General features: G+C 62.6%; 36 protein-coding genes and 6 pseudogenes. 22 read left to right on the plus strand and 20 right to left on the minus strand.

The annotated features are described in order from the left end of the window. Positions 1-26 precede the first annotated feature (26 nt). On the plus strand, positions 27-1,535 hold the full coding sequence (gene ppx / locus KQH55_RS03110) for an exopolyphosphatase (RefSeq protein WP_076797132.1): 1,509 nt from the start codon (positions 27-29) through the stop codon (positions 1,533-1,535). A 24-nt stretch (positions 1,536-1,559) separates the two neighbouring features. On the opposite strand, the pseudogene KQH55_RS03115 reads toward ppx, so the two are convergent. Beyond that, positions 1,560-1,706 (minus strand): annotated as a pseudogene (locus KQH55_RS03115) (acyl-CoA dehydrogenase); the annotation flags it as partial. 220 nt (positions 1,707-1,926) lie between these two features. Here KQH55_RS03115 and KQH55_RS03120 point away from each other — a divergent pair. After that, on the plus strand, positions 1,927-2,415 hold the full coding sequence (locus tag KQH55_RS03120) for an Lrp/AsnC family transcriptional regulator (protein WP_076785179.1): 489 nt from the start codon (positions 1,927-1,929) through the stop codon (positions 2,413-2,415). A 58-nt stretch (positions 2,416-2,473) separates the two neighbouring features. Here the strand turns inward: KQH55_RS03120 and KQH55_RS03125 are convergent, their stop codons facing one another. Beyond that, a complete protein-coding gene (locus KQH55_RS03125) occupies positions 2,474-2,980 on the minus strand; it encodes a flavin reductase family protein (protein WP_076785178.1) in 507 nt (168 codons plus the stop codon). Between the two features lie 245 nt (positions 2,981-3,225). Here KQH55_RS03125 and msrA point away from each other — a divergent pair, with 245 nt between their 5' ends. After that, positions 3,226-3,771, plus strand: a complete 546-nt coding sequence (gene msrA, locus KQH55_RS03130; RefSeq protein WP_076797407.1) for a peptide-methionine (S)-S-oxide reductase MsrA — start codon at positions 3,226-3,228, stop codon at positions 3,769-3,771. An 81-nt stretch (positions 3,772-3,852) separates the two neighbouring features. Here msrA and KQH55_RS03135 read toward each other — a convergent pair whose 3' ends face one another. The 3 genes from KQH55_RS03135 to pdxH all read right to left on the minus strand — a co-directional run bounded on the left by KQH55_RS03135 (position 3,853) and on the right by pdxH (position 6,913). Next, complete coding sequence (locus tag KQH55_RS03135) at positions 3,853-5,004, minus strand: DUF72 domain-containing protein (protein ID WP_235090176.1); 1,152 nt, start codon at positions 5,002-5,004, stop codon at positions 3,853-3,855. Next, the gene (locus KQH55_RS03140) at positions 4,932-6,146 is read right to left on the minus strand and encodes a cyclopropane-fatty-acyl-phospholipid synthase family protein (protein WP_235090177.1); all 1,215 of its coding nucleotides are present in this window, start codon (positions 6,144-6,146) and stop codon (positions 4,932-4,934) included. The genes KQH55_RS03135 and KQH55_RS03140 overlap by 73 nt, the downstream gene beginning before the upstream one ends. Positions 6,147-6,274: 128 nt before the next feature. Continuing rightward, a complete protein-coding gene (gene pdxH / locus KQH55_RS03145) occupies positions 6,275-6,913 on the minus strand; it encodes a pyridoxamine 5'-phosphate oxidase (protein ID WP_076797135.1) in 639 nt (212 codons plus the stop codon). Positions 6,914-7,074: 161 nt separating this feature from the next. On the opposite strand from pdxH, the gene tcdA reads away from it, so the two are divergent. After that, positions 7,075-7,998 (plus strand): tRNA cyclic N6-threonylcarbamoyladenosine(37) synthase TcdA, encoded by a 924-nt coding sequence (gene tcdA, locus KQH55_RS03150; protein ID WP_170872454.1) that lies wholly within the window; start codon positions 7,075-7,077, stop codon positions 7,996-7,998. Here the strand turns inward: tcdA and trxA are convergent. Together trxA and KQH55_RS03160 are read right to left on the minus strand one after the other, a co-directional pair. Further along, the gene (trxA, locus tag KQH55_RS03155; protein ID WP_076785174.1) at positions 7,990-8,838 is read right to left on the minus strand and encodes a thioredoxin; all 849 of its coding nucleotides are present in this window, start codon (positions 8,836-8,838) and stop codon (positions 7,990-7,992) included. The genes tcdA and trxA overlap by 9 nt on opposite strands. A 62-nt stretch (positions 8,839-8,900) precedes the next feature. Continuing rightward, a pseudogene (locus tag KQH55_RS03160) lies at positions 8,901-9,295 on the minus strand (pirin family protein); the annotation flags it as partial. Between the two features lie 127 nt (positions 9,296-9,422). Between KQH55_RS03160 and KQH55_RS03165 the strand changes: the two are divergent. Next, entirely contained in the window at positions 9,423-9,668 is a 246-nt protein-coding gene (locus KQH55_RS03165; RefSeq protein ID WP_076787276.1) for a hypothetical protein, read from the plus strand. 260 nt (positions 9,669-9,928) lie between these two features. Continuing rightward, on the plus strand, positions 9,929-10,816 hold the full coding sequence (locus KQH55_RS03170; RefSeq protein WP_235090178.1) for an EamA family transporter: 888 nt from the start codon (positions 9,929-9,931) through the stop codon (positions 10,814-10,816). A 60-nt stretch (positions 10,817-10,876) separates the two neighbouring features. Here KQH55_RS03170 and KQH55_RS03175 read toward each other — a convergent pair whose 3' ends face one another. Beyond that, positions 10,877-12,685 carry a glutamine--tRNA ligase/YqeY domain fusion protein gene (locus tag KQH55_RS03175; protein WP_235090179.1) on the minus strand — a complete coding sequence of 603 codons (1,809 nt, stop codon included), beginning with the start codon at positions 12,683-12,685 and terminating at the stop codon, positions 10,877-10,879. Between the two features lie 225 nt (positions 12,686-12,910). On the opposite strand from KQH55_RS03175, the gene KQH55_RS03180 reads away from it, so the two are divergent. Continuing rightward, entirely contained in the window at positions 12,911-13,120 is a 210-nt protein-coding gene (locus KQH55_RS03180; RefSeq protein ID WP_076785170.1) for an ornithine carbamoyltransferase, read from the plus strand. A 34-nt stretch (positions 13,121-13,154) separates the two neighbouring features. Then, positions 13,155-13,331 (plus strand): annotated as a pseudogene (locus KQH55_RS03185) (gamma-glutamyltransferase); the annotation flags it as partial. On the opposite strand, the gene KQH55_RS03190 reads toward KQH55_RS03185, so the two are convergent. Beyond that, complete coding sequence (locus KQH55_RS03190) at positions 13,298-13,429, minus strand: CoA transferase (protein ID WP_217697085.1); 132 nt, start codon at positions 13,427-13,429, stop codon at positions 13,298-13,300. The pseudogene KQH55_RS03185 and the gene KQH55_RS03190 sit on opposite strands and share 34 nt — an antisense overlap. A 161-nt stretch (positions 13,430-13,590) precedes the next feature. On the opposite strand from KQH55_RS03190, the gene alaS reads away from it, so the two are divergent. Next, positions 13,591-16,215 (plus strand): alanine--tRNA ligase, encoded by a 2,625-nt coding sequence (alaS, locus tag KQH55_RS03195; protein ID WP_235090180.1) that lies wholly within the window; start codon positions 13,591-13,593, stop codon positions 16,213-16,215. 80 nt (positions 16,216-16,295) lie between these two features. On the opposite strand, the pseudogene KQH55_RS03200 reads toward alaS, so the two are convergent. Beyond that, positions 16,296-16,609 (minus strand): annotated as a pseudogene (locus KQH55_RS03200) (LysR family transcriptional regulator); the annotation flags it as partial. Between the two features lie 177 nt (positions 16,610-16,786). Here KQH55_RS03200 and KQH55_RS03205 point away from each other — a divergent pair. The 5 genes from KQH55_RS03205 (at position 16,787) to KQH55_RS03225 (ending at position 22,679) form a co-directional block, all read left to right on the plus strand. Further along, positions 16,787-18,064: a YbfB/YjiJ family MFS transporter gene (locus KQH55_RS03205; protein ID WP_373566354.1), complete on the plus strand. Its 1,278-nt coding sequence runs from the start codon at positions 16,787-16,789 to the stop codon at positions 18,062-18,064. A gap of 325 nt (positions 18,065-18,389) precedes the next feature. After that, positions 18,390-19,337, plus strand: a complete 948-nt coding sequence (locus tag KQH55_RS03210) for a branched-chain amino acid ABC transporter permease (RefSeq protein WP_076797410.1) — start codon at positions 18,390-18,392, stop codon at positions 19,335-19,337. Beyond that, positions 19,334-21,595, plus strand: coding sequence for an ATP-binding cassette domain-containing protein (locus KQH55_RS03215; protein ID WP_235090182.1), 2,262 nt, complete (start codon positions 19,334-19,336; stop codon positions 21,593-21,595). The genes KQH55_RS03210 and KQH55_RS03215 overlap by 4 nt, the downstream gene beginning before the upstream one ends. Continuing rightward, a complete protein-coding gene (locus tag KQH55_RS03220; RefSeq protein WP_076785168.1) occupies positions 21,592-22,302 on the plus strand; it encodes an ABC transporter ATP-binding protein in 711 nt (236 codons plus the stop codon). The genes KQH55_RS03215 and KQH55_RS03220 overlap by 4 nt, the downstream gene beginning before the upstream one ends. Before the next feature lie 146 nt (positions 22,303-22,448). After that, positions 22,449-22,679, plus strand: a complete 231-nt coding sequence (locus KQH55_RS03225; RefSeq protein WP_076785167.1) for a sulfurtransferase TusA family protein — start codon at positions 22,449-22,451, stop codon at positions 22,677-22,679. 37 nt (positions 22,680-22,716) lie between these two features. Here KQH55_RS03225 and galU read toward each other — a convergent pair whose 3' ends face one another. Next, positions 22,717-23,598 (minus strand): UTP--glucose-1-phosphate uridylyltransferase GalU, encoded by an 882-nt coding sequence (galU, locus tag KQH55_RS03230; RefSeq protein ID WP_076785166.1) that lies wholly within the window; start codon positions 23,596-23,598, stop codon positions 22,717-22,719. Positions 23,599-23,703: 105 nt separating this feature from the next. Next, on the minus strand, positions 23,704-26,565 hold the full coding sequence (locus KQH55_RS03235; protein WP_235090206.1) for a valine--tRNA ligase: 2,862 nt from the start codon (positions 26,563-26,565) through the stop codon (positions 23,704-23,706). A 207-nt stretch (positions 26,566-26,772) separates the two neighbouring features. Here KQH55_RS03235 and KQH55_RS03240 point away from each other — a divergent pair, with 207 nt between their 5' ends. Continuing rightward, positions 26,773-29,148 (plus strand): UvrD-helicase domain-containing protein, encoded by a 2,376-nt coding sequence (locus KQH55_RS03240; protein WP_235090183.1) that lies wholly within the window; start codon positions 26,773-26,775, stop codon positions 29,146-29,148. A 151-nt stretch (positions 29,149-29,299) separates the two neighbouring features. On the opposite strand, the gene KQH55_RS03245 is transcribed toward KQH55_RS03240, so the two are convergent. The 3 genes from KQH55_RS03245 to KQH55_RS03255 all read right to left on the minus strand — a co-directional run bounded on the left by KQH55_RS03245 (position 29,300) and on the right by KQH55_RS03255 (position 31,559). After that, entirely contained in the window at positions 29,300-30,094 is a 795-nt protein-coding gene (locus KQH55_RS03245) for a BPSS1780 family membrane protein (RefSeq protein ID WP_076785163.1), read from the minus strand. 10 nt (positions 30,095-30,104) lie between these two features. Then, on the minus strand, positions 30,105-31,073 hold the full coding sequence (locus tag KQH55_RS03250; protein WP_235090184.1) for a homoserine kinase: 969 nt from the start codon (positions 31,071-31,073) through the stop codon (positions 30,105-30,107). Positions 31,074-31,166: 93 nt separating this feature from the next. Then, positions 31,167-31,559, minus strand: coding sequence for a hypothetical protein (locus KQH55_RS03255; protein WP_373566355.1), 393 nt, complete (start codon positions 31,557-31,559; stop codon positions 31,167-31,169). Between the two features lie 255 nt (positions 31,560-31,814). Here KQH55_RS03255 and KQH55_RS03260 point away from each other — a divergent pair, with 255 nt between their 5' ends. Continuing rightward, positions 31,815-33,320, plus strand: coding sequence for an AMP nucleosidase (locus tag KQH55_RS03260; RefSeq protein WP_076785161.1), 1,506 nt, complete (start codon positions 31,815-31,817; stop codon positions 33,318-33,320). Between the two features lie 384 nt (positions 33,321-33,704). On the opposite strand, the gene KQH55_RS03265 is transcribed toward KQH55_RS03260, so the two are convergent. After that, entirely contained in the window at positions 33,705-34,265 is a 561-nt protein-coding gene (locus tag KQH55_RS03265) for a hypothetical protein (RefSeq protein WP_235090186.1), read from the minus strand. 277 nt (positions 34,266-34,542) lie between these two features. Next, positions 34,543-34,809 (minus strand): annotated as a pseudogene (locus tag KQH55_RS03270) (IS30 family transposase); the annotation flags it as partial. Between the two features lie 70 nt (positions 34,810-34,879). Between KQH55_RS03270 and KQH55_RS03275 the strand changes: the two are divergent. Next, positions 34,880-35,233 (plus strand): annotated as a pseudogene (locus KQH55_RS03275) (IS110 family transposase); the annotation flags it as partial. Positions 35,234-35,305: 72 nt separating this feature from the next. Here KQH55_RS03275 and KQH55_RS03280 read toward each other — a convergent pair. Next, a complete protein-coding gene (locus tag KQH55_RS03280; RefSeq protein WP_235090187.1) occupies positions 35,306-36,055 on the minus strand; it encodes a TIGR00730 family Rossman fold protein in 750 nt (249 codons plus the stop codon). A 1-nt stretch (position 36,056) separates the two neighbouring features. Here KQH55_RS03280 and polA point away from each other — a divergent pair, with 1 nt between their 5' ends. Next, the gene (polA, locus tag KQH55_RS03285; RefSeq protein WP_235090188.1) at positions 36,057-38,831 is read left to right on the plus strand and encodes a DNA polymerase I; all 2,775 of its coding nucleotides are present in this window, start codon (positions 36,057-36,059) and stop codon (positions 38,829-38,831) included. Between the two features lie 61 nt (positions 38,832-38,892). After that, positions 38,893-40,236 (plus strand): NAD(P)/FAD-dependent oxidoreductase, encoded by a 1,344-nt coding sequence (locus KQH55_RS03290; RefSeq protein WP_235090189.1) that lies wholly within the window; start codon positions 38,893-38,895, stop codon positions 40,234-40,236. A 12-nt stretch (positions 40,237-40,248) separates the two neighbouring features. Here KQH55_RS03290 and KQH55_RS03295 read toward each other — a convergent pair whose 3' ends face one another. Together KQH55_RS03295 and KQH55_RS03300 are read right to left on the minus strand one after the other, a co-directional pair. Further along, entirely contained in the window at positions 40,249-41,118 is an 870-nt protein-coding gene (locus KQH55_RS03295) for a sulfurtransferase (protein ID WP_076785158.1), read from the minus strand. A 107-nt stretch (positions 41,119-41,225) separates the two neighbouring features. After that, positions 41,226-42,332, minus strand: a complete 1,107-nt coding sequence (locus tag KQH55_RS03300) for an aromatic ring-hydroxylating dioxygenase subunit alpha (RefSeq protein WP_076785157.1) — start codon at positions 42,330-42,332, stop codon at positions 41,226-41,228. A 261-nt stretch (positions 42,333-42,593) separates the two neighbouring features. Here KQH55_RS03300 and KQH55_RS03305 point away from each other — a divergent pair, with 261 nt between their 5' ends. From KQH55_RS03305 to KQH55_RS03315, 3 genes are all read left to right on the plus strand, one after another. Then, a complete protein-coding gene (locus KQH55_RS03305) occupies positions 42,594-42,866 on the plus strand; it encodes an exodeoxyribonuclease VII small subunit (RefSeq protein WP_076787264.1) in 273 nt (90 codons plus the stop codon). Then, the gene (locus KQH55_RS03310; protein ID WP_235090190.1) at positions 42,863-43,753 is read left to right on the plus strand and encodes a polyprenyl synthetase family protein; all 891 of its coding nucleotides are present in this window, start codon (positions 42,863-42,865) and stop codon (positions 43,751-43,753) included. Before KQH55_RS03305 ends, KQH55_RS03310 begins: the two co-directional genes overlap by 4 nt. 141 nt (positions 43,754-43,894) lie before the next feature. Then, positions 43,895-44,791, plus strand: an 897-nt coding sequence (locus KQH55_RS03315; protein WP_235090191.1) for a 1-deoxy-D-xylulose-5-phosphate synthase N-terminal domain-containing protein, incomplete at its 3' end; no start/stop codon positions are given.

Here is a 44,791-nt window from a genome sequence, read left to right on the forward strand (position 1 = left end):
TCGGCAATCCGGCCCGCCATTGACCTATGCACAAGACCCCGCACCTGCTCGCTGCCGTCGACCTAGGCTCCAACAGCTTCCGGCTTATCGTCGCACGCGTAGAGGACACTGCCGTCGGCACGCAGATTTACCCCGTGGACGCGTTGCGTGAGCCCGTGCGGCTCGCTGCCGGTCTCACGCGTGACAAGTTCCTCGACCGGCCAGCGCAGTTACGCGGCTGGGACGCGCTCAAGCGCTTCGGCGAGCGGCTGCGCGATTTTCATCCGGACCACGTGCGGGCGGTGGCCACCAACACGCTGCGAGCCGCGAAGAATGCCAGCGAGTTCCTTAGCGAGGCCGAGCGTGCACTGGGCTTTCCGATTGAGGTCATCGCCGGGCGCGAGGAAGCACGCCTAATTTATGCGGGTGCCGCGCATTCGATGCCGGTGAGCCACGGCAGGCGGCTGGTGTTTGATATCGGTGGCGGTTCGACCGAATTCATCATCGGCGAGGAATACGAACCGCTGATGATGGAGAGCCTGTACATCGGTTGCGTGACGCACAGCCGGCAGTTCTTCCCGAGCGGCAACGTCGACGACTACGCGATGCACCAGGCGGGACTGGCCGCCAAGCGCGAGATCCAAATCATCTCCAGTCTGTACAAGCGGGCGGGCTGGGATCAGGCGGTCGGCTCGTCCGGCACGGCGCGGGCGATCGCGGAACTGGTCGAGGCCAATCAATTCAACGACGCTGGCGTGACGCACGGCATCACGCGTGGTGGACTGGAGCGCCTGAAGCGCGCGCTGATCAAGGCGGAAAACGTGAACCGGCTCAAGCTGGTCGCCCTCAAGGCCGACCGTGTGCCGGTGTTGGCCGGTGGCCTATCGATTATGCTGGCGGTGTTCGAGGAGCTGGGCATTGACTACGTGGACACGACCGATGGCGCATTGCGGCTCGGTGTGCTGTACGACCTGCTGGGCCGCTCACAGCACCAGGACAAGCGTGCAGTGACGGTGGAAGGCTTCTCGCGGCGTTATGGCGTCGATCGCGCGCAAGCCGAGCGCATCGCCGCGCTGGCAACCGGTTTTTACGGTCAACTGAAGGAAACCGATCCGCAGCGGCGTACGGAAGGGGCGCTACTGCTTGGCTGGGCCGCGATGCTGCATGAAATCGGCCTGTCAATCTCGCACAGTGCCTACCATAAGCATTCGGCGTACATCGCGAGCTATGCCGACATGCCCGGATTCTCGCGCACTGACCAAGCGCGGCTGGCGGCGCTCGTGCTCGGCCACGCTGGCAAGCTGGGTAAGCTCGCGCAGGCGCGGGATCTGGACTGGTGCCTGTTGTTCTGCCTACGGTTGGCCGTGCTGCTATGCCGTCGCCGGGTTGACGTGGCGATCCCGAGGTTGGCTGTATGCGAGCATGATGGTGGCTTTGAGGTGCGCTTGCCGCGCAGCTGGGTTGACGACAACCCGCTGATTGAGTACAGCCTGGTCCAGGAAGCGGCTGAGTGGAAAAAAATCGGCCGGCACTACCGGGTCGTCTATCTAGATTGACGCGCACTATCTTGACGCGTGGGATCAGAAAAACGCCTGGATGCCTGTTTGCGCACGTCCGAGGATCAGTGCAGGGACGTCGTGCGTGCCCTCGTACGTATTGACGACTTCCAGATTCACCAGGTGTCGGGCCACGCTGAACGCGTCCGAGATTCCGTTGCCGCCAATCACACCGCGCTCGATCAGCGTCTGCATGACCTCGTAACCGTTCGGATGCTCGATGCGCACGGGTCATGGCAGTGTGTCGAGCGGGAGCGATTAGCCAAGGCGGCGGGCCCGTTATATGCTCGAAAAGATAAATGGACGGGTATCGAAAGTGCTTGCGATTCGGTGTGCGGTGCCGAACCGAAATCGCATAAAATTCTTTAATGAAGGAGACGGGGAGAATTTTATGCAGTCGATGTCACTCGATGCGATCGATTGCCAGATCCTGATACTGCTGCAGGAGGAGGGCCGCATCAGTAATCTCGAACTGGCGGAGCGGATTGCACTGTCGCCGTCTGCTTGTCTTAGGCGGATGCGGTTGCTCGAGGAGCAGGGCGTGATCGAGTGTTATCGTGCGTCGTTGTCCCGCGAGAAGCTGGGCTTCGAGCTGGAGGCCTTCGTCCAGGTATCGATGCGCAATGACCAGCCGAATTGGCACGAGAAGTTCGCCGCCGCATTGCGCGATTGGCCTGAAGTGGTCGGCGCATTCGTCGTGACCGGGGAAAGCCACTACGTGTTGCGTGTGCTATCACATAACCTGAAGCACTTTTCGGATTTTATCCTCAGTCGGTTGTACAAGGCGCCGGGCGTCATGGATGTTCGTTCGAACATCGTGCTGCAGACGTTGAAAGACGGCGCTGGCGTTCCGGTCGAACTGCTGCTTCGCGCGCGTTGAAGCCTGCGCGGAATTCGGCCGAGCGGATTCGGTTGCGCCGGGTTTAACCGAACTGGGCTCAGCCGAGCGGATCGACAGTATGAAAGCCGCCGCGATGGAACACCAGCGGTTCGCGCGAATCACCCGTGACGCCGCAGCGCTCGACCTCGCCGACGAAGATCACGTGATCCCCCTCGTCGTAGCGGCTGCGATTGTGGCACTCGAACCACGCGAGGGCGCCATCCAGTATTGGCATGCCGGTGTCGCCAGCCGCATGCGCCACGCCGGCAAATCGATCGCCTTTCAGCGTCGCGAAGCGGCGGCACAGTGCGAGCTGCGACGCGGCAAGCACATTGACAACATAATGTGTATTGACTTCGAATACGGTCATCGAGCTTGCCCGTTTCGCCAGACTCCACAGCACGAGGGGGGGCGTCAGCGAAACGGAATTGAACGAACTGGCGGTGATGCCGATTAATTGTCCCGATTCGGCGCGCGTCGTGATGATAGTCACGCCGGTGGCGAATTCGCCCAGTGCGAGCCGGAACGCGGCAGTATCGAAGTTGGGAGGGGCGGCGGACTTCATGGTTGAGTGCGAGCGGCGCGCCGGGGGCGCATACGTGAACAGTAAAGCATTGAGTGAGATGAAGCGGTGATTGTAGCGGATCGGGCGCGGGCCGGCTGATCGAGCAGCCGGGGGCGTCCCGGCGGTATCTCACGCCGATGGGACGGGCGGGCAGCAAGGCCCGGTGGGCATGTCGCACGATGACGGGAGGCGACTCGATGGGGATCCCTGACTCGGCGGGGACTGACTGACTAATAGGGGCAATGATGAGCGAAGTGGCGACGCTGGGTGGAGGATGTTTCTGGTGCCTCGAAGCGGTGTTCCTGGATGTCGAAGGCGTCACGGCCGTGGAGTCAGGTTATGCGGGCGGCCATGTCGATGCTCCATCGTACGAAGCGGTGTGCAGCGGCGAGACTGGGCATGCGGAGGTCGTCAATCTGACGTTCGATCCGGCGGTGATCGATTATCGCGAAATCCTGGGAATTTTCTTTGCTACGCACGATCCGACGCAACTGAATCGGCAAGGTAACGACGTTGGCACCCAGTACCGGTCGGTGATCTTTACGCATTCGGATGAACAGGCACGCATTGCGATGGCGATGCGCAATGAGCTGGCGGAGCGCCGACTCTATGATGCGCCCATCGTCACGCGGATCGAGCCGCTGGCGGGGAACTATTGGCCGGCCGAAGCCTATCACCAGAACTACTTCGCGAACCACCCGGCACAGGGCTACTGCTCGTTCGTGATCGCGCCGAAGGTGGGCAAGTTCCGGCAGCTTTTTGCGCATCGGCTCAAGTCGCGCCGTGCATAGCGCAGTCCCGTGCTCGCGCCGGCACGCTGAGACAGGGCCCCTGGCCAAGCCCGCTGCGCGACACCACGCACAGCGGCGAGACTATGCAGGAGGAGCTAGATGGGCAACGATTGCGTCGGCCAGCGCGATGCATGAGAGCGGAGCACATCCTTCGGCGTTGTTGCTGGCTGTGATCAGCACGGACTGACCTGCGCGTGCGTGGCGCGCTGCCAGCGCGGCGAGCGCCTCGCGCGTGTCGTGGTCCTCATCGAGCATCGTGTCGAAAGGCGCGTACCGTGCTTCTGCCTGCTGGTGCTTCAACCCCGCGTGAAGATTCCAGCGCACGACCAACGGGCCAGGTGTGTCGCCGTCGAGCAGCGCCAGCGCGGCAGCCTGGCGTTGCACGGATGGCATCCGGGCGTGGATGCCGATGCAGTAGCGCACGCGCGCGGCCCGCAGGGCCTTCATCAGCCGGGGCGTCAGCAGGATTGCGTCGCGGATCTCCACTGCGTACACGACTCCGTCGGGCAGCGCGGGTAGTGCCTCCAGAAACGGCTGCAAGCGCTGGACGAACGCGGCTGGATCGGCGATCCATCTGTCGGGCAACGGCGGAAACTGGAACACCAGTGCGCCCGCCTTGTGGCCGAGCCCTTGCAGGCACGGCTCGATGAACTCGCGCTGCGCTAGCTCGGTATCGAGGAAGTATGGATTGGCTTCGCCCGGCATGCCGCGCTCGCCGCGCACTGTCGCATCGGTAATGCTCGATGTTGCCTTCACCGTGAAGCGGAACGCATCGGGCACCTGCGACGCGTAACGTGCATAGTCGCTGACGGTCAGTGGCGCATAGAAGGTCCGGTCGATGCTAACACTGCGCAGCAGCGGATGCGCACTGTAGGCGGCTAACCCATGGCGCGACAGACGGCTGTCGCTATATTCGTCGTCATAGACGATGCCGTTCCATCCCGGGTACGACCACGACGATGTGCCGAGGCGCACGTTGTGCGGCAACGCGGCGCCCAGTCGCTGACAACGCTCGTCGATGCGCGCCGGCAGGATCTCCCCGCGCGAGCGATGGCGTGCTGACGCGGCGGCCGCGGGCTTGCCGGTAGCGGCCGCCGCGGCAGCCGGCGGGGGCGTGCCGAACAAATGAAATTGGCCGTCGTCCGGTGGCGCTTGCTCGGTCACAGTGGATTGGCGTACATGTAGCGGCGCGACCAGGGCAGCGTGTACGCGGGCCGTCCGGCTTTGCGGCATACCACTTGATAGATCGACACATCATCGTTGTCGAACGCGTACGCGCATCCAGCTAGGTACACACGCCAGATGCGGAATTTCTCGTCATCAACGAGCGTTTTCGCTTCGGCCGCGCATTGCTCAAAATTCTCGGTCCACAACTCGAGCGTGCGCGCGTAGTGGCGACGCAAGCTCTCGACGTCGATGGCCTCCAACCCGCCGCGCTGCATCGCTTCCAGCGCCAGGCTGATATGGGGCAGTTCGCCGTCGGGGAAAACATACTTATCGATGAACTCGCCGCCGCCCAGCGCGGTTTCGCCGCTGGCGAAGTCGCTCGACGTGATGCCATGGTTCATGGCGATGCCATCGTCCGTGAGCAACTCGCGGATCTTGCTGAAGTACAGCGGCAGGTTTTTGCGACCGACGTGTTCGAACATGCCGACGCTGGTGACGCGATCGAATTGCCCCGACACGTCGCGGTAGTCCTGCAGCCGAATCTCGATCTTGCCTTGCAGTCCCGCGTCCTTGACGCGTTGCGTGGCCAGCGCGAATTGATTTTCGGACAGCGTGACGCCAACGCATTGGGCGCCGAATTTCTGCGTTGCGCGCAGCACGAGCGCGCCCCAGCCGCAGCCGATATCGAGCAGCCGCTGCCCAGGTTGCAGTTGAATCTTGGTCAGAATGTGGTCGATTTTCTTCAGTTGCGCGGTATCCAAATCCTCGTCGCCATTTTCGAAATAGGCGCACGAATAGACCATGTTCTTGTCCAGCCACAGCTTGTAGAACTCGTTGGACACATCGTAGTGGTACTGGATCGCCTTTTTATCCGAGGCTTTCGTGTGCGTGAAATAGCGCCGCACGCGCGCCAGCTTGCTGGCATGGGTGACCGTGCTGCGAGCCAGCGAGTAGCCGATGCGGATCACATCGGATAGCTTACCCTCGATGTCAATCTTGCCCTTGATATACGCTTCGCCGAGGTGGTCCAGGCTCGGGTCCAGCAGCAGCGGCAGCGCCGCCGCCGTGTTAACCTTCAGCGTGACCTGCGGTGCCGCAAACGTGCCGAAATCATGTTGCTGTCCGTTCCATAGGACCAAACGTGCGGGCAGATTGGTTTTTTCGCGCACCTGCGAAACCCATTGCGCAAGCTTTTTTTCCCAGAACATAAGAATTCTCCTGTTCGTTGAAACGCAAGCAAAGCAACTATTGTTCGTCTGTGATGCAAACCTCCCGGTCCGCGACGCGACCCCGCGTGAAGCCTGGCTTCACAAGGCGCCGGCATCGGCGGACAGGGTCACGGCGACAGGCGCACGATCTTCCACGTGTTGTCCGGATTGCGCAGGTACTGGATTCGATCGTGCAGCCGCGATGGCCGCCCCTGCCAGAACTCGATCGCGTCTGGCACTAGCCGGTAGCCGCCCCAGTGCGGCGGCCGCGGCGGGTTGTCGCCGAATTGTGCCGCGAAGTGTGCTTCACGCGCTTGCAGTTCCGCGCGATCGTGCAGCACCGCGCTTTGCTCCGACGCCCATGCACCGATGCGTGAGCCGACCGGACGGGATGCGAAATAGGCGTCGCTTTCGGCGTCGGTGGTCTTGCTCACCTTGCCCTCGATGCGGATCTGGCGTTCTAGCTCAATCCAATAGAAGAGCAGCGTGGCGTATGGGTTGTGCGCCAGTTCGCGACCCTTGCGGCTTTGGTAGTTGGTAAAGAATGTGAAACCTTGCGCATCGACCCCCTTGATCAGCACGATGCGGGCGTCCGGCCGGCCACGCTCGTCGACGGTGGCCAGTGTCATCGTATTCGGTTCGGGGAGCTGGGCATTGAGCGCCTGTTCGAACCAGCGTTCGAACTGCTTGATCGGATCGGCGTCGACATCGGCCTTCGATAATGTGCCAAGCGCGTAGTGCTTGCGTAGATCAGCGAGGGAGCTCATCTTTTTATGCGGTCGCTTACTATGGGTCGAGTATATCGGAAGACGACGATAGCCGCTCGACGGGGCGACGCGGCAGCCTTAGGCAAGGCACAATAGCGGTTTGGCCGCCGCATCGCGCATTACGCGCGGCGGAGCTTCTCTTGCCTCTCCAGCGTCAGACCATGTCCATTCCGCATGCTATTCACAACGCGTCATCCGAGTCGTGCGCTGCGCGCGCGGCGCCAGCCAATTCGGCCTCGGAAACTGGGGAATTCGAAACAGCTGACCATCCGCGTCGTTTCGGCGGCATAGCACGATTGTACGGCGCAGCCGCGCTGCAGGCATTCGAGCGCTGTCATGTCGCAGTCGTGGGCATCGGTGGGGTCGGCTCGTGGGTGGCCGAAGCGCTAGCGCGCAGTGCAATCGGGCGCTTGACGCTGATCGACCTAGACCACGTCGCGGAAAGCAACACGAATCGCCAGATCCATGCGTTGAACGGCAACTATGGCAAACCGAAGGTCGGCGCAATGGCTGAGCGGATTGCGGCAATTCACCCGCAGTGCGTAGTCACGCAGGTCGAGGATTTTGTCGAAGCCGACAACCTGGACGTGCGGCTGGGCGTCGGGTACGACTTCATCGTCGATGCCATCGATAGCGTACGCACCAAGACGGCGCTGATCGCATGGTGCGTCCGGCACCGGGTGCCGCTGGTGACGGTGGGCGGCGCGGGTGGGCAACTCGATCCGACGCGTATTCGCATCGACGATTTGGCCCGTACCATTCAGGATCCGCTGCTATCCAAGGTACGGGCACAGTTGCGTCAACACCACGGATTTCCACGCGGGCCGAAGGCCAAGTTCAACGTTCCGGCAGTCTACTCCGATGAGCCGTTGATCTATCCGCAGGCGGCCGCTTGCGACCTGGACGGCGAAGAGGCCGCGCGCGCTACCGCACCGGACGCCGGCACGGCGCCGATCGGGCTCAACTGCGCGGGCTTCGGCTCGAGTGTATGCGTGACCGGCGGCTTCGGCTTTGCCGCGGCAGCTTACGTGCTGCGCGCGCTGGCCTTGCGCCAGCCGGATGCGGCGCGCGGCGGCTCAGAATAGCGCGCTGCTCAGCTTGCGGCGCCACTCCGAGACCAGGTGCGGCTGCCCTGATGCGAGATCGAATACTGACAGCATCGTCTTGCGGCCGATGTCGTCACGGAACGAGCGGTCGCGCTTGACGATCTCCAGCAACTGCTCGAGCGCGCCAGCATAGTGACGTGCGGTGATCCATTGGCTAGCAAGGTCAAAGCGTGCCTCCAGATCCCCCGGATCGTTCGCGATGCGCGCTTCCAGCGCGCTCGTATCGGGCAACTCGGTGGCCACCGCGGCTGCGTCCAGCCGGGTCTTCAGCGCGTTGTAGCGCGCGTCGATGCCCTGCGTGGTCCGTGGCGACAGAAATTCGGCCTCAGCCCGCGCGTCATCGAAACGATCGTCGTCGAGCAGCCACTCGATCAGATCTAGGCGCGCCTCGTCAAATCCTGGGTCGAGTGCCAGTGCCGTGCGCAACCGGCCCAGCGCTTCGTCGGTGCGGCCCTGGGCATGCAGTGCGTGCGCGGCGCGGCGCTCGGTTTCAGCGGCGTCGGGCACCAACTGGTCAATGAAGCGGCGCAATTGCCCTTCCGGCAGCACGCCGACGAACTGGTCCACTGGCCGGCCGTCGACGAACGCGATGACGTGCGGAATGCTGCGAATGCCAAGATGCTGTGACAGCTGCGGATTTTCGTCCGAGTTGACTTTCGCGAGCTTGAAGCGTCCACCGTACTCGCGCTCGATTTTCTCCAACAGCGGGCCGAGGACCTTGCACGGGCCGCACCAGGGCGCCCAGAAGTCAACCAATACCGGCACGTTTCTCGATGCGGCGATCACGTCCTGCTCGAAAGTCTCAAGCGTCGTGTCCATCATGTTCCTCGCAAAAAAGAAATGGGCTATCCGACTGACAGATGAGGTCGAGCCCACGTAATTCAACGGTCCGGCAGCGGAACCAGTCGGCCTCGCCGGGCACCTTGTCCATCGTCTGCTGCCGCCACGCCTGTCGCGCGCGCTTGGTCTTCTCGCGTGAGCTGGAAACGAAATTCCAGTGGATAAAGCGCTCGCCGTCAAGTGGCGTGCCACCGGCGAGCATCACATGAGCGCCGCCCGCTCGTTCGCCCTGCGGTGTGCGTTCCGAGTGCACGATACTGCGGCCGGCGATCATTCAGTTGACATCGCCCGGCTCGATGCGCTGAATCGAGCCGAGCGAGTCGCGATGTAGCAGTGCGCCGTTGAGCAAATAGGTCACGGTGGCCAGTCCGCTGTGTGGGTGAGGGCGCACATCGAGGCCGCTGCCGGCGAGAAAGCACGCCGGTCCCATGTGGTCGTCGCCGTGTACGTGGCGCTGTACGGGGCGTTACAACTGCTTACTTTTTGCCGTCAACGGTGTCATTGGTCATCGCGTTTTTGTAGCCAAGCGCGACTGTTTCGCGCGTTTGGAAAAGGAGTCCGACATGAGCAAGCTGCTGATTGCATTGACCGCTAGTCTGTTTGCCGCTTCCGCGGCATTCGCGCAAGGCGCGGCATCGACGCCCGCGGCGGCGTCCGCGCCTGCCGCAACCGCGTCCGCGCCGGCGGCCGCCAGCGGCGCGAAGGCTAAAAAGCACCATGCACGCCACCATCACGGTGCAAAGGGGAAGAGCGCCGAGCAACAAAAGGCGGCGCGCAACGCCGACAGCAGCGGTACCGGTTCGAAGTAACCGATCCGGGTGCGGCCGCGGGGGCGGTCGCGTTCGATGCGTCGCGCGCCGCGAGCGCGGCATCATCGTGTTTCACACAGCCTCTCCCGCATCGGCGGGCGAGGCTTTTTTGATCGGCGCGGCGTGCTGCCGATCCTCTCACCTGCTCCATAAGCGCGATAGGCGGGTTATCCTGATAGCTATTCGCGTGGCTCAGGCAAGGCCGCCGCGCGGCACACACACCACAACACACCCCACAATCATCCGCCAAGGAGTGCCCGATGTCGCCAAAGGACCTGCTGCTCGCGTTCGTTGTGATCGCGGTATGGGGTGTCAATTTTGTCGTCATCAAGGTCGGGCTGCACGGCGTGCCGCCGATGCTGCTCGGTGCGCTGCGTTTCCTGCTGGCGGCTTTTCCCGCCGTGTTCTTCGTCAGGCGGCCAACCGTGCCGTGGCCGCTTTTTCTGGCTTATGGCGCGACCATCGCATTTGGCCAGTTAGCGTTGCTGTTCATGGCCATGTACGTTGGGATGCCTGCCGGACTGGCGTCGCTGGTGCTGCAATCGCAGGCGTTCTTCACACTGGTGTTCGCTGCGCTGCTGCTCGGTGAGCATTGGCGAGCGCACAACCTGCTCGCGCTGGCGATTGCGGCGATTGGGTTAGCAATCATCGGCATACAGGGTGGTCATGCCATGACGGTTGCTGGCTTTGTACTCACGCTGCTCGCGGCATCGATGTGGGCGCTGGGCAATGTCGTGATGCGCAGAATCGGCAGGGTCGACTTGTTGGGGCTGGTGGTCTGGTCCAGCCTGATCCCGCCATTGCCTTTCCTCGCACTGTCCTTTTGGTTCGAGGGGCCGGCGCAGATCTGGTCGTCGCTTGGCCAGATCTCGGCTGCGTCGGTGTTCGCGGTAGTCTACCTGGCATTCGTCGCCACGTTGCTCGGCTACAGCTTGTGGGGTGGCTTGTTGACGCGCTATCCGGCCGCGCAGGTCGCGCCGTTTTCGCTGTTGGTGCCGATCGTCGGGCTGAGCACCGCGGCGCTGTGGCTCGGCGAGGCGCTCACCCTGCCGCAATGGCTCGGTGCGGTGCTGGTGATGGGCGGCTTGCTGGTGAACGTGTTCGGCCGCGGGTTGAGCGATCGGCTGGCGCGCGTACGCCGAGCTTGAGCATGGCGGCGCCAACCCGGCGCGGCTTGTGCAACGACGCCGCCCACCGCATGCAACCCGTTACGCGGATTTGCCCCAGCTGTCGCGCAGGCTAACGATCCGGTTGAACACCGGCTGGCCGGGCACCGAATCGACACGGTCGGCGACAAAGTAGCCGTGCCGCTCGAACTGAGTCCGGTCCTCGGGCAGGAACTGTTGTGCGCCTGGCTCCAGGTAGGCAGTCACCACGCGCTTAGCATCCGGGTTCAGCGCCTCGAGGAAGTCGCGACCGCCGGCATCTGGCTGCGGCTCCTTGAACAGCCGGTCGTACAGGCGCACCTCGGCGCGGTACGCATGCGCGGCGCTGACCCAATGAATGTTGCCCTTGACCTTGTAATGGTTTGAACCTTCGGTCCCTGACTTGCTGTCCGCGAAATAGTGGCAACGCACCGCGACGATGTTGCCGTGATCATCCTTGTCCACGCCCGTGCATTCGACGACGAAACCATAGCGCAACCGCACGCGATTGCCCGGGAACAGCCGGAAATAGCCCTTTGGTGGGTTTTCGTTGAAGTCCTCGCGCTCGATCCACAGCTCCCGCGAGAACGGAAAGGTCCGCGTGCCGCGCTCCGGGTGATGGGGATGCACCGGTGCGCTGCATAGTTCTTCACTATCCTGCGGATAGTTGTCCACGATAAGCTTGAGCGGATCGAGTACGGCGATCGCGCGAGGCGCCTTCTCGTCCAGATCCTCGCGCAGTGCCGCCTCGAGTAGTCCGAAATCGATCCACGAGTTAACTTTGGTCAGCCCGGTGCGTTCGCACATCAGCCGGATGCTCTCCGGCGTGAAGCCCCGACGGCGCAACCCGACGATTGTCGGCATGCGCGGATCGTCCCAGCCGTCCACGTGCTTGCCCTCAACCAGCTGCAGCAGCTTGCGTTTGCTCGTGACTACGTACGTCAGGTTGAGCCGCGAAAACTCGATTTGCTGTGGCAGCGGACGCGTGAAGACGCCGGCATCGGCCAGCTCCGCGAGAAACCAGTCGTACAGCGGCCGATGATCCTCGAACTCGAGCGTGCACAGCGAATGCGTGATGTTCTCCAGCGCATCGCAGATGCAGTGCGTGTAGTCGTACATCGGATACACGCACCATGCGTCGCCGGTGCGATAGTGATGGGCGAAGCGGATTCGGTAGATGACCGGGTCGCGCATGTTGATGTTCGGCGACGCCATGTCGATCTTGGCGCGCAACACATGCGCGCCTTCGGCGAATTCGCCCGCCTTCATCCGGCGAAATAGCGCCAGGTTTTCCTCCGGCGTGCGGTCGCGATACGGTGACGGCGTGCCCGGCTCGATCAGTGTGCCGCGCGTGGCGCGCATTTGCTCCGCGCTCTGGCTGTCCACATAGGCCTTGCCGCGCTGGATCAGCAGCTCGGCGAACGCGTACAGCTTGTCATAGTAGTCGCTGGCGAAGTACAGGTGCTCGCGACCGTCCTTCTGCCAATCGAAGCCGAGCCACCGGACCGCGTCGATGATCGAGTTCACATACTCGACATCTTCCTTTTCCGGGTTCGTATCGTCAAAGCGTAGGTGGCAAACGCCGCCGTAGTCGCGCGCGATGCCGAAATTCACGCAGATGCTCTTGGCGTGACCGATGTGCAGGTAGCCGTTCGGCTCCGGCGGGAAGCGCGTCTCGACCCGTTGGCCCCACTTCCCGGACCGGTTGTCGTCGTCGATGATGTTGCGGATGAAGTTCGACGCGGCGGCCGGTTCGGCCGATGCGTTCGTTGGCGCGCCCGGACCGCTGCCGCCTGGCGGCGCGCCAGCAGGGGTGACAGGGTGTTGGCCGGGCTGGGCGCCCGATCTTGCGTCTTTGCGTTCGATATTCATGAGCGGGCAGGGTGGGCCGGCCCGTGCCCGGGCCGGACGATGTTCATGACATTGCATTTTACCCGACGTGACGGCGCGGCGCGGGCCATGCAGCGCGATCACGCTGGGGGCTGCCGCGACCATAGCACCTGTAACAACGCGTAAAAGCGATTGCCACTCCGCGCCCCGCTCTCTTACGATCCTTGCGCTCGCGCATGCGCGAGGATCCGGTCATAAGGAGAAGAAATGAACGCGAAGGCGTCGACGCTTGCAAAAGTGGTGGTCCTGGTATCGCTAGTTCCGGCATTGTCCGCATGCGGATCGTTGTCGCGTTCGGAAAAACACGCGGCGATTGGTGCGGCGGCCGGGGGCGCGCTGGGTTATGTGCTAACCGGTGGGCCGCTGGGCACGGTAGTGGGTGCGGCCGCCGGTGGCCTGGTTGGCGCGGGCCATTGATGCGTGATCCGGGGTGATAAAAACGTAGTCCTTACTCCTCATGCGGGACGGCAAGCTCGCGCTGGTGATCGGCACGCCAGGCGGCTCGTGCGTCTTCACGTCCGTGTTTTAGGTCATTATCGACCTGTACGGCTTTAAGACGCCGGCCAATGAGACCATTGCCGCGATGCGCTTTCATCATGAGTTGTTGCCGCCGAACACGAACTTCTGGATCACATCCGCGCTGAAGTCCGCCACCGTTTGTGCGGACCCGGGATCGGCGAGCACGCGCGTCGGGGCCAATACGCGCAGGTAAGTCAGGGCTCCCATAAACCGAGCATGTCTCCTTGCAAGTGCAACGGTTGCAGCGATGATACGGGGGTGGGCCGGTACGCCCATCCCGTATAATCAATTGTTTAAACGGGCGCGTCCGTGTCCGGATTCACACCCGATGCGCTGGCGCGCCAGCGACAGACTACTCGAAGCACGCTATGAAAGCCGCTGAAATCCGCGAGAAGTTCCTGAAGTTCTTTGAATCGAAGGGCCATACGATTGTTCGCTCGTCGAGCCTGGTGCCTGCCAACGATCCAACGCTGCTATTTACCAATTCCGGCATGGTGCAGTTTAAGGACGTGTTTTTGGGCACCGAGACGCGGCCGTACTCGCGGGCCACGACCGCGCAGCGCAGCGTGCGAGCCGGCGGCAAGCACAATGACCTGGAGAACGTCGGCTATACCGCTCGGCACCATACGTTCTTCGAGATGCTGGGCAACTTCTCGTTCGGCGACTACTTCAAGCGCGACGCGATTCACTATGCGTGGGAGCTGCTCACGCGTGTTTACCAGTTGCCGCCAGAGAAGCTGACCGTGACCGTCTACCACGAGGACGACGAGGCGTACGACATCTGGGCCAACGAAATTGGCGTGCCGCTCGAGCGGATCATCCGCATCGGTGACAACAAGGGTGCGCGCTATGCCTCGGACAATTTCTGGCAAATGGCCGAGACCGGTCCCTGTGGCCCGTGCTCGGAGATCTTCTATGATCACGGCCCGCAGGTGTGGGGCGGGCCGCCCGGATCGGCCGACGAGGAGGGCGACCGCTTCATCGAGATCTGGAACCTTGTGTTCATGCAATTTAACCGCGATGCGCAAGGCAACCTGACGCCGTTGCCTAAGCAGTGTGTCGATACCGGCATGGGCCTGGAGCGGCTCGCCGCGGTATTGCAGCACGTGCACAGCAACTACGAGATCGATCTGTTCCAACGGCTGATTGCCGCGGCGGCTCGCGAAACCGGCGTGTCGGATCTCGCGCACAACTCGCTGAAGGTGATCGCCGACCATATCCGCGCGTGCGGCTTCATGATCGTTGACGGTGTGATCCCGGGCAATGAGGGGCGCGGCTACGTGCTGCGCCGCATCGTACGTCGCGCGATCCGCCACGGCTACAAGCTGGGTCGCAAGCGCCCGTTCTTTCATCGACTAGTCGAGGATCTGGTCGGTGAGATGGGGACCGCTTATCCGGAACTGAAGGCGGCGCAGCAGCGCGTGACCGACGTACTGCGCCAGGAAGAGGAACGTTTTTTTGAGACGATCGAGCACGGGATGTCGATTCTGGACGCCGCGTTGTCCGAGCTTGCGGCGCGCGGTGCGAAAGTGCTCGACGGTGAACTTGCATTCAAACTGCACGATACGTACGGCTTCCCGCTGGACCTGACAGCGGATGTGTGCCGTGAGCGGGGCATCGGCGTCGATGAGGTGGCGTTCGACGAAGCGATGGCGCGCCAGCGCGAGCAGGCGCGTGCGGCGGGCAAGTTCCGGATGGCCCAGGCGCTCGACTACACGGGCGGTAAGACGACATTCCACGGCTACGACAAGCACGTGTTCGACGATGCCAAGGTCGTCGCGGTGTATGCCGATGGCACGGCGGTGCCGTCGCTGCGGGCGGGCCAGCAGGGTGTGGTCGTGCTTGACCAAACGCCTTTCTATGCGGAGTCGGGCGGCCAGGTTGGCGACCAGGGGACGATCAGCAATGCGACGGTGCGCTTTGCCGTGTCCGACACGTTGAAGGTCCAGGCCAACGTGGTCGGCCACCACGGTACCCTCGAGCAGGGCGAGCTGAAGGTCGGCGATGTCGTCAGCGCCCGTATCGATGCCGAGCGGCGCGCCCGCACCGCACGCAATCACTCGGCGACGCACCTAATGCACAAGGCGCTGCGCGAGGTGCTGGGTCCGCATGTGCAGCAAAAGGGCTCGCTGGTCGATCCAGATAAGACCCGTTTCGATTTCTCGCACAATGCGCCGCTCAGCGACGACGAGATTCGTCGCATCGAGGCGTTAGTCAACGCCGAGGTGTTGGCCAATACGCCGGGCATTGCGCGGGTGCTGCCGTTCGACGATGCGGTCAAGTCGGGCGCGATGGCGCTGTTCGGCGAAAAGTATGGCGACGAGGTTCGCGTGCTCGACCTGGGGTTCTCGCGAGAGTTGTGCGGCGGCACGCATGTGCAGCGCACTGGCGACATCGGTTTGTTCAAGATCGTGTTCGAAGCAGGGGTGGCGGCCGGCATCCGTCGTGTCGAGGCGATCACCGGTGACAATGCGCTGCGCTATGTGCAGGACCTGGAGTCGACGCTCGCGGGGGCTGCTGCGGCATTGAAAGTCCAGCCGGCGGAACTGACGCCGCGCATCGCGCAGGTGCAGGACCAGCTCAAGGCGCAGGAAAAGGAGCTCGCACAACTCAAATCGAAGGTCGCGTCGAGCCAAGGCGACGAACTGGCGAGCCAGGCGGTCGACGTGGCGGGCATGCGCGTGCTGGCGGCCCAGCTCGAAGGCGCCGATGTGAAGACGCTGCGCGAAACGGTCGACAAGCTGAGGGACAAGCTCAAGCATGCCGCGATCGTGCTGGCGAGCGTTGACGGCGGCAAGATTAGCTTGATCGCCGGCGTGACGACCGACGCGAGCCAGAAGATCAAAGCCGGCGAGTTGGTCAACTTTGTTGCGCAGCAGGTCGGCGGCAAGGGCGGCGGCCGTGCGGACATGGCGCAGGCGGGCGGCACCGATCCGTCGAAGCTGTCGGCGGCGCTCTCCGGCGTCAGGGAATGGGTCCAGGCGCAGCTGTAAGCATGCTGCGGAAATAACCGCCGTGTCGCGGCGGCGGTGCGGTGGCGCTCACGCAGCGCGGCCCGCGGACGCAGTGGGGGCGGCAAGCGCGTTGCGGCAGTGCTCTCCATTGCTCCTAGCCGCAGCCTGCCGTGGGGACGCTCGTCGGCGAGCGCATCGCGTGCTTTGTCGGCCAGCGCAAGCAGGCGCTCGGCATAGTCGAGCAACGTATGGCCCGTCGGCGTCAGCACCAGCTTGCGACCTTCTCGAACGAACAGCTGCACGCCGAGTGCCTCTTCGAGCTGCTTGAGCCGCGTCGTCACGTTTGACTGCACCCGATGCAGCTTCGCTGCGGCGCGTGTGATGCCTTTTCACGAACGACGGTGCGAAAGATCGACAACGCAGCAAGATCCATTGTTGTTTTATGAAGATGTGAAATATCTGGATAATTCATTTTTTGAGATAGTGCGATACTGCTACGCTCGAATCGTCTCATTGGTTTTCCTACGGAGGTGTTGCCGTGTCCTTGTCCCATCCCGACCAGACTTCACCGTCTGCCGAATCCACGCACGCTCCGTGTGCCAGGGCAGCCATGCCGAGCCCGCTGCCGTCTCAAGCGCCGGACTCGTGCGTGGGCGGGCATCGGGTGCGGCCGTTGGCGCAGGCCCCAGCGGACACCGCGCCGGCATGGACGGCATTGGCCTGCGCGATGGCCCTCGCGGTGGCGCTTGGCGTCGGACGGTTCGCGTTCACGCCGCTGCTGCCGGTGATGCTGCATGACGGGCTGATCGACATCGCCGGCGGCGGCTGGCTCGCGTCGTTCAACTACGCTGGCTATTTCGTGGGCGCGGTGACGTGTGCGGCGCTGCGTGCGGACCCCGCGCGGATGATACGCGGCGGGCTCGTCGCTACGGTCGTGCTGACTGCAGCGATGGGCCTGACCGATGCGTTCTGGGCGTGGGCGGCGCTGCGCGCGATGGCGGGCGTGATCAGCGCATGGACGGTCGTGTTTGCATCGCAATGGGGCTTGCGGCAGCTGGCCCGTACCGGTGCCGTGCGCTGGAGCGGGGTGATCTATACCGGGCCGGGTGTCGGGATTCTGATCACCGGGCTGGCAACCCGTGCCGTGACGCACGACGGCGCGGCGACCGGCTGGCTGAGCTTTGCCCTGCTGTCGGCGGCGCTGTCCGCGCTCGTGTGGCGGCGATTCGCGGCCGAACGCCCAACGGGCGACGGCCGGATGGGGGCCACGTCCCACGGATCCGCGGCGTCTCAACTCGTGCCACCGTCACCGTCCATGCGCATCGCGCGTGCCGACGCGTACTGGTTGTGCGGGCTCTATAGCTTGGCTGGATTCGGCTACATCATGACCGCGACGTTCCTGCCGATCATCGCGCGACAGGCGCTGCCCGCCGGCTCGCCATGGCCTGATCTGTTTTGGCCGGTGTTCGGGGCGGCGATTATTCCGGGCGCGCTGCTGGGCGCACGGCTGCCGGCACACTGGGACAATCGGCTGTCGCTGGCGATCTGCTACGTGATGCAGGCCGCGGGCATCGGGCTTGGTATCGCATTACCGACGCTCGCGGGTTTCGCGCTCGGTAGTTTGCTGGTCGGGCTGCCGTTCACGGCGATCACGCTGTTTGCGATGCGCGAGGCGCGCCGCCTGCACGGCGAAAGGGCCGCTGGACTGATGGGCTATGCGACCGCCGCCTATGGCCTCGGGCAGATCGCTGGGCCGCTGGTGGCCGCGCCGATCGCTGCGCGCACAGGATCGTTCTCGCCCGCACTCGGGCTCGCGCTGGCGGCGCTGTTGCTCGGCGCGGCCCTGTTGGTGGCGGTGGCCCGTGCGGCAGGGGCGCGCGAGCGCTAACCGGCCACGCGCCCACCGGCCCGTTGCATCGTTGGTCCGTTGCGTTGTTGGCCCGTTGCGTTGTTGGCCCGTTGCGTCGTCGGCGTGCGGCAGACAATGCACGGCGCGGCCAGGCGGCGCCTCAAAGCCGATACAATAGGCGGCTCTTTCGCGCATTTAAAACGATGATGGGATCGACACCCGCAGGTGCGCTGGGCAGCGACTACCGGTATTGTCCGCGCTGCCGCGCCGAACTGATTGACCGACCCGTTGCGCGCGGTGCTCGACCCACTGGTTCGATAGCGGGGCGGTGGACGCGATACGTCGAATGCCCGCGGATTTAGCGATGCAATCGTTCGTTGTCGTATTGCTCAATGGCCTGAGCTATGGGTTGCTGTTGTTCCTGTTGTGTGCCGGGTTGACACTTGTGTTCAGCTTGATGGGCGTGATGAACTTTGCGCATGCGAGTTTCTACATGCTCGGTGCCTACATCGGCTACACGGTCGCGCGCTACGGTGGCTTTGCCGCCGCGTTGATCCTCGCGCCGGCCGCGGTGGCCGGCCTGGCTGCCGCTTTCGAGCTTGGCGTGCTGCGCCGCGTGCACCGTCACGGGCCACTTGCCCAGTTGCTGGCGACCTTTGGCCTGGCGTATCTGATCGCCGAGTTTGTGCAATTGGGATGGGGCCGCTCGCCGTTGCCTGCCGTCGTGCCGCAGTGGCTCGATGGCGCACTGGTGAATTGGCATGCAGTGGCATTCTCTCGTCTTCGCGCCTTCATGATGGCGATCTCCGCTGGCGTGCTCGGCCTCTGTGCGCTGCTGCTGCGGTATTCCCGCATCGGCCTGGTGATCGCGGCCGCGCGCACGCATCCGCACGCCGTGCAGGCGCTGGGCCATGACGTCGCTCGTGTGCAAACTCAGGTGTTCGCGGGCGGCGCGGCGCTTGCCGCGGTGGCCGGCGTGCTCGGCGGCGTGGCATTCGTTACGGATACGTCGATGGCCGAAACGCTGGGTTCGATCGTGTTCGTGATCGTCGTGGCTGGTGGAATGGGTTCGTTGGCTGGTACATTCGTCGCGTCGTTATTGTTCGGCATCGTGCAGACGCTGCTTGTCGGACTCGACATACGGCTCGGCGCACTGCTCCATTGGGTGTTGCCGATGGTAGGCGACGCCGGCGCATGGAGCCGTATCACGTTAGCACAACTCGCGCCAGTGACGCCCTTTGTATTGCTGATCATCGTGTTGGCATTGCGTCCGGGCGGGCTAGTGCGTGGTCATGCGGAGCCGGACACATGATGGCGCATCGCGAGACCCCGCGTGGCGTATGGCTTGACCGCAATATGCGGCGACCGCCGTGGGGTGGGCTGATATTGGCGACCGTGCTCACCGCGCTGCCGCTGCTGCCGCTGGCGCACGGCGAACCGAGCGGCGCGGCGCTGGCGCTCGCGTCTCAGGCGGCCGTGCTGATTGTATTCGCGCTGTCGTACGATTTGTTGCTCGGTCAAACCGGCCTGCTGTCGTTTGGCCACGCGATGTACTACGGCATCGGCGCGTTAGCGTCGGCGCGTGCGACCAACGCGTGGGCATTGTCCGCGCCGTGGCTGCCGGTTGTCGGCGGCGCAGGTGCGGCGCTTGTTGCAGTCCCGGCCGGGTGGCTCAGTGCACGCCGGGGCGGCGTGACCTTCGCGATGGTGACGCTAGGGCTCGGCGAACTGGTCGCAACTGCCGCGAGCACGGTGCCGGAATGGTTTGGCGGCGTGGGTGGCGTGATGATCGACCGCGGAGCCGTCCCGGGCTGGCTCGGTATCGATTTCGGTTCGACGCGTTCGGCCTACGGCCTGGTGGTCGCGGTCGCACTGGCCTCGTGCATGCTGATTGCCTGGTTATTGCGCACGCCGCTCGTGCGGGTAGCCAATGCGGTGCGCGACAATCCGCGACGGGCGGCATTCGTCGGCGTAGATCCATCGCGCGTGAGATGGGCGATGACGGTCATCGCCGCGTTTTTTGCCGGCGTCGCCGGCGCGCTGTCAGTGGTGACCTTTGAGATCGCCACTGCGGACAATGCGAGCGTTGCAACATGCGCGACTGTGTTGATCGCCGTGGTGATCGGCGGCACCGGCACGTTTGCTGGTCCTGTACTGGGTGCCGTGATTTATGTGTCGATCGCGAACGGCTTGGCGTCGATCACCCGCGCGTGGCCGATGTACGTTGGCTTCTTTTTCCTGTTCGTTGTGGTACTCGCGCCCGGCGGGCTGGTCGGTGCATGGTTGCATCGCCGGGTGTCACCATCACTGGCAGACAGCCGGCGTGCGCGATGCGCGCTACCGGGGTTCAGCGGGCGACGCATGGCACGTGTTCTGGCAGTGCTTGGCATGCTGGCCGGCGGTATCGCTGTGATTCAGTCGGTTTATGCATGGCGATTCGGCGATACCGGCGCGGATATCAGTCCGGGCTGGCAGGCCGTCAATGGGTGGGGCATAGCGGTGGCCGGTGTGGTATTGATGGCGGTGTCGTCGTTCGCGCTGCGTGCCACGGCGCCGCGTTCGTCGCGCCGGGTTGCGGCGGGCTTGCGTTCGACCTCTGCTGCTGCGGCAGCCATGGCTTCGGCTCATGCTTCTTTGGCAGCGATGGCTTCAACCCATGCTTCTGCGGCAGCCACGGGGCCAGCCGTATCCGAAGTCACCGCACCAGTCATCGTCGCAGGCGCTGCCGTCAGTGCGCAGGGGCAAGCAGCCAGTACGGCGAAACAAGTGAAACCAGTGGATCCCGTGCCGGCGATACGGCCGGAAGTGCCGAGCAGCCCGGCGCTCGATGTGACGCTGGACGACGTCCATGTCAGTTATCGCGCAACACAGGTGTTGCGCGGCGTGCGACTGCACGTGCAGGCCGGCGAGATCCATGCGTTGATCGGTCCGAATGGCGCAGGCAAGTCAACGGTATTCAACGTGCTCAGCGGCGTCACGCAGGTCGATCGGGGCACCGTGCGCCTCGACGATAGGGCGATCCGGCGGTTGGCGGCGCATCGGATCGCCCGCCTCGGCGTCGCGCGGGGCTTGCAGACCCCCAGCTTGTTCGCGCAATTGTCGGTACTGGATAATATGTGCTGTGCGATGCTTTGCCCGCGCGGCGGGCCGCTTTGTCGCTGGCTACAGCCTGCTGCATGGCGCGGTCTGCGTAAGCGCGCACTCGACTGGCTACAGGTGGTGGGCATGGGCGATGAGGCTAGCGCCCGTGCCGCGCAACTGAGCTATGCCCGACAACGCGCGCTTGAGTTGGCCATGGCCACGGCCAGTGGTGCACGACTGCTGTTGCTGGACGAGCCGACTGCCGGCATGAGCCGGGCAGAGGCCATCGAGGCGCTTGCCTTGATCCGCCGGATGGCAGACGGACGCACGGTCCTGCTAATCGAGCACGACATGGACATAGTGTTCGATCTTGCAGATCGGATTTCGGTGCTGGTCGATGGCGTGGTCATTGCCACCGGTACGCCGGCGCAGATCCGCGCCAATCCGAGCGTGCGCGAGGCCTACCTGGGCCCTGCGCGTGCGCCATGAGGCTCGACGTACGCCACCTGGAGGCCGGATACCAGGGCGTGCGAGTCATTCAGCACGTGTCAATGCACGTGGACGGCGGAGAGATCATCGCCGTATTCGGCCGCAATGGCGTGGGCCGTTCGACGCTGGCCAAGGCCATCGTCGGTCTGGTTGAGCGGTGTGGCTCAATCGAACTCGATGGCATGCAGATTGGCACGCTGCGCACCGTGGACATCGCCCGCGCCGGCGTCGGCTATGTCGCCGAGACCCGCGATGTGTTCCCGACATTGAGCGTCGCGCAGAATTTGCTGCTCGGCCTGCCGCGACGCGCACGGAGTCCGGCGGTGATCGAGTCGCTGTACGCGTTGTTTCCTCGCTTGCGTGTCCGTGCCGACGTGAAGGCGGGCGTGCTCTCCGGTGGGGAACAGCAGATGTTGGCCATTGCCCGCGCGTGGGCCGCGCAGCCCCGCGTGTTGATCATCGACGAGCCGACCGAGGGTCTCGCGCCGCGTGTTGTCGATGAGCTTGGCGTTGCACTGGCGACGCTGGCTGCGCGCGGCACTGCGATTGTGCTGATTGAGCAGCGTGCCGCAATGGCGTTGGAGCTGGCGCGACGCGTCTACGTGATGGGACGCGGTCCGTCGGGTTTTGGCGAGATCGTCTTCGCCGGTGAGCGCAGCGAGTTCGAGGCGACGCCGGCGATTGCTCGGCAATGGCTGTCGGTGTAGCGCCGCGCGAGTCGCAACGGCGGCATGGCGTGATAGCGCTGTAGCCTAGTCAGCATGCCGGCGATGTAGGCTGCCAGCGCCGTTTCCCGCTACAATTCATAGGCGGTGCGGACCCGCATCGCGTTTGAGCCAACGGTAGGGATTCGATGGAAGTCCACAAGGAAGTCGACGCGCGGGGGCTGAATTGCCCATTGCCGATTTTGCGCGCGAAGAAAGCATTGGCCGACATGCAGAGCGGCCAGATCCTGAAAGTGCTGGCGACGGATCCCGGCTCGCAGCGGGATTTCGCCGCGTTTGCGAAGCAGACCGGCAACGAACTGGTCGAAACCAGCACCGGCGCCGACAAGACATTCGTATTTCTGATGCGTCGGCGTTGAGCAAATGCGCCGCAAGCTGCGGCGCCGTGCCGCGGCGTTAGCCTTCGAGTACCGGCGAGCGGGTGCGTAGGTATTCGGCGAACTCGTCGCGAACCTCCGGGTGCTGCAGCGCGAATTCGACGGTTGCCTTCAGGTAGCCGAGCTTGCTGCCGCAGTCAAAGCGCGTGCCGTGGTACTTGTACGCGAGCACCTGCTCGTCGCCGAGCAGCGACTGGATCGCATCGGTCAATTGCAATTCACCGCCCGCGCCTGGCTTCAGTGCACGCAAGTGACTGAAGATGCGCGGCTTGAGCACATAGCGGCCAACCACGCCAAAATTGGATGGCGCGACCTCCGGGGCCGGCTTCTCGACGATGCCCGACATCTTGACGATGTTGTCTTCCCATTCCTTGCCGTCGACGATGCCGTACGACTTCGTTTCCTCGTGCGGCACTTCCTCGATGCCGATCACCGAGCTGTGGTAGTGATCGAATACCTCGATCATTTGCTTCATCACGGGCGGGCGACCGTACAGCAGATCGTCGGCGAGGATGACCGCAAACGGGTTGTCGCCGACGAGCTTTTCCGCGCATAGCACCGCATGCCCGAGTCCGAGCGCCTCGGGCTGGCGAACGTAGAAGCAGTCAACGTGGCTGGGCTTGATCCCGCGCACCAACTCGAGCAATTTGTCCTTGCCGCGAGCCTCGAGTTCTGATTCGATCTCATACGACTTGTCGAAGTGATCCTCGATCGCGCGCTTGCTGCGGCCCGTCACGAAAATCATTTCGGTGATCCCCGCGGCAACCGCCTCCTCAACCGCATACTGAATCAGCGGCTTGTCGACCACTGGGAGCATTTCTTTCGGGCTCGCCTTAGTGGCCGGGAGGAACCGTGTGCCAAGACCTGCCACGGGAAACACTGCCTTAGTAACTTTGAGCATCTTCGATTACCCTGTTCGTTTCCGGTTGTACTACGTTAGCCCGATATGGGGAAATGGATAGCGCGACAAGAATGATTGCCTCGCTATAGCCGATAACCCTGCACTTTATGCCGAAAGCCGCCCGAGTTGGGTGGTCAATTTTGCCAACATCGACTCAAAATCTGCCAATCTTTTGCGCTCCTGGTCGACGACGGCGGCCGGTGCGCGGGCCACAAAACGCTCGTTTTGCAGCTTCGCATTGCATTTGGCCAGTTCACCGCCGATGCGGTTGATTTCGCGGGTCAGCCGCTCACGTTCAGCGGCAACGTCAATCTCGACCTTCAGTACCAGCTTGTTCGAGCCGACAAGGGCAACAGGCGCGCCGTGCGCCTGTTGGTCGAGCGCGGCTTCGTCTGCGAGCACCTGGACTTCCGACAACCGCGCAAGCGCTTGGGCATAGGGCGCGAATTCGCGCAGGCGCGTGACATCGCCGGCCACCACCAGCGGCACGCGGGCGGCGGGCGACAGATTCATCTCGCCGCGCAAATTACGACATGCATCGACTACTGCCTTCAGTTCGGCAACCCACTGTTCTGCCCGCTCGTCGATCTTCGACGGCGTGCTGCGTGGATAGGGCTGCATCATCACGGAGGCGTCGCCGGCTGCGGTTCCGGCCGGATACCGACCCGCCAGCGGCGCGACTTTCTGCCACAACGCCTCGGTAATGAACGGCATCAGCGGGTGCGCGAGTCGCAGAATGGTCTCGAGCACGCTGAGCAGCGTGCGCCGCGTGCTGCGCTGCTGCGCCGGCGTGCCGGTTTGCAACTGAACCTTGGCCAATTCGACGTACCAGTCGCAATACTCATCCCAGACGAACTTGTAGATCGTGTTTGCAATGTTGTCGAAGCGATAGTCAGCAAAGCCCTTCTCGACGTCGGCCTCGACCCGTTGCAACAGCGACACGAGCCACCGGTCGGCGGGCGAAAAGTCGAGCGTGCCGTGCGGCCCGCAATCACCTTGGCATGGCACGATACCGCAATCATGCCCTTCGCAATTCATCAGCACGAAGCGCGTGGCGTTCCATAATTTGTTGCAGAAGTTGCGATAGCCCTCGCAGCGCGCCAAATCAAAGTTTACGTTGCGCCCGAGCGTGGCCATCGACGCCATCGTGAAGCGCAGCGCGTCGGTGCCGTAGGCGGGAATCCCATTCGGGAATGCCTTGCGCGTCTTTTGCTCGATCGATGCCGCCTGTTTCGGATTCATCAACCCGGTTACGCGCTTAGCGACGAGTGTTTCCAGGTCAATGCCGTCGACGATGTCGATCGGATCGAGCGTGTTGCCGCGGCTCTTGGACATCTTCTGGCCTTCGGCGTCGCGCACCAGGCCGTGCACATACACGGTGTGGAACGGCACTTTGCCGGTGAAATGGGTGGTCATCATCACCATTCGGGCGACCCAGAAGAAGATGATGTCGAAGCCCGTCACCAGCACCGATGACGGCAGGAAGTGCTCGAGTTCCGGCGTCGATTGCGGCCATCCAAGCGACGAGAATGGCACGAGCGCGGACGAGAACCACGTGTCGAGCACGTCCTCGTCGCGCTTGAGCGCGCCATTATAGCCCTGGGCGCGGGCCTGTGCCAGGGCGTTGGCCTCGCTATGCGCGACGAACACTTGGCCATCGTCCGCATACCAAGCGGGAATCTGGTGGCCCCACCAGAGTTGGCGCGAGATGCACCAGTCCTGGATATTCTCTAGCCACTGGTAGTACGTAGTGGTCCAGTTCTCCGGCACGAACTTGATCTGGCCGTGGCGCACCACGTCCAGCGAGGTTTGCGCGATCGACTTGCCCGGATGCAACGTACCTTCGGGCGCCGGCCGGCTCATCGCGACAAACCACTGATCGGTGAGCATTGGCTCGATGATGGATTGCGTGCGATCACCACGCGGCACGACCAACCGGTGCGGTTTGACCGACTCGAGCAAGCCGAGCGCGTCCAGGTCCGCGACGATGCGCTCGCGCGCGTCGAAACGGTCCAGCCCGCGGTAGGCGGCCGGTGCGTTGTCGTTAATCTTCGCATCGAGCGTGAGCACAACGATCTGCGGCAATCCGTGGCGTTGCCCGACCTGGTAGTCGTTGAAATCGTGCGCTGGCGTGACCTTGACCACGCCGGTGCCAAACTCGCGTTCCACATAGTCGTCGGCGATCACTGGGATCTCGCGTCCCACCAGCGGCAGTGTGACGCTCTTGCCGATCAGCGCTGCGTAACGCTCGTCCTGCGGATGGACCATGACTGCGACGTCGCCGAGCATCGTCTCGGGCCGTGTGGTCGCCACGCTCAGGTAGCCTGAGCCGTCAGTGAGCGGATAGCGGATGTGCCATAGCTTGCCGTCCTCCTCCTCGCTGACCACCTCCAGGTCCGATACCGCGGTCCTCAGCTTCGGATCCCAGTTCACGAGCCGTTTGCCGCGGTAGATCAGCCCTTGCTGGTAGAGGCGCACGAACACGTCGGTGACGACGCGGGACATGCGCTCATCCATCGTGAAATACTCGCGCGACCAGTCGGTGGACGCGCCGAGCCGCCGGATTTGCCGCGTGATCGTGGAGCCCGATTCTTGTTTCCATTGCCAGACGCGCTCGACGAAGCGCTCCCGCCCCAGTTCGTGTCGTGATTGCTTTTGCGCGTCGAGTTGGCGCTCCACGACGATTTGCGTGGCGATGCCCGCATGGTCCGTGCCGGGCACCCACAACGTGTTCTCGCCGCGCATCCGGTGGTAACGCGCCAATCCATCCATGATGGTCTGGTTGAACGCGTGGCCCATGTGCAGCGTGCCAGTCACGTTCGGCGGTGGCAGCTGAATCGCGAAGTCGGGCCGCTGTGGGTCTAAGGTTGCCTTCGCGTAGCCACGCTTTCCCCATTCTGGGCCCCAATACGCCTCGATCGTCGAAGGCTCAAAACTTTTTGCAAGCGTGGTATCGCTGTCGCTCATTGTCGAAATCTGCCGGAAAGACGGTGAAAATGCGGTGGAATAAATCGTCATAGTCAATTATAAGGGAGCCGGTGATGCGCCAGCACCGGTTGCGCCGTCGCATGCTGCGGCACCTGTCGCTGTGGGGCTGCATGCCGTGCGCATCCTCCGCGTGCCCGGGCCGACTGCGGCCGTATAATGACAAGCTTGTTGTGACCAAGGCCGCTCATGTCTGATTTGCTTGCCAAACTGAATCCCGAACAATATGCAGCGGTGACGCTGCCGAACGAGCCGGCCCTGATTCTTGCCGGCGCGGGCAGCGGCAAGACGCGCGTGCTCATTACCCGCATTGCATGGTTGATCTCGCGCGGCGAGGCGAGCCCTGCCGGTATCCTGGCCGTCACCTTCACGAACAAGGCGGCGCGCGAGATGCTGATCCGCCTGGACGCAATGCTGCCGATCAATACGCGCGGCATGTGGATCGGCACGTTCCACGGATTGTGCAACCGGATGCTGCGCGCCCATTACCGCGATGCCGGGTTGCCGCAGGCATTCCAGATCTTGGACACGGCAGATCAGTTGTCGGCCATCAAGCGGCTGATGAAGGGCCTGAACGTCGACGATGAGAAATATCCGGCAAAGAGTCTGCAGTACTTCATCAATAATGCGAAGGAGCAAGGTTTGCGGCCTGAGCAGGTTGATGCGAGCGACAATTTCAATCGCAAATGCGTCGAGCTGTATGCCGCCTACGAGCAACAATGCCAGCGCGAGGGGGTCGTCGATTTTGCGGAATTGCTGCTGCGCTGCCATGAGCTACTGCAACGCAATCCGACGCTACGGGCACATTACCAGGCCCGTTTCCGGCATATCCTGGTCGACGAATTTCAGGACACCAACAAGCTGCAGTATGCGTGGCTGAAGCTGCTGGCTGGCGGGCATAATGCGATATTCGCGGTCGGCGACGACGATCAGTCGATTTACGCATTCCGCGGCGCCAACGTGGGCAACATGCTTGATTTCGAGCGCGAGTTCAACGTCCGGCACCTGATCAAGCTCGAGCAAAACTATCGTTCGCACGGCAATATTCTCGATGCCGCCAATGCGCTGATCGCACACAATTCGAAACGGCTCGGCAAGAACCTGCGTACCGATGCCGGCCACGGTGAGCCGGTGCGGGTCTATGAAGCGACGACCGATTCGCAGGAGGCCGGCTGGATCGTCGAGGAAATCCGCGCCCTGATCGGCACGGGCCTGTCGCGCGATGAGATCGCGGTGCTTTATCGCAGCAACGCGCAGTCGCGCGTGGTCGAGCACACGCTGGTTAATGCCGGGATCGCGTACCGGGTCTACGGTGGACTGCGCTTTTTCGAGCGTCAAGAAGTCAAACATGCGCTCGCGTACCTGCGGCTGATCGACAATCCGAGCGATGACACCGCGTTTGCGCGGGTGGTCAATTTTCCGACCCGTGGCATTGGCGCACGTTCGCTTGAGCAGCTGGCTGATGCCGCGCGGCTGTACAACTGCTCGATGGCACAGGCAATTCCCTACGTGACCGGCAAGACCGGCCAGGCGCTTGGCGGGTTTCTCGCGTTGATTGAGCGGATGCGTGGCGAGACCCGTGCGATGAGCTTGCCGGAGACGGTCGAGGCGGTGATTCGGCTCAGCGGGCTGGAGCAATTCTATGCCAACGAGCGTGAAGGTCAGGAGCGCATCGAGAACTTACAGGAATTAGTCAACGCGGCCAGCGCGTTCGTGTCCGAGGAGGGCTATGGCCTCGATACGCCGGCGCGCTCGATCCCGCTCGCGCCGGGCGCGGGCCGCGCTGCCGCGCTGCGGGGGCCGGACGAGGATGGCGAGCAGGCTGTACTGGAGGCGTCGCGCATCGACGCACCGGCGCAGAATCTCGAGCAGATGACGCCGCTTGCCGGCTTCCTGTCGCATGCGTCGCTCGAGGCGGGCGACAATCAGGCGCAGGCCGGCGAGCACGCGGTGCAATTGATGACGGTGCATGCCGCCAAGGGGCTCGAATTTGCCGCTGTGTTCATCACCGGACTCGAGGAAGGCCTGTTCCCGCATGAGAACAGCGTGACGGAACAAGATGGGCTCGAGGAAGAGCGGCGCCTGATGTACGTTGCAATCACGCGTGCCAAGGAGCGGCTCTATCTGTCGTTCGCTCAAAGCCGGATGTTGCACGGCCAGACGCGCTACAACGTGCGCTCGCGTTTCTTTGACGAATTGCCGGCCGAGGTGTTGAAGTGGCTCACGCCCAAGCTGGAGCCCGGTTCACGCTGGGGTCAGCGTGCCGGTTTTGGCGACAATGCTGGATGGGGCCGCGATTGGTTCGGCCGCAGCGTCCGGCGCGACGACGCGCCGTATGGCAATGCGCGCTTTGACGACGGGGCGCCGGCGCCGGCGTTCGCGGACCAGCAGCGCGCCGCGCAAAGCGGCTTCCGGATCGGCCAATCCGTCTTCCACGCGAAATTCGGCGAGGGTATGATCACCGCGCTGGAGGGGGGCGGCACGGACGCGAAGGCACAGGTCGCATTTAAGCGGCACGGCACCAAATGGCTTGCGCTCGCGGTTGCGAAACTGCAGTCAGTGTGACGAACCGGCAGCGATGGGTACGACGGGCCCGGTGGTGAGTACGACGGATCGCAAGCGGTGAGTATCATGAATCCCAGCGGTGGTCGAACGGTGCCGTTGCACGGTCGCGCGACAGCACTGCGATGGGCGCTGCTGCGAATGCCGCGACGGCTTATGCGGTAGGCGGCGGCCCGGCGTGCTGCTCGGCGCTGAAGCAGCCGCGATAGGTCGCGTAGAACGAGCAGTAAATCATCGTCCACAGGATCACGCTGACCGGCAACAGCGCGGTCAACGCGCCGCTCGTTAGGCCGAACACGCTCAGCACGAAACCGAGCACCAGCGACACGCCCATCACAATTGCGAACCACGTGGCTAGATAGACGAGGAACGCGCCGCGGTTGCGCCAGCAGGCCACGAAGCTGAAGAACATCGCCTTGACTGGCGGCACGCGATGCCAGGCGGTCAGCAGTGGCGCGAACCAGAACAGCATCATCGTCGGCACGTAGATGACGAAGCCGAGCGCGATACTGGAAAGGAACAGGCGACTGGAGGCGACGTCGTCATTCGGCTTCGCTTCGCTGACGACGGTTTTCAGCAGCGAGCCGCCGTCGATCAGCGACGTCAAGAACAGGCCCGCGGTGACTAGCACAAGGTAGATCAGCCCGAGTTGCAACAGCTGCCGCGCGACGCCGCCGCCATGCGCGCGAAAGCCGGTAAACAGCGCGAGCGGCAACACGTGCTTGCCGGCGATCACGTCGCGGCATGCACTCATGAACCCGACGGACAAACCCGGCACAAGTATCAGCCACAGCGCGGAGCCGACCACCGGCACATGCGCGACGAGCATCATCGAGAACAAATAGGTAAAGAAAATCGCCAGGAAGCTCAGCGGGTTCTTGCGGAACAGCCAGATGCCTTGGCGGAACCAGATATAGCCGGATTTCGCGGGTGCCTCGATCAGTCGCATAGCAGAGGAGTCAAAGCCACGGCAACGCGTCGGCGCCGATGCGCTCGCGCAACACACGCTCGAAATGAGCGGGGTCGTGCGGCTTGAGCAGGTGAGCGTCGCGTGGCAAGTAAAAGTCATAGAGTCGGGACAACCAGAAGCGCAACGCACCGGCACGCAGCATATCGCGCCAATGTTGCGTCTCGGCAGGGGTAAACGGTCGCACGGTGTGGTACGCGCGCAGCAACGCCTGGGTTCGCGCCTGGTCCAGGTGACCGGTGTCCAGGTCGACACACCAGTCGTTGACGGTCACGGCGACATCGAACAACCACTTGTCGCAGCCAGCGAAATAGAAGTCGAAGAGGCCGCCGAGCGTATCGCGCCCGTCGCGCAGCGCGAACAGCACGTTGTCGCGGAATAGATCGCAGTGGCATGGCCCGCCGGGCAGCGCTGCATAGTCGGGCGACGCGAAGAACGCCTGCTGATACGCTAATTCGCTGACCAGCAGCTGGTGCTGCGCATCGGTCACGTAGGGCAACACCGCTGGGACATTGTCTCGCCACCAGGGCAGGCCGCGCAAATTCGGCTGGTGCATCGGGAAATCTCGTCCGGCAACGTGCATCCGCGCCAGCATGTGTCCGACTTCGGTGCAGTGCGTAACCTGCGGCGCTAGCCGCGGCGAGCCGTCCAGCCGCGTCACGATCGCGGCGGGCTTGTCCATCAGTATGCCGAACAACGCGCCGTCGTCGCGGCGCATCGGGTCGGGCACCGGCACGTGATGCGCCGCTAGATGCCGCATCAATTCTAGGTAGAACGGCAACTCGTGTGCGGCAAGCTTCTCGAAGATCGTCAGCACGTACTCGCCAGTGGTTGTCGTCAAGAAAAAATTGCTGTTTTCGATTCCCGACGCAATGCCGCGGAAATCGATGATCTCGCCTATCTCGTAGTGCTGAACCCAGGCGGCGAGCCGGGCTTCGGGAACGGCGGTGAAAACGGCCATGCAGACGTCGTTGGACAGGTTCGAAGGCTGCCGCCAGTGGGGCGCGGCAGGGGGGCGCGTGCGGCCGGCATCGCATGCCGGCCGCCGAGGCGGTCAGTACTTGAGTTGCAAGGACGGCAGCCGCGTGGACGGCTTGCCGCTCTCGTGCACTTGCGGTGAAACGTCCGGCGAGGCGCTCATCTGGTAGCGCGTGCCGAAGTTCGAATGGACCTGGATGTCGACCGGTTTGCCACGATCGCGATATTCGGTGATCGATGTGCCGTTCGGACTCTTTTCGTAAAAGCTCGGTGTGCGGGGCGCGTTGAATTCTACTGTCGAATGCGCGACGCCGGCCGGCCGGTTGATTGCCTTCAGATTCGGCAAGCCGACGGCCTCGTTCACATCCTGCGACGCGGCGGTGTCCGGCGTTGCCGCGGCGTCCGGTTGTGGCGCGCTGGCCGCAACGACCATCGTGGCGGCCAGCGCCAGGGTGGCCGCCACCAGCATGGTCGCGAACCGGGTCGCGCCGCGAGGGATTGCGCCAAGCGCAGTGTGGAACGGCTTCATGACAATTCTCCGAGACGGTAAAGCGATTTTATCAAACCAGCGTGCGTCATAGGCGCCAGCGTGACGCCGTTGCCGCGTTTTTTTCGCGCCCCGCATCGCAGCCGTGTTCCGTGATAATGTGGATTGGCGCCGATCGGCACGGCCCTGTGCGCTCCCGCACCCAGGCCGTCGCGCCTGCTCCGAGGAAATCGAATAATGAATGTGATTAACGCGTCTGCCACGTTTTGCACCGAAGCCTTCGACGATCCCGCCGCGGCCGTCGAGCGGCTGTCCACCATTTATGATGCCAGCAGTGCATCGCTGCGCGATGCATTCGAACGGTATCGGCGCGGTGAACGTATCGAGGCGCATATCCGCGCCTGCTATCCGTTCGTGCGGATTCGCACGGACATCAATATGCATATCGATTCACGCCACTCGTATGGCTTCGTCGCGGGCCCCGGCGTCTATGAAACCACGGTGACCCGGCCGGACTTGTTCGCCGACTACTATCGCGAACAACTGGGACTGCTCGTGAAGAACCATAAGGCGTCGATCGAGATCGGGGTGTCGCGGCAGCCCATTCCGATTCACTTTGCGTTTGCGGAAGGCATCCACTTGGAGGGCGAGCTGGACGTGGACCGCTTACGGCAGATGCGCGACCTCTTCGACATGCCGGATTTGTCGCTGCTGGACGACCGCATTGTCAACGGCACGTACGAGACGCCGCCTGGTGAGCCGCATCCGCTGGCCCTGTTCACCGCGGCGCGAGTGGACTTTTCGCTGCACCGGCTGCGGCACTATACGGCGACGTCGCCGACGCACTTCCAGAACTACGTGCTATACACGAACTACCAGTTCTACATCGACCAGTTCGTCAAGCTTGGCCGTTCGCTGATGGCACGCGCCGACGATGCGCGCGAGCGCGCGTATCGCAGCGAATACGTCGCGTTCGTTGAGCCCGGCGATGTGATCACGTACAACGCGAACCTGGGCGAGCAGCCGGAACAGGGGCTACCGGTGGCACGCATGCCGCAGATGCCCGCGTACCACTTGAAGCGCGCCGACGGCAGCGGCATCACGATGATCAATATCGGCGTGGGGCCGTCCAATGCGAAGACGATCACCGATCACGTTGCGGTGCTGCGCCCGCACGCGTGGATCATGCTCGGGCACTGCGCCGGTTTGCGCAATACGCAGCGGCTCGGGGACTACGTGCTCGCGCACGGCTATGTGCGCGAGGACCACGTGCTCGACGACGACTTGCCGCTGTGGGTGCCGGTGCCCGCGTTGGCCGAAGTGCAGGTGGCGCTGGAGCGGGCCGTCGCGCAGGTCACGCGGCTCGATGGTGCCGAGCTTAAGCACGTAATGCGCACCGGCACGGTCGCCACCACCGACAATCGCAACTGGGAACTGCGCGATCATCGCGAACCGGTGCTGCGGCTGTCGCAGAGCCGGGCGATCGCGCTCGACATGGAGAGCGCGACGATCGCGGCGAACGGTTTTCGCTTCCGCGTGCCGTACGGCACGTTGCTGTGTGTATCTGATAAGCCGCTACACGGTGAACTGAAGTTGCCGGGCATGGCGGATCGGTTCTACCGTGCGCAGGTAGACCAGCACCTGCAGATTGGCGTGAAGACGATGGAGCTGCTGCGCACCAACGGACTGGACCGGCTGCACAGCCGCAAGCTGCGCAGCTTTGCTGAGGTGGCATTTCAGTAGCAAAGCCTGATGAGGCGGGGAATTGGCGGCTTCGCCAACTGCTACTAACGGTTAAAGCCGTCGCTGTAAGCAATTCGCACATCAGGATACAACCATAATTTCGCATCATTGCCATTGCCCCAGCATGGATGTGCGGTGGCTCACGTGGCATCCCTTCGTCCGAATAGAAGCAAAGCGTCCAACTGAGAAATGCATGAACTGCACTTGGAAAGTTGGACGCCTACTGGCATTCACACACCAGACGACAAAAGCAATAATGGCTCAACGTTTGGCGTACCAATACATGAAGCTGTCGCCAAAGTACACGAGAGAGACCCGCTGTCGATATCTGGCGGACATTCGGTAAATAAGGTTACCACAAGCCAGATTTGGCAGGCCTATTAATTACTGCTTCATGCAAATTGCAAACCCTTGTAGATTATCACCTAGCGACTTGTCATGCATGCCACCGATCCACCATCCCGTCATGTCGCTAGTCGGTTGCGAAACGTCAAGTCCGACAGACATCCAAAAACCTCTACCGTCACTTGTTCCACCGGTTGGTTGTGCACCGCATTGGGGTGCCCATACGTTTCCGCCGCCACTTATAACTTGCCAGCCGGCTGGACACGAGATGATCAAATTGTCGACTCCACACGCATAGTCGGAGACAATTTGATATTGTGGAATTTGATGTTGCGGAAGTGAAACGGCCAGCCGCCACACACCGGATTGACAAAAAAGTGGTGTTCCGTTGGCATTTCTTGCTTGGCGACCATTTTCAGGGCATCCAGCGCCTTCTTCCACGACGTTTGTCACTTGAACATCTTGGACCCGTATTGTGCTAGTTTGATTTGGGATAACCATAGAGTATCCTTCAGTATCAACGTCCCCGACATCGGACCAAGCTGACGATGCCACAAGCGAGAACAAAAGCACCAAAATAAGTTTGATTGTTTTGCGCATGGTTAACCTCACCTCTGCAAAGAAGTTTACTAATTCACAATTTGAACGGTCCCATAAAACGAGTGGTCCCGCAAAAAATATAGCTTATTCCCAGTCAAACTACAATTTTTAATTAAATGGCTTATGGGTGAAACAATAATGCAAAATCATGGATTATTATTGCAATAGATTTTGTAAGGTCGCTTAAAGTTAGGGATTTTGACATTGCCAGCTTCGCACTGGCGGGTTCAACCGGGGAATGCAGCAACGATGCTGGCGTTTAATTTATTTGCTGGCCTCATGAACCCAATGTCTTTCTGAGTCGCTGATTCAATTGCAAAGCGATATTGTTCAGATCGCCTCGCGAGTAGCCGGCCAGGCTGGTGCCTTTGGAAAAGTACTGTCGAGGCAACCCGTTGGTATTCTCATTCGTGCCTCGCTGCCACGGGCTTTGTGGATCACAGAAGTAGACCTGCGCGTCGATCGCAACTGCGAATTGCTTGTGCTATGCGAGTTCCATGCCTTGATCCTATGCGACCGATTTGCGCAGTTCCGCAGGCAGCTTTCCCCACCTGCCAGAGAGTTATGCCCAGTGGGGTTACGCTAAACAGATTCATCAACTGGAGGCCTATGTCATGCAAGACGTGGCGATCATTGGAATTGATCTCGGCAAGCGTTCATTTCACCTCCACGGGTAGAATAAATCTGGCCTGGCTTGCTTCGCAAGAAGGTGTCGCGTCAGCAACTGATCAAATTCTTCAGTAACTTTCACGCCTGTATCGTAGCAATGGAAGCCTGCGCAGGGGCCCATTACATGGCTCGGGAATTGACTGGTTTCGGCCATTAGGTCAAGCTTATTTCGTCCCAGTTTGTCCGCCCCTTTGTAAAATCAAACAAAAAACGATTTCGTCGACGAAGCGATCTGTGAAGCTGCCTCACGACCAGCCATGCGATTTGTGACGCCAAAGACGGAATCACAACAGACGTTGTAACCCACTGATACCAAAAAGAAGTGCAGCTTCAAGCTGCGCAGCTTTGCCGAAGTCGCGTTCCAGTAGCGCCTACAGGTAGAACATTCGGTCTTCATCGCTCTTGGCCGGAGGCTGTGCACCTTCGGCCAGCGCCCGCTCCTCGTAGAATGCGAGCACGGCCTCGAGCACCTTGTCCGGCTCGTCGATCACCTGCATCAAATCGATGTCGTGTGGGCCGATCAGCCCCATCGGTTCAAGCGCGTCGCGGAACCAGTCCAACAGACCTTTCCAGAACGTGGAGCCAACCAGGATAATCGGCACATGGCGCGATTTTTTCGTCTGGATCAGCGTCAGCACTTCCGCGAGCTCGTCGAGCGTGCCAAATCCGCCGGGCATCACGATCACCGCGTCAGAATTTTTTACGAACGTGACCTTGCGGGTGAAGAAATGTCTGAAGCGCAGCGAGATGTCCTGATACTGGTTGCCGCTTTGCTCATGCGGCAACTCGATGTTCAGGCCGACCGAAGGCGCCTTGCCCGCGTGCGCGCCTTTGTTGGCGGCTTCCATGATGCCGGGGCCGCCGCCGGAGATCACTGCAAAGCCGGCATCGGACAGCTTGCGGGCAATCTGCATGGCGAGCTTGTAGTATGGCGAGTTCGGCTTAAGCCGGGCAGAACCGTAAATGCTGATGGCCGGGCGGATTTCCGACAGGTACTCGGTCGCCTCGATAAACTCTGCCATAATCGTGAACATCTGCCACGATGCGCGGGCCTTCTTGGCTGTCGCGCGCTCTTGATCTGCGAGTGAACGCAGACTCGGAATCACTTTTCTCTTGGTCATAATGCTTGAAAATCAGAACCTCGAAGGCAAGACCCTGCTATTGGTCGATGGTTCGAGCTATTTATACCGGGCCTACCATGCGATGCCGGACTTGCGCGGGCCGGATGGTGGTCCGACGGGTGCGCTGTACGGTCTCATCAACATGATGAGGCGATTGCGTCGCGACATTCCCGCAGAGTATAGCGCGTGCGTGTTCGATGCGAAGGGCAAGACGTTTCGCGACGACTGGTATCCGGACTATAAGGCGCACCGCCCGCCGATGCCTGAGGACTTGTCCCGTCAGATCGAGCCAATCCACGTCGCGGTGCGCGCGCTCGGCTGGCCGCTGCTGATGATCGAGCGCGTGGAGGCCGACGACGTGATCGGCACGCTGGCGGTGCGCGCTGCGCAGGCTGGCATGAACGTGGTGGTGTCTACGGGCGATAAGGACCTCGCGCAACTGGTGAACGAGCGCGTCACGTTGATCAACACGATGACCAACGAGCGGCTCGACCGCGACGGCGTGATCGCGAAGTTCGGCGTGCCCCCCGAGCGTATCGTCGACTATCTGACGTTGATCGGCGATACCGTCGACAACGTGCCGGGCGTGGATAAGTGCGGACCGAAGACCGCGCTCAAATGGCTCGCACAGTATCAGACGCTGGACGGTATTATCGAGCACGCGAACGATATCAAGGGCGCGGTTGGCGACAACCTGCGTCGTGTGCTCGCGTTCCTACCCACCGCGCGCCGGCTCGTTACCGTGCATACCGAATGCGACTTGTCCCCGCAAGTGCAGTCCATAGCCGAGTCGCTGCAGGCACGGGCAGAAGCTAAGGACGAATTGCGCGACATTTATTTGCGGCACGGCTTCAAGACGTGGTTGCGCGAGCTCGATAGCGAGGCCGGGCCCGACACGTTCACGGCCACGGCCGACGGCGGGGTCGCGCTCGGCCCAGGCGCGGTCGAGCCGGCGCCGGCGACCGACATCGAGCGACAGTACGAAACCGTCAATGCATGGGAGCAGTTCGAGCGGTGGCTGACGGTGATCGAGGCGGCGCCCCTCACGTCGTTTGACACCGAGACCACATCGCTGGACCCGATGCGCGCGCGTATTGTCGGCATATCGTTTGCGACCGATCCCGGACGCGCCGCATATATTCCGCTCGCGCACCGCGGGCCGGATCACCCGGTGCAACTGCCGCGCGACGAGGTGCTCGCGCGGCTCAAGCCGTGGCTGGAGAGCGCCGCGCATAAGAAGGTTGGCCAGCATCTGAAGTATGATGCACAGGTCTTGGCGAATCATGGCATCACGCTGGCCGGCATTGAGCATGACACGCTGCTCGAATCGTATGTGCTCGAATCGCACCGTCCGCACGACATGAACAATCTCGCGACGCGGTATCTCGGCGTAAAGACGATTAAGTACGAGGACGTCGCCGGCAAAGGTGCGGCGCAAATCGGCTTCGACGAGGTCTCGGTGGACGTGGCCACCGAATATTCCGCCGAGGATGCCGACATCACGTTGCGGTTGCACCAGGTGCTATATCCGCAGATCCAGGTCGAGAAAGAGCTGGACTACGTTTACCGATCGATCGAGCTGCCGACGGCGCGCGTGCTGCAGATCATCGAGCGCAACGGCGTGCTGATCGATAAAGACCGGCTCGTTGCGCAGAGCAACGAGCTTGGCATCCGGATGCTGGAGTTGCAGGCCGAAGCGTATGCCCTAGCTGGCGGCGAGTTCAATTTGAATTCGCCGAAGCAGATCGGCGAGATCTTCTTCCAGCGGTTGCAGTTGCCGGTGGTCAAGAAGACCCCGTCAGGCGCGCCGTCCACCGACGAGGACGTATTGCAGAAGCTCGCCGAGGACTATCCGCTGCCGAAGGTGTTGCTCGACTACCGTGCGTTGACCAAGCTCAAGTCGACCTATACGGACAAGCTGCCGAAAATGATCAACCCGGACACTGGCCGTGTGCATACCAACTATGCACAGGCGGTAGCCGTGACCGGGCGGCTTGCGTCCAATGATCCGAATCTGCAGAACATTCCGGTTCGCACGCCGGAAGGGCGGCGCATCCGCGAAGCGTTCATCGCGCCGCCGGGTAGTAGCATCGTCTCGGCCGATTACTCGCAGATCGAGTTGCGCATCATGGCGCATATCTCGGGCGACGCGTCGCTGATGGCGGCCTTTGAGCACGGCGAGGACGTGCACCGCGCGACTGCGTCGGAAATCTTCGGCGTGACGCGGCAGGAGGTCACGAGCGAGCAGCGGCGCATTGCGAAAGTGATCAATTTCGGCTTGATCTATGGCATGAGCGCGTTTGGCCTTGCATCGAATCTGGGCATTGCGCGCGACGCAGCCAAGCTCTATATCGACCGCTATTTTGCTCGCTATCCGGGGGTCGCGCGGTATATGGACGAGACGCGGATGGAGGCGAAGTCGCGCGGTTTCGTCCAGACCGTGTTTGGTCGCCGGCTGTGGCTGCCGGAGATCAACGGCGGCAATGGCCCGCGCCGTCAGGCCGCCGAGCGCGCCGCGATTAACGCGCCGATGCAAGGGACCGCGGCCGATCTGATCAAGCTGTCGATGATCGCTGTGCAGGATTGGATCGAGCGCGCGCGCGTGAAGTCGCGATTGATCATGCAGGTTCATGACGAATTGGTGCTGGAAGTGCCCGACGATGAATTGGAGGTCATCCGCGCCAAGGTGCCCGAGCTGATGTGTTCGGTCGCTCAACTCAACGTGCCGCTGGTCGCTGAATTGGGTGCGGGTGCCAACTGGGAGGAAGCGCATTGACGCCCGGTGGTCCGGCGTTGTCGGCGCCATGCGAATGACGGTTAACGACGGAGGTATCGGCATGCATCGGATCATTGTGGTCGGCGGCGGCGCCGGCGGATTGGAACTGGCTACGCGGCTCGGCAACCGGTTCGGGTCGCGGCGCACGTCGCAGCGCGTCAGCGTGGTACTCGTGGACCGCTATCCGACCCACATTTGGAAGCCATTGTTGCACGAGGTGGCGGCCGGCAGCATGGATCCGTTTACGCACCAGATTGAGTATGCGGCGCAGGCGCGCTGGCACGGTTTCGAATTCCAGCAAGGCGAGTTGCTTGGGTTGAATCGCACCGCAAAGACGATTCGCGTGAGCGCGGTGCGCGACGAGGATGACATCGAGCTGCTGCCTGAGCGCACGCTCGCCTACGACACGCTGGTGATCGCAATTGGCAGTACCACGCATTTCTTTGGCGTAACCGGCGCCGCGCAGCACGCGATCGCGCTCGATACGGTCGCGCAGGCAGAACGCTTCCGACGCCGTCTGATCGCCGCGTGCATGCGCGCGCAGCGGCCGCTGTCCAGCGCTGACGTGGCGGTCAGTGTTGCGCAGGGTGGGGCGGTCAGCCCGCGGATCCAGATCGCGATCGTCGGCGGGGGCGCCACCGGCGTCGAGCTGTCGGCCGAACTGCGTAACACGGCGCATGTACTGGCCGCGTATGGCTTGCACAAACTCGATCCCGTCACCGACATCGGCATCGTGTTGATCGAGGCCGGCCCGCGGATCCTGCCGGCATTGCCGGAACGCGTTTCAGCCGCAACGGCGGCGCTGTTGCAACGGCTCAACGTCTCGGTGATGACCGGTGAGGCGGTATCGGAAGTGCGTGTCGGCGAGGTCGTCACGGGCAGCGCAAAGGTGTTGCGCGCCGATTTGACCGTGTGGGCGGCCGGCATCAAGGCGCCGCCGGTGCTCGCGTTGCTTGATGGGCTGGCCGTCAACAAACTCGGCCAGCTGGTCGTGCGTTCGACGTTGCAAACCGAGAGCGACGACGACATTTTTGCGCTTGGCGATTGCGCGGCATGTCCGTGGCCCGAGGCCAAGCGGACGGTGCCGCCCCGTGCCCAGGCGGCGCACCAGCAAGCGAGTTTCCTGCTCGAAGCGCTGCGTGCGCGTCTGGAAGGGCGCGCTTTGCCCACCTATACGTATCGCGACTTCGGCTCCCTCGTCTCGCTGGGCCACAACGCAATCGGTAATTTGATGGGTGGCCTGATCGGCAAGAGCCTATTCGTCGAGGGGCTCTTTGCGCGATTCATGTATCAATCGCTGTACCGGATGCATATTGCCGCATTACATGGCTATGGCCGGATGCTACTCGACATGCTGGCGCATGGGCTGCGGCGCACCACGCGGCCGCGGGTCAAGCTGCACTGAGCCCGTGGCCAATCAGGGCTGCGCGCCGGTGGCAACAGGCCTGGCCGGGTCCGCGACCCATTCGCTCCAGGACCCGGCGTACAGGACCGCGCCGTGCAATCCGGCGATTTCCATCGCAAGCACATTGTGGCACGCGGTGACGCCGGAGCCGCAGTACAGAATCGTGTGCTCCGGCGCAGTATCGTCGAGCAACGAGCACAATTCGTCGCGCAACGTGTGGGCGGGCTTGAAGCGGCCGTCTGCGGCGAGGTTGTCTTTGAAAAAGCGATGGCGAGCGCCCGGAATGTGGCCGGCGACCGGATCGATCGTCTCGTTCTCGCCGCGATAGCGGTCCGGCGCCCGAGCGTCGAGCATCCGGCACGCGGCCGCGTTCATCTGTTGCTGCACGCCATGGACGTCGATGCTGATCGACAGCGGCTGCGATGGTGTGAACGTGCCGGGGGTGATGGCCGGTATCGCGTTGTCCAACGGCTGCCCGGCGGCTTGCCACGCCTGCAGCCCGCCATCGAGCAACGCCACCTCCTCGTGGCCCAGCCAGCGCAGCAGCCACCACAGCCGTGCGGCGAACATGCCGCCTTGCGCGTCGTAGGCGACTACCTGTACGCCGCGGCTCAAGCCCCGCTGCGCGAGCCGGCGTGCGAGCGTCTCACGTTCAGGCAGCGGATGGCGCCCGTTGGTGCCAGTCTTTAGTCCGGACAGGTCGCGGTCGATATCCAGGTACTGTGCCCCCGGGATGTGCGCAGCGTCATACGCGGCCGCGCCGGCCGACGTGTCGGCCAAATCGAAGCGGCAGTCGAAAATGAGTGTGGTTACGCTGGGTGTGGCGAGCCGGGTGGCCAAATTCTCGGTGGAAATCAGCGTGGTGTAGCGATGCTGCGGCATGGCGAATCTCCTGGCGAGGCGGTCATGACATCGACCTTGGGCGAGCTAACCCTAGTCTAAACAAAAAAGCCGGATCTTAGTCCGGCTCGACTAGTCGCAAGCGTGTGTCAAATCGTGCCGAGCTCGCGGCGCAGGAACTCGTGGAAATGCTGCATGCCGTCTTCCATCGGGCTTTGGTACGGGCCCACTTGGGATTCGCCGCGTGCGAGCAGCGCGCGACGTCCGGCATCCATTCGCTCGGCGATCTCGTCGTCCTCGACGGCGGTCTCCAGATAGGCCGCGCGCTCGGCTTCAACCATCTCGCGCTCGAACAGCGCCACTTCCTCCGGATAGTAGAACTCGACGATGTTCGTCGTGCGCTGCACGCCGCGCGGGATCAGATACGACACGATGAGTACGTGCGGGTACCATTCGATCATGACGTTCGGGTAGTACACCATCCAGATCGCACCGAAATCCGGTGGCGCGCCGTTGCGGAACTTTAGCAACTGGTCGTGCCACTTGCGGTATGTCGGCGAACCCGGATTCGCGAGGGCGCTGTGTACGCCGACTGTCTGCACGCTGTACCAGTCGCCGAACTCCCATCGCAGATCATCGCACGAAACGAAATTACCGAGTCCAGGGTGGAACGGGACGACGTGATAGTCCTCGAGATAGACCTCGATAAACGTCTTCCAGTTGTAGTTGCACTCGTGGACTTCGGTGTGGTCGTACAGGTACCCGGAAAAGTCGAAGTGGCTCGCCGGGCCCAGGCGCGCGAGATCGCTTGCGACGTCCCGGCCGTTGCGCTCGAACAGCATGCCGTGCCAGGACTGCAGTGGCGTGGCGCCCAGGTTCAGGCACGGATTGTCTGAAAAGTGCGGCGCGCCGAGCAGCTCGCCGCCCAGATCGTATGTCCAGCGGTGCAGCGGGCAGACAATGTTCTCGACATGCCCGCGACCGTTGAGCATGATGGCCTGCCGGTGCCGGCATACGTTTGACAGCAGTTCGATACGACCGTGCGGATTACGCACCAGTAGACGGCCCTCATTCTCTGCGGGCAGCGCAAAATAGTCCCCCGCTTCTGGCACCATCAGTTCATGGCCGATGTAGCGTGGACCGCGTTTGAACAGGACGTCGAGCTCGCGTGCGAGGAGCGCCTCGTCGAAATAGGCTGAAACAGGCAGCTGGCCGTGAATAGACTTGAGCTGCAGAGCATTGCTCAGATTGGACATTCCCACTCCCGTGCAGACGTGAAAGCAGTGAACAACCCAACCATCGAAAAATCGATTTAGGGAAACTCAAGATTATACCCGCTCCGAGCAAACGGGGTATCTAAATCTTTGATCCGGATCGTATTTATGACGCGAACCCGCGTCATCGGAGTATATTTGCCGGCCCGGCGTATTCGGCGCGCAGCACGCTGAGGCCGCATTCGCTGCCGGCCGGCCGGCGTTTGCCGTAAAATAGGTGACTTGCCAGAACACATGTGCATGATGCCCAACACCGCTTCCCAAGCCCCTGACGGGGCAGATGTCCCGTTGCCGGACAATTACGAAACAGCGCTCGGCGAACTCGAGTCCCTGGTCGAGCGAATGGAAGGGGGCGCGTTGAGTCTCGAAGCGTCGCTTGCGGCATATCGTCGCGGTGCAGCCCTTGTTGCGTATTGCCAACAGCAGCTCGAGAAAGTCGAGCAACAGGTTCGCGTACTCGATGGCGAGACGCTCAAGCCCCTCGATCCAGCGATTGACGACGGAGAGTGTGCATGAGCGCCACGGCATTTGACGAATGGGTACACAACGTACTAGTGCGAACCGAAGCGGCGCTCTCGGCGGTGCTGCCGCCGGCGGACGTCGAGCCGATGCGGCTGCATCAGGCGATGCGCTATGCGGTGCTGGACGGCGGCAAGCGTGTGCGCCCGATGTTGTGCCACGCAGCGGGCCAGGCGCTGGGCGCGCCTGCTCAGCGGCTTGACGCGGCGGCCTGCGCGCTCGAGTTGATTCACGTGTACTCGCTGGTTCACGACGATTTGCCGTCGATGGACGACGATGATATGCGTCGCGGCAAGCCGACGGTGCACGTGCAGTACGATGAGGCAACAGGGTTGCTCGTCGGTGATGCGCTGCAATCACAAGCGTTCATCGCGCTCGCCTCGGACGCGCTCGACGCGCACCGGCAGGCCGCGTTGATGCGCGAACTCGCTTGCGCGAGCGGCTCGCTCGGCATGGCGGGCGGGCAGGCGATCGATCTGGCGAGCGTGGGCATGCGGTTGTCGCGGACGCAGTTGGAGACGATGCATCGGATGAAGACCGGCGCGCTGCTGCGCGCGGCGGTCAAGATGGGAGCGCTGTGCGGTGACGGACTGTCGGCCGACATCGAGGCCGGGCTCGATGCGTATGCGAAGGCGGTGGGTCTGGCGTTCCAGGTGGTCGACGACATCCTGGATGTGACCGCCGACTCGGCCACGCTTGGCAAGACAGCCGGTAAGGATGCGGCCAACGACAAACCGACCTACGTATCGATCATCGGGCTGCAGGCGTCGCGGGAACTCGCGGCGCAGCTGCGTCGCGACGCGCGTGCGGCGCTTGCGCCGCTGGGCGAGCGTGGGCTACGGCTTGCGCAAATCGCTGACCTGGTAGTGGAGCGTGTGAATTGAGCTGACGCGCCGGCGGCGGGCGTGGCGTGGCGCCCGCGATCGCAGCGGCGGCCCGCCTGGTGGCCGGCGACATACAGCGCGACACACATTGGCCAGGAGCGTCGGCGTATGCGCCGCAGAATTGTCTGGAATGGAACGACGATGTACGACTTGCTGAAAACCATCGATGACCCCGCCGCTCTGCGGCGCCTAGAACGCCGGCAGTTGCAGCCATTGGCCGATGAGCTGCGTGCCTTCGTGCTCAACAGCGTATCGCAGACGGGCGGCCACCTGTCATCGAATCTCGGCACGGTCGAACTGACCATTGCACTGCACTATGTGTTCGACACGCCGGCGGACCGGATCGTTTGGGACGTCGGCCATCAGACCTATCCGCACAAGATCTTGACCGGACGGCGGGACCAGATGAGCACGCTGCGCCAACTTGGCGGCATCTCGGGCTTCCCGCGCCGTTGCGAATCGGAGTACGACACCTTCGGCACTGCGCATTCGAGCACGTCGATCTCGGCGGCGCTGGGCATGGCCGTTGCCAGTCAACTCAAGGGCGAAGACCGGTATGCGATCGCGGTAATTGGCGACGGTGCGATGACCGCCGGCGAGGCATTCGAGGCACTGAACAACGCCGGCGTGTGTGAGGACATCCCGTTATTAGTGATCCTGAACGACAACGACATGTCGATTTCGCCGCCGGTTGGGGCACTGAACCGGTACCTCGCGCGGCTGATGTCAGGCAAGTTCTATGCGACCGCGAAAAAAGGCGTCGAGCGGGTGCTGCGCCACGCGCCGCCGATGCTGGAGCTTGCGCGCAAGCTTGAGGAGCATGCAAAGGGCATGGTGGTGCCCGCGACGCTGTTCGAGGAATTTGGCTTCAATTACATCGGTCCAATTGATGGACACGACCTCGATTCGCTGATTCCAACGCTACAGAATATCCGTGGCTTGCGTGGCCCTCAGTTCCTGCACGTGGTGACGAAAAAAGGCCAGGGCTACAAGCTGGCCGAGGCCGATCCGGTGCTGTACCACGGTCCGGGCAAGTTT

This window comes from Mycetohabitans sp. B3, assembly GCF_021498065.1.
Lineage (GTDB): Bacteria > Pseudomonadota > Gammaproteobacteria > Burkholderiales > Burkholderiaceae > Mycetohabitans.

Coding starts and splice junctions, on each gene's coding strand:
- ppx (WP_076797132.1), top strand. CDS start 27: ATGCACAAGACCCCGCACCTGCTCGCTGCCGTCGACCTAGGCTCCAAC.
- KQH55_RS03120 (WP_076785179.1), top strand. CDS start 1,927: ATGCAGTCGATGTCACTCGATGCGATCGATTGCCAGATCCTGATACTG.
- KQH55_RS03125 (WP_076785178.1), bottom strand. CDS start 2,980: ATGAAGTCCGCCGCCCCTCCCAACTTCGATACTGCCGCGTTCCGGCTC.
- msrA (WP_076797407.1), top strand. CDS start 3,226: ATGAGCGAAGTGGCGACGCTGGGTGGAGGATGTTTCTGGTGCCTCGAA.
- KQH55_RS03135 (WP_235090176.1), bottom strand. CDS start 5,004: ATGCCGCAAAGCCGGACGGCCCGCGTACACGCTGCCCTGGTCGCGCCG.
- KQH55_RS03140 (WP_235090177.1), bottom strand. CDS start 6,146: ATGTTCTGGGAAAAAAAGCTTGCGCAATGGGTTTCGCAGGTGCGCGAA.
- pdxH (WP_076797135.1), bottom strand. CDS start 6,913: ATGAGCTCCCTCGCTGATCTACGCAAGCACTACGCGCTTGGCACATTA.
- tcdA (WP_170872454.1), top strand. CDS start 7,075: ATGTCCATTCCGCATGCTATTCACAACGCGTCATCCGAGTCGTGCGCT.
- trxA (WP_076785174.1), bottom strand. CDS start 8,838: ATGGACACGACGCTTGAGACTTTCGAGCAGGACGTGATCGCCGCATCG.
- KQH55_RS03165 (WP_076787276.1), top strand. CDS start 9,423: ATGAGCAAGCTGCTGATTGCATTGACCGCTAGTCTGTTTGCCGCTTCC.
- KQH55_RS03170 (WP_235090178.1), top strand. CDS start 9,929: ATGTCGCCAAAGGACCTGCTGCTCGCGTTCGTTGTGATCGCGGTATGG.
- KQH55_RS03175 (WP_235090179.1), bottom strand. CDS start 12,685: ATGAATATCGAACGCAAAGACGCAAGATCGGGCGCCCAGCCCGGCCAA.
- KQH55_RS03180 (WP_076785170.1), top strand. CDS start 12,911: ATGAACGCGAAGGCGTCGACGCTTGCAAAAGTGGTGGTCCTGGTATCG.
- KQH55_RS03190 (WP_217697085.1), bottom strand. CDS start 13,429: ATGGGAGCCCTGACTTACCTGCGCGTATTGGCCCCGACGCGCGTGCTC.
- alaS (WP_235090180.1), top strand. CDS start 13,591: ATGAAAGCCGCTGAAATCCGCGAGAAGTTCCTGAAGTTCTTTGAATCG.
- KQH55_RS03205 (WP_373566354.1), top strand. CDS start 16,787: ATGCCGAGCCCGCTGCCGTCTCAAGCGCCGGACTCGTGCGTGGGCGGG.
- KQH55_RS03210 (WP_076797410.1), top strand. CDS start 18,390: ATGCAATCGTTCGTTGTCGTATTGCTCAATGGCCTGAGCTATGGGTTG.
- KQH55_RS03215 (WP_235090182.1), top strand. CDS start 19,334: ATGATGGCGCATCGCGAGACCCCGCGTGGCGTATGGCTTGACCGCAAT.
- KQH55_RS03220 (WP_076785168.1), top strand. CDS start 21,592: ATGAGGCTCGACGTACGCCACCTGGAGGCCGGATACCAGGGCGTGCGA.
- KQH55_RS03225 (WP_076785167.1), top strand. CDS start 22,449: ATGGAAGTCCACAAGGAAGTCGACGCGCGGGGGCTGAATTGCCCATTG.
- galU (WP_076785166.1), bottom strand. CDS start 23,598: ATGCTCAAAGTTACTAAGGCAGTGTTTCCCGTGGCAGGTCTTGGCACA.
- KQH55_RS03235 (WP_235090206.1), bottom strand. CDS start 26,565: ATGAGCGACAGCGATACCACGCTTGCAAAAAGTTTTGAGCCTTCGACG.
- KQH55_RS03240 (WP_235090183.1), top strand. CDS start 26,773: ATGTCTGATTTGCTTGCCAAACTGAATCCCGAACAATATGCAGCGGTG.
- KQH55_RS03245 (WP_076785163.1), bottom strand. CDS start 30,094: ATGCGACTGATCGAGGCACCCGCGAAATCCGGCTATATCTGGTTCCGC.
- KQH55_RS03250 (WP_235090184.1), bottom strand. CDS start 31,073: ATGGCCGTTTTCACCGCCGTTCCCGAAGCCCGGCTCGCCGCCTGGGTT.
- KQH55_RS03255 (WP_373566355.1), bottom strand. CDS start 31,559: ATGCTGGTGGCGGCCACCCTGGCGCTGGCCGCCACGATGGTCGTTGCG.
- KQH55_RS03260 (WP_076785161.1), top strand. CDS start 31,815: ATGAATGTGATTAACGCGTCTGCCACGTTTTGCACCGAAGCCTTCGAC.
- KQH55_RS03265 (WP_235090186.1), bottom strand. CDS start 34,265: ATGCGCAAAACAATCAAACTTATTTTGGTGCTTTTGTTCTCGCTTGTG.
- KQH55_RS03280 (WP_235090187.1), bottom strand. CDS start 36,055: ATGACCAAGAGAAAAGTGATTCCGAGTCTGCGTTCACTCGCAGATCAA.
- polA (WP_235090188.1), top strand. CDS start 36,057: ATGCTTGAAAATCAGAACCTCGAAGGCAAGACCCTGCTATTGGTCGAT.
- KQH55_RS03290 (WP_235090189.1), top strand. CDS start 38,893: ATGCATCGGATCATTGTGGTCGGCGGCGGCGCCGGCGGATTGGAACTG.
- KQH55_RS03295 (WP_076785158.1), bottom strand. CDS start 41,118: ATGCCGCAGCATCGCTACACCACGCTGATTTCCACCGAGAATTTGGCC.
- KQH55_RS03300 (WP_076785157.1), bottom strand. CDS start 42,332: ATGTCCAATCTGAGCAATGCTCTGCAGCTCAAGTCTATTCACGGCCAG.
- KQH55_RS03305 (WP_076787264.1), top strand. CDS start 42,594: ATGCCCAACACCGCTTCCCAAGCCCCTGACGGGGCAGATGTCCCGTTG.
- KQH55_RS03310 (WP_235090190.1), top strand. CDS start 42,863: ATGAGCGCCACGGCATTTGACGAATGGGTACACAACGTACTAGTGCGA.